Origin of the sequence: Paenibacillus alvei DSM 29 (assembly GCF_000293805.1) — a bacterium.
GTDB lineage: Bacteria > Bacillota > Bacilli > Paenibacillales > Paenibacillaceae > Paenibacillus_B > Paenibacillus_B alvei.
Genome location: NZ_AMBZ01000005.1, coordinates 403,701 through 461,371, shown reverse-complemented (window position 1 = coordinate 461,371; position 57,671 = coordinate 403,701). Strand labels below are relative to the sequence as shown.

At 47.3% G+C, this 57,671-nt stretch carries 58 protein-coding genes, 1 pseudogene and 1 riboswitch (1 of these 60 only partly in view); of the genes and pseudogenes, 46 read left to right on the top strand and 13 right to left on the bottom strand.

Going from position 1 to position 57,671, the window contains the following annotated elements:
* Window positions 1-412 precede the first annotated feature (412 nt).
* Window positions 413-595 (top strand): hypothetical protein, encoded by a 183-nt coding sequence (locus PAV_RS19030; RefSeq protein ID WP_005543767.1) that lies wholly within the window; start codon window positions 413-415, stop codon window positions 593-595.
* A gap of 15 nt (window positions 596-610) precedes the next feature.
* On the top strand, window positions 611-1,000 hold the full coding sequence (locus tag PAV_RS19025; RefSeq protein ID WP_005549067.1) for a recombinase family protein: 390 nt from the start codon (window positions 611-613) through the stop codon (window positions 998-1,000).
* Window positions 1,001-1,533: 533 nt separating this feature from the next.
* Here PAV_RS19025 and PAV_RS19020 read toward each other — a convergent pair.
* Window positions 1,534-1,761, bottom strand: coding sequence for a hypothetical protein (locus PAV_RS19020; RefSeq protein WP_005549065.1), 228 nt, complete (start codon window positions 1,759-1,761; stop codon window positions 1,534-1,536).
* A gap of 91 nt (window positions 1,762-1,852) precedes the next feature.
* Between PAV_RS19020 and PAV_RS19015 the strand changes: the two genes are divergently transcribed.
* Window positions 1,853-2,245, top strand: coding sequence for a LytTR family transcriptional regulator DNA-binding domain-containing protein (locus PAV_RS19015; protein ID WP_005549064.1), 393 nt, complete (start codon window positions 1,853-1,855; stop codon window positions 2,243-2,245).
* Between the two features lie 208 nt (window positions 2,246-2,453).
* Here the strand turns inward: PAV_RS19015 and PAV_RS19010 are convergent, their stop codons facing one another.
* The gene (locus PAV_RS19010; protein ID WP_005549063.1) at window positions 2,454-2,666 is read right to left on the bottom strand and encodes a helix-turn-helix transcriptional regulator; all 213 of its coding nucleotides are present in this window, start codon (window positions 2,664-2,666) and stop codon (window positions 2,454-2,456) included.
* A gap of 75 nt (window positions 2,667-2,741) precedes the next feature.
* Here PAV_RS19010 and PAV_RS19005 point away from each other — a divergent pair, with 75 nt between their 5' ends.
* The 10 genes from PAV_RS19005 to PAV_RS18960 all read left to right on the top strand — a co-directional run bounded on the left by PAV_RS19005 (window position 2,742) and on the right by PAV_RS18960 (window position 11,932).
* Complete coding sequence (locus tag PAV_RS19005; protein WP_005549062.1) at window positions 2,742-3,131, top strand: hypothetical protein; 390 nt, start codon at window positions 2,742-2,744, stop codon at window positions 3,129-3,131.
* A gap of 32 nt (window positions 3,132-3,163) precedes the next feature.
* On the top strand, window positions 3,164-3,577 hold the full coding sequence (locus tag PAV_RS19000) for a type II secretion system protein E (RefSeq protein ID WP_313903352.1): 414 nt from the start codon (window positions 3,164-3,166) through the stop codon (window positions 3,575-3,577).
* On the top strand, window positions 3,558-4,331 hold the full coding sequence (locus PAV_RS18995) for a type II secretion system F family protein (protein WP_005549059.1): 774 nt from the start codon (window positions 3,558-3,560) through the stop codon (window positions 4,329-4,331). The genes PAV_RS19000 and PAV_RS18995 overlap by 20 nt, the downstream gene beginning before the upstream one ends.
* Before the next feature lie 49 nt (window positions 4,332-4,380).
* On the top strand, window positions 4,381-5,262 hold the full coding sequence (locus tag PAV_RS18990; RefSeq protein ID WP_005549057.1) for a type II secretion system F family protein: 882 nt from the start codon (window positions 4,381-4,383) through the stop codon (window positions 5,260-5,262).
* A gap of 44 nt (window positions 5,263-5,306) precedes the next feature.
* Complete coding sequence (locus tag PAV_RS18985) at window positions 5,307-5,495, top strand: Flp1 family type IVb pilin (protein ID WP_005549056.1); 189 nt, start codon at window positions 5,307-5,309, stop codon at window positions 5,493-5,495.
* A gap of 12 nt (window positions 5,496-5,507) precedes the next feature.
* Window positions 5,508-6,185 carry a pilus assembly protein gene (locus tag PAV_RS18980; protein ID WP_005549055.1) on the top strand — a complete coding sequence of 226 codons (678 nt, stop codon included), beginning with the start codon at window positions 5,508-5,510 and terminating at the stop codon, window positions 6,183-6,185.
* Window positions 6,186-6,259: 74 nt separating this feature from the next.
* Complete coding sequence (locus PAV_RS18975) at window positions 6,260-8,488, top strand: acyl-CoA cholesterol acyltransferase (protein WP_238555859.1); 2,229 nt, start codon at window positions 6,260-6,262, stop codon at window positions 8,486-8,488.
* 222 nt (window positions 8,489-8,710) lie between these two features.
* Window positions 8,711-9,490 (top strand): AAA family ATPase, encoded by a 780-nt coding sequence (locus tag PAV_RS18970; protein WP_238555858.1) that lies wholly within the window; start codon window positions 8,711-8,713, stop codon window positions 9,488-9,490.
* Window positions 9,491-9,528: 38 nt separating this feature from the next.
* The gene (locus PAV_RS18965; RefSeq protein ID WP_005549051.1) at window positions 9,529-10,038 is read left to right on the top strand and encodes an A24 family peptidase; all 510 of its coding nucleotides are present in this window, start codon (window positions 9,529-9,531) and stop codon (window positions 10,036-10,038) included.
* 16 nt (window positions 10,039-10,054) lie between these two features.
* Window positions 10,055-11,932 (top strand): DUF6382 domain-containing protein, encoded by a 1,878-nt coding sequence (locus PAV_RS18960; protein WP_005549050.1) that lies wholly within the window; start codon window positions 10,055-10,057, stop codon window positions 11,930-11,932.
* Window positions 11,933-12,069: 137 nt separating this feature from the next.
* On the opposite strand, the gene PAV_RS18955 is transcribed toward PAV_RS18960, so the two are convergent.
* The 3 genes from PAV_RS18955 to PAV_RS18945 all read right to left on the bottom strand — a co-directional run bounded on the left by PAV_RS18955 (window position 12,070) and on the right by PAV_RS18945 (window position 14,434).
* Entirely contained in the window at window positions 12,070-13,011 is a 942-nt protein-coding gene (locus tag PAV_RS18955; protein ID WP_005549049.1) for a TIGR01777 family oxidoreductase, read from the bottom strand.
* Window positions 13,012-13,121: 110 nt separating this feature from the next.
* Window positions 13,122-13,592, bottom strand: coding sequence for a DUF2621 domain-containing protein (locus PAV_RS18950; protein ID WP_005549048.1), 471 nt, complete (start codon window positions 13,590-13,592; stop codon window positions 13,122-13,124).
* A 380-nt stretch (window positions 13,593-13,972) separates the two neighbouring features.
* On the bottom strand, window positions 13,973-14,434 hold the full coding sequence (locus PAV_RS18945; RefSeq protein ID WP_005549047.1) for a hypothetical protein: 462 nt from the start codon (window positions 14,432-14,434) through the stop codon (window positions 13,973-13,975).
* Between the two features lie 442 nt (window positions 14,435-14,876).
* On the opposite strand from PAV_RS18945, the gene PAV_RS18940 reads away from it, so the two are divergent.
* The 4 genes from PAV_RS18940 (at window position 14,877) to rarD (ending at window position 20,624) form a co-directional block, all read left to right on the top strand.
* Entirely contained in the window at window positions 14,877-15,995 is a 1,119-nt protein-coding gene (locus PAV_RS18940; protein ID WP_005549046.1) for a deoxyribonuclease IV, read from the top strand.
* Window positions 15,996-16,167: 172 nt separating this feature from the next.
* On the top strand, window positions 16,168-17,073 hold the full coding sequence (gene purU / locus PAV_RS18935) for a formyltetrahydrofolate deformylase (RefSeq protein ID WP_005549045.1): 906 nt from the start codon (window positions 16,168-16,170) through the stop codon (window positions 17,071-17,073).
* 299 nt (window positions 17,074-17,372) lie between these two features.
* Window positions 17,373-19,391 (top strand): transketolase, encoded by a 2,019-nt coding sequence (gene tkt, locus PAV_RS18930; RefSeq protein ID WP_005549044.1) that lies wholly within the window; start codon window positions 17,373-17,375, stop codon window positions 19,389-19,391.
* 279 nt (window positions 19,392-19,670) lie between these two features.
* A complete protein-coding gene (rarD, locus tag PAV_RS18925; RefSeq protein WP_005549042.1) occupies window positions 19,671-20,624 on the top strand; it encodes an EamA family transporter RarD in 954 nt (317 codons plus the stop codon).
* Window positions 20,625-20,769: 145 nt separating this feature from the next.
* On the opposite strand, the gene PAV_RS18920 is transcribed toward rarD, so the two are convergent.
* Window positions 20,770-21,669, bottom strand: coding sequence for an NAD(P)-dependent oxidoreductase (locus PAV_RS18920; protein WP_005549041.1), 900 nt, complete (start codon window positions 21,667-21,669; stop codon window positions 20,770-20,772).
* 289 nt (window positions 21,670-21,958) lie between these two features.
* On the opposite strand from PAV_RS18920, the gene PAV_RS18915 reads away from it, so the two are divergent.
* The 8 genes from PAV_RS18915 to PAV_RS18880 all read left to right on the top strand — a co-directional run bounded on the left by PAV_RS18915 (window position 21,959) and on the right by PAV_RS18880 (window position 29,950).
* Window positions 21,959-23,314 (top strand): glucose-6-phosphate isomerase, encoded by a 1,356-nt coding sequence (locus PAV_RS18915; protein WP_005549040.1) that lies wholly within the window; start codon window positions 21,959-21,961, stop codon window positions 23,312-23,314.
* Between the two features lie 101 nt (window positions 23,315-23,415).
* The gene (locus tag PAV_RS18910; RefSeq protein ID WP_005549039.1) at window positions 23,416-24,048 is read left to right on the top strand and encodes a YigZ family protein; all 633 of its coding nucleotides are present in this window, start codon (window positions 23,416-23,418) and stop codon (window positions 24,046-24,048) included.
* 13 nt (window positions 24,049-24,061) lie between these two features.
* Entirely contained in the window at window positions 24,062-24,664 is a 603-nt protein-coding gene (locus PAV_RS18905) for a TetR/AcrR family transcriptional regulator (protein ID WP_005549037.1), read from the top strand.
* A 334-nt stretch (window positions 24,665-24,998) separates the two neighbouring features.
* Window positions 24,999-25,625, top strand: coding sequence for a hypothetical protein (locus PAV_RS18900; protein WP_005549036.1), 627 nt, complete (start codon window positions 24,999-25,001; stop codon window positions 25,623-25,625).
* Window positions 25,626-25,930: 305 nt separating this feature from the next.
* Window positions 25,931-26,746, top strand: coding sequence for a sulfate ABC transporter permease subunit CysT (gene cysT, locus PAV_RS18895; protein WP_005549034.1), 816 nt, complete (start codon window positions 25,931-25,933; stop codon window positions 26,744-26,746).
* Between the two features lie 107 nt (window positions 26,747-26,853).
* Window positions 26,854-27,660 (top strand): sulfate ABC transporter permease subunit, encoded by an 807-nt coding sequence (locus PAV_RS18890; RefSeq protein ID WP_040736264.1) that lies wholly within the window; start codon window positions 26,854-26,856, stop codon window positions 27,658-27,660.
* A 2-nt stretch (window positions 27,661-27,662) separates the two neighbouring features.
* Window positions 27,663-28,814, top strand: a complete 1,152-nt coding sequence (locus PAV_RS18885; protein ID WP_005549030.1) for a sulfate/molybdate ABC transporter ATP-binding protein — start codon at window positions 27,663-27,665, stop codon at window positions 28,812-28,814.
* A gap of 20 nt (window positions 28,815-28,834) precedes the next feature.
* Window positions 28,835-29,950, top strand: coding sequence for a sulfate ABC transporter substrate-binding protein (locus PAV_RS18880; RefSeq protein WP_005549028.1), 1,116 nt, complete (start codon window positions 28,835-28,837; stop codon window positions 29,948-29,950).
* A 107-nt stretch (window positions 29,951-30,057) separates the two neighbouring features.
* On the opposite strand, the gene PAV_RS18875 is transcribed toward PAV_RS18880, so the two are convergent.
* The gene (locus PAV_RS18875; protein ID WP_005549027.1) at window positions 30,058-30,783 is read right to left on the bottom strand and encodes a glycerophosphodiester phosphodiesterase; all 726 of its coding nucleotides are present in this window, start codon (window positions 30,781-30,783) and stop codon (window positions 30,058-30,060) included.
* Window positions 30,784-30,990: 207 nt separating this feature from the next.
* Here PAV_RS18875 and PAV_RS18870 point away from each other — a divergent pair, with 207 nt between their 5' ends.
* Window positions 30,991-31,875 (top strand): MBL fold metallo-hydrolase, encoded by an 885-nt coding sequence (locus tag PAV_RS18870; protein WP_005549025.1) that lies wholly within the window; start codon window positions 30,991-30,993, stop codon window positions 31,873-31,875.
* A gap of 71 nt (window positions 31,876-31,946) precedes the next feature.
* On the opposite strand, the gene PAV_RS18865 is transcribed toward PAV_RS18870, so the two are convergent.
* Both PAV_RS18865 and PAV_RS18860 read right to left on the bottom strand, forming a co-directional pair.
* Window positions 31,947-32,756, bottom strand: a complete 810-nt coding sequence (locus PAV_RS18865; protein ID WP_005549023.1) for a Cof-type HAD-IIB family hydrolase — start codon at window positions 32,754-32,756, stop codon at window positions 31,947-31,949.
* A 109-nt stretch (window positions 32,757-32,865) separates the two neighbouring features.
* Window positions 32,866-33,816, bottom strand: coding sequence for a DMT family transporter (locus PAV_RS18860; protein WP_005549022.1), 951 nt, complete (start codon window positions 33,814-33,816; stop codon window positions 32,866-32,868).
* Window positions 33,817-33,959: 143 nt separating this feature from the next.
* Here PAV_RS18860 and PAV_RS18855 point away from each other — a divergent pair, with 143 nt between their 5' ends.
* The 6 genes from PAV_RS18855 to PAV_RS18830 all read left to right on the top strand — a co-directional run bounded on the left by PAV_RS18855 (window position 33,960) and on the right by PAV_RS18830 (window position 40,714).
* Window positions 33,960-34,766: an N-acetylmannosamine-6-phosphate 2-epimerase gene (locus PAV_RS18855; RefSeq protein ID WP_005549021.1), complete on the top strand. Its 807-nt coding sequence runs from the start codon at window positions 33,960-33,962 to the stop codon at window positions 34,764-34,766.
* A complete protein-coding gene (locus tag PAV_RS18850) occupies window positions 34,763-35,818 on the top strand; it encodes an ROK family protein (RefSeq protein ID WP_005549020.1) in 1,056 nt (351 codons plus the stop codon). Before PAV_RS18855 ends, PAV_RS18850 begins: the two co-directional genes overlap by 4 nt.
* Before the next feature lie 367 nt (window positions 35,819-36,185).
* The gene (locus tag PAV_RS18845; protein WP_005549019.1) at window positions 36,186-37,511 is read left to right on the top strand and encodes an ABC transporter substrate-binding protein; all 1,326 of its coding nucleotides are present in this window, start codon (window positions 36,186-36,188) and stop codon (window positions 37,509-37,511) included.
* A 112-nt stretch (window positions 37,512-37,623) separates the two neighbouring features.
* Window positions 37,624-38,547 (top strand): carbohydrate ABC transporter permease, encoded by a 924-nt coding sequence (locus PAV_RS18840; RefSeq protein ID WP_005549018.1) that lies wholly within the window; start codon window positions 37,624-37,626, stop codon window positions 38,545-38,547.
* On the top strand, window positions 38,547-39,428 hold the full coding sequence (locus PAV_RS18835) for a carbohydrate ABC transporter permease (protein WP_005549016.1): 882 nt from the start codon (window positions 38,547-38,549) through the stop codon (window positions 39,426-39,428). Before PAV_RS18840 ends, PAV_RS18835 begins: the two co-directional genes overlap by 1 nt.
* A gap of 428 nt (window positions 39,429-39,856) precedes the next feature.
* On the top strand, window positions 39,857-40,714 hold the full coding sequence (locus PAV_RS18830; RefSeq protein WP_005549014.1) for a MurR/RpiR family transcriptional regulator: 858 nt from the start codon (window positions 39,857-39,859) through the stop codon (window positions 40,712-40,714).
* Window positions 40,715-40,841: 127 nt separating this feature from the next.
* On the opposite strand, the gene PAV_RS18825 is transcribed toward PAV_RS18830, so the two are convergent.
* On the bottom strand, window positions 40,842-41,846 hold the full coding sequence (locus PAV_RS18825) for a lipoate--protein ligase (RefSeq protein ID WP_005549013.1): 1,005 nt from the start codon (window positions 41,844-41,846) through the stop codon (window positions 40,842-40,844).
* A gap of 169 nt (window positions 41,847-42,015) precedes the next feature.
* On the opposite strand from PAV_RS18825, the gene PAV_RS18820 reads away from it, so the two are divergent.
* Complete coding sequence (locus tag PAV_RS18820) at window positions 42,016-42,576, top strand: nitroreductase family protein (protein WP_005549012.1); 561 nt, start codon at window positions 42,016-42,018, stop codon at window positions 42,574-42,576.
* Between the two features lie 131 nt (window positions 42,577-42,707).
* Here PAV_RS18820 and PAV_RS18815 read toward each other — a convergent pair whose 3' ends face one another.
* Complete coding sequence (locus tag PAV_RS18815) at window positions 42,708-43,166, bottom strand: hypothetical protein (protein ID WP_005549011.1); 459 nt, start codon at window positions 43,164-43,166, stop codon at window positions 42,708-42,710.
* A 352-nt stretch (window positions 43,167-43,518) separates the two neighbouring features.
* On the opposite strand from PAV_RS18815, the gene cobD reads away from it, so the two are divergent.
* From cobD to PAV_RS18750, 12 genes are all read left to right on the top strand, one after another.
* Window positions 43,519-44,613 (top strand): threonine-phosphate decarboxylase CobD, encoded by a 1,095-nt coding sequence (cobD, locus tag PAV_RS18810; protein WP_005549009.1) that lies wholly within the window; start codon window positions 43,519-43,521, stop codon window positions 44,611-44,613.
* A gap of 27 nt (window positions 44,614-44,640) precedes the next feature.
* Complete coding sequence (locus PAV_RS18805) at window positions 44,641-45,360, top strand: adenosylcobinamide amidohydrolase (protein ID WP_005549008.1); 720 nt, start codon at window positions 44,641-44,643, stop codon at window positions 45,358-45,360.
* 39 nt (window positions 45,361-45,399) lie between these two features.
* Window positions 45,400-46,365 carry an adenosylcobinamide-phosphate synthase CbiB gene (cbiB, locus tag PAV_RS18800; RefSeq protein WP_005549007.1) on the top strand — a complete coding sequence of 322 codons (966 nt, stop codon included), beginning with the start codon at window positions 45,400-45,402 and terminating at the stop codon, window positions 46,363-46,365.
* A 31-nt stretch (window positions 46,366-46,396) separates the two neighbouring features.
* Window positions 46,397-47,278 carry a histidine phosphatase family protein gene (locus PAV_RS18795; RefSeq protein ID WP_005549004.1) on the top strand — a complete coding sequence of 294 codons (882 nt, stop codon included), beginning with the start codon at window positions 46,397-46,399 and terminating at the stop codon, window positions 47,276-47,278.
* 193 nt (window positions 47,279-47,471) lie between these two features.
* Window positions 47,472-47,695, top strand: a riboswitch (cobalamin riboswitch).
* A gap of 436 nt (window positions 47,696-48,131) precedes the next feature.
* Complete coding sequence (locus PAV_RS18785; RefSeq protein ID WP_005549000.1) at window positions 48,132-49,130, top strand: ABC transporter substrate-binding protein; 999 nt, start codon at window positions 48,132-48,134, stop codon at window positions 49,128-49,130.
* Between the two features lie 17 nt (window positions 49,131-49,147).
* Complete coding sequence (locus PAV_RS18780) at window positions 49,148-50,191, top strand: FecCD family ABC transporter permease (protein WP_005548998.1); 1,044 nt, start codon at window positions 49,148-49,150, stop codon at window positions 50,189-50,191.
* Window positions 50,188-51,054, top strand: a complete 867-nt coding sequence (locus PAV_RS18775; protein WP_005548996.1) for an ABC transporter ATP-binding protein — start codon at window positions 50,188-50,190, stop codon at window positions 51,052-51,054. Before PAV_RS18780 ends, PAV_RS18775 begins: the two co-directional genes overlap by 4 nt.
* Before the next feature lie 179 nt (window positions 51,055-51,233).
* Window positions 51,234-52,289, top strand: a complete 1,056-nt coding sequence (cobT, locus tag PAV_RS18770) for a nicotinate-nucleotide--dimethylbenzimidazole phosphoribosyltransferase (RefSeq protein WP_005548994.1) — start codon at window positions 51,234-51,236, stop codon at window positions 52,287-52,289.
* Between the two features lie 180 nt (window positions 52,290-52,469).
* The gene (gene cobU, locus PAV_RS18765) at window positions 52,470-53,039 is read left to right on the top strand and encodes a bifunctional adenosylcobinamide kinase/adenosylcobinamide-phosphate guanylyltransferase (protein WP_005548992.1); all 570 of its coding nucleotides are present in this window, start codon (window positions 52,470-52,472) and stop codon (window positions 53,037-53,039) included.
* Window positions 53,036-53,869, top strand: coding sequence for an adenosylcobinamide-GDP ribazoletransferase (gene cobS, locus PAV_RS18760; protein WP_005548991.1), 834 nt, complete (start codon window positions 53,036-53,038; stop codon window positions 53,867-53,869). Before cobU ends, cobS begins: the two co-directional genes overlap by 4 nt.
* 7 nt (window positions 53,870-53,876) lie before the next feature.
* Entirely contained in the window at window positions 53,877-55,496 is a 1,620-nt protein-coding gene (locus PAV_RS18755) for a cobyric acid synthase (protein ID WP_005548989.1), read from the top strand.
* 403 nt (window positions 55,497-55,899) lie between these two features.
* Window positions 55,900-56,415, top strand: a complete 516-nt coding sequence (locus PAV_RS18750) for a DUF2179 domain-containing protein (RefSeq protein ID WP_005548988.1) — start codon at window positions 55,900-55,902, stop codon at window positions 56,413-56,415.
* A gap of 64 nt (window positions 56,416-56,479) precedes the next feature.
* On the opposite strand, the gene PAV_RS36370 is transcribed toward PAV_RS18750, so the two are convergent.
* Window positions 56,480-56,788, bottom strand: coding sequence for a hypothetical protein (locus PAV_RS36370; protein WP_005548986.1), 309 nt, complete (start codon window positions 56,786-56,788; stop codon window positions 56,480-56,482).
* A gap of 2 nt (window positions 56,789-56,790) precedes the next feature.
* Window positions 56,791-56,993 (bottom strand): annotated as a pseudogene (locus PAV_RS18740) (helix-turn-helix transcriptional regulator).
* A gap of 441 nt (window positions 56,994-57,434) precedes the next feature.
* Here PAV_RS18740 and PAV_RS18735 point away from each other — a divergent pair.
* A protein-coding gene (locus tag PAV_RS18735) for a betaine/proline/choline family ABC transporter ATP-binding protein (protein WP_005548983.1) crosses the window boundary here: on the top strand, window positions 57,435-57,671 show its 5' end (the start). The gene runs 927 nt beyond the window's last position; 237 of the gene's 1,164 nt are visible here — the first part of the coding sequence; its start codon is at window positions 57,435-57,437; its stop codon lies off the right edge, out of view.

Below are 57,671 nucleotides of genomic sequence, written 5' to 3'. Positions count from 1 at the left end.
GTATTGACAGCAATACGATAATGGTATATTATACTAAATAGAGGGTGTGTTAAGCACTCCGGAAAGGAGAAGGTAAGAGATGGGGATTGCAATTATTCTCTTCCTGACGGCGGTTGTCAATCTTGCAACTGCTTGGGTCAATTACCAAGTAGCGCGAGATAAGCGCCGTCTAAAGTAAAAGCCCCTTACGCCGCGAACGTAAGAGGCCGAAGAACCAAGCAAGGCGGGGACGCAAGTCCCCTCCTGCTCCCTATCATCTTACGCTTATCATACCCTCTGCATACCTAAATTGTAAAGGAGGCCGTCCAATGGAAACCATTACCCTTATCATCTCCGTTATTGGACTAGCTGTGTCGCTGGTTGCCTTGTTTACAGCTTTACAAGCTTTAAAAAATAAAAAGAGGTGATCCGGTTGGCGAACAAACCTGCTGCATTTCGATTTAATGAAGACTTTATAACACGACTAAGAACAGCCGCCTTTGTGACGGGTAGAGATCAAAAAGATCTTTTAGAAGAGGCGTTTCTTGAATATATGGATAGTCGGCCTGAATTAAAGCAAAAGGTAGAAGAGATAATTGAAACAATTCAAAAATAAGTGAGGTTGATCCGAATGAGTGATAAAAAAGCTGTAGTGTATTGCCGTACAGCAACCACGGAACAGGATATCAACGCCCAACTGGAACTCTGCAAAAAGTATGCCACTGAACACGGTTACAAAGTCGAAGAAGTTTTCTTAGACCACGGATTCAGTGCTAATTCTGAGCGACCGGAATTTGAGAATGTAAGAAAATTCATGGATGAAAATCCAAATGGGACGCTGATCGTTAGCTCATACGATAGACTTTATCGAGACTCGATGCAAATGCATGAGTTCATTCAATTCGCTAAGAAAACAAATCACAATGTGGTAACGGCTAATAACAATGATAGTAGTTTGAAGGAGTTAGAAATTATCTGCGGCATTGATAAAATAAGCAAAGAACAGAAAGCTTCGGAGTAATCCGGGGCTTTTTTCTTTATAAACAATCCTCTTGATATTCATCTATACATGCTGTCAAAAATGGCGCAAATTATTCTAGAATTATTCTTCTAATCTCTACAACCGCCTGTTTCCCTATATAAGATGAACGAACTAGAACAATTGAGAATATAATGTATTACCTCTCTGGTTTACAGTGATGCAGCCATAAGTTCTATCCCTATCCTTTTGAAACCCCCCCGGATTTGCTCACCGGGGGGTTTTCATATACACAGAATACACCTGTTATGTAATAATGTACTTGTTACGATTACGAGGTGAGGTGGCAGTATGATTGGTAGTAGTGAAAGGTTAAGCAGATTATCCATTCAAGATCAAATAATTGTGAGAAATCACGCAGTAGGTATGTATGAAGGGTTTTTATCAGGCGCGAAATATGTTGATCACTATAGTGAACTAATGCTTGAAAAAATGAAAAAAGTCTTATAGAGTATCACAAAAGTGAGAAATTGAAATTAAGTTAATAATAAAGCCTTGGGACAATCCCAAGGCTTTTAGTTTAGTTTGGATGTATCGACATCTCTTAGTGTCTCATGAGCTTTATGATACGCTGATAATATCTTTTTCATATTTGGTAAGATCTCTTCTATGCTCGTGTCAAGTTTGTCCACGGCCATGATAGAACCTTCAAGCATTCCTAAGACATAACTCATCAAGGCTTCTCTGTTACCTCCAGACAGTTCCAACATTTTGTTGGCTAGCTCTTCAGTTGCTTGCATCATTTTGTCACCTCTATATTTAAAGTCAACTATATTATTGCATGAGTATAATCAGCGTGGCAAACGGGCATACAGCATCTATTGGGGGTGCTGCATGCCGAGATCTTTCTATGTAATGAACGAAATAACCGTAACACGCGAACCAGAAGGTGCATACGGTCTGTATCTCCTGCCGGTTCGATTGATTCTATATCTGGAATTTTCAAAGAAATATAACTTGGTCATTGTGCATACCAGTTTCGGGCAGTATTACACGCCTGGTACAATTAAATTTTGGACGCGCGCATTAAACGCAAGCGGCCATGTATTCAGAATTTTTGATCGGGTTAATTCGGCAAACATAAGGAACATAAAGAGGATTGATACTGAAAAGATGTATACGTATTTTGATGGTGGTTCAAAAAAATGTACCCTAACAACAAATGATTATGAGGAACTGGAAAAAGAGTTTCCAGAGATAACAAAACTTAATTATAACTCTTTTTGAATGTCGAAGTAAGTCGAAATGTGCAGTGATTCCAACAACTTTCGTCTGACGAAAGATTCTGTACAAATTTGCGTGTAGGAACAATAATTAAATTAAGTTCCGCGGACGCTTGAAAATTTAATGAGTGATGAGGGGGAATTGAGAAGAGTAATTGAACAGTGTGCTTAAAAAGTATACTGACAGTGTACTTTCATCGAGGTAGAGCCTGTTAGCTCCGTACCCACTCGTAAAGGTCATCCATCCCACATCTCAATGCCTTAGATATTGTATACATTGCTTCAGGTGACATGTAGGATCGATTATTAGCATAATTTGATATAGCTTGTACCGAATATCCAGTAATAAAAGCTAAATCAACTTGTCTCATACGAGCTTCTTTTAGGCGGAGTTTTAACAGGCATCTACCCCGAGTAAATGCCATTGTGTTTCTCCTTTGGGGGCAATGCTGTTTTTCAAGGCAATTATACCATTATTACATCATGAGAGGATGAATCAGATGCCGACAGTTTCGTTGTTTGATATAAATTATAAGGATTCAACGTCACCTATTTCCATTCTTTGCAATGAAGCTAGTTATTTCAGCCAAGAGCTTTCTAGTGCTATTTTTGAGGTCTTTAAAACCGAGATGAAGAAAGTTTACCGCACGGCAGTAAGATCCGTTGATTGGTACGATCCAACAATGTGTGAGAGAATTGCTGAAGTAGTAAGTTTGTGTGAACAAGAGGTAAAAGGGGAGTATGATGAGTTCGTGAGGATTTTGAAAGATATAAAAATTGATCCATCGCAAATTTACAACCACTATCATAGGCTGGAGGATTTGTACGTTCAAAACATCAGGGTTGCTGAAATAGGGTATATAATTGGTGTAACAGATACCATTGCATAATAAGAGCATCAGACAAGGGAAGCCCTCTATAGTTGAGGGCTTTTTATGTGCACTTTATATTGGATGGTTCTTTATCGACAGGCCATTCCAATGGGCCAAAGGATATGATAAGCCGCCTGGAGACGATGGTGCTAAGCGGAGCGAATCTCCCCGTCATTGTGGTTAGGCAGCAGATTGCCTCTGCAATTGACATAATTGTGCATCTGGCAAGGATGAGAGATGGCTCGCGCAAAGTGCTGGAGATTACAGAAGTAAGAGGATTTGTCGAAGGCGAAGTGCAGTTGTCGAGCTTATATCAATTCGAAGAGAGCGGTCAAGAAGATGGCAGGATTATCGGGAGGCTGGTTAAGCGCGGGACGTTAGAACATGTGGACAAGCTGCGAATGGCAGGACTTGAGCTGCCTTGCGTGGGAGGGGACGGGGAAAGTGAAGCAACAGAAGGATAAGGCGGAGACGGGACTTCCTCGATACGATGCATATGTTTTGAACCATAAGGAGAGGATCTTCGCGATCCTTGCGGGATGTTCAGCAATGGCTGGTATCGGATACCTGTTTTATCAGCATTGGCTCGGGATGATCCTGCTATCAATCATTGGTGTTCGCTATACCCGTATCCGCCAGCGAACACTGCTTGAGCGCAAGCGATCACAATTGACCTTGCAATTTAAGCAGACTTTATATTCATTATCATCCGCTCTCGGTGCAGGAAGGTCAATGGAGAATGCATTTCGGGAGGCTGCTCAGGATCTAAGGCTTCTCTATCCTGGAACTGATGTAGATATGATTCGGGAGCTTCACATTTTGTCATTGCGCATGGAGAATGGAGAACCGGTAGAACAAGCCATGATGGACTTCAGTGAGCGAGCGCAGCAGGATGATATTGCGAATTTTGCAGATGTATTTATGACCTGTAAGCGAACAGGCGGGGATTTGATTGAAGTAGTGCGCCGGACCTCCTCCGTCATTGGCGAGAAAATGGATATTCTACAGGAGATAGAGGTACTTGTGGCGCAGAAGAGGCTAGAGATGAAGGCTATGATGGCTGCCCCATTTTTGTTCTTGGCATTTCTCAATATGAGCTCGCCTGACTTTATGACGCCGCTGTATGAAGGGATTGGCAGAGTGATTGCAACGGCCGCATTAATCGTGCTGTCCATTGGAGTTTTATTGATTCATAAATTAATGGATATTCGGGTCTAATCAGACATTTTATTTCCGATGAAGTTGTTTAGTGAAAGGGGAGGTAGTTGTGCTGCCTACTTGGATCTGGGGCATATCCAGTATAGTAATTATCGTGCTGTACGTTTTGATGAATCAAGCTGGAAAAGCGCGATATGCTGAATTGCTTGCTGTCATTGGCTCGGAAATGAAAACAGCGAAATGGCTTCCAGCATCATTGATGTGGCAGGAGAAGCTGCAGCCAATCCTGGATACTCACCCCGCCCTAGCGAAGATAAGGCAGGCGCTTATGCAAATGCATGGACCAGCACGATCTCATTCGATGTATCGGGGAGTGATGGCGGAGATGGGGCTGTATCTGTTCGGGGGAGTCGTAGCGGGATTTCTCCTTCCTGCTGTAACAGACGGCAGCTTCACTACTATGGCAGGCGGTATGCTGCTCGGCGTCATTCTCCCGCTCGTGCGCGGCAAGGAGGTTGTCAACAAGGCCGAGCGCAGACGCCAGGACATACAATTGGAGCTTCCGGAATTGATTAACAAGCTAAATCTGCTTGTACAAGCTGGGGAAACCGTACCGAAGGCACTTGCAACCTGTATTGAGCGGAAGAAGTCAGAGAACCAGCATCCATTATACATAGAGTTGTTTCGAATGATGTCAGATGTACATAACGGCTATTCCTTCGCGCAGGCAATGGAGCTGCTGGCGAAGCGCTGCTCGATGCAAGAAGTATCTATGTTCGTGACTACAGTGCTCATGAACCAGCGGCGTGGCGGGGAGACATTCATGCTTGCGATGGCGGATTTGGGCAGACAATTGTGGGACAAGCGCAAAACGGTGGCACGCAAGCGGGGCGAGGAGTTGTCAACGAAGCTGGTATTTCCGATGATGTTGATGTTTCTAGTTGTTCTTGTTGTTGTCGGTGCGCCAGCACTATTGATGATGCAGGGGTAATATTATCGTGTTTTCATTTTTATTGGAATTAAAGGAGGATAACAATGTTGAACTCACTATGGAAACGATTATGGGTCGAAGAAGACGGGCTTGGCATGGTGGAGATTGTTGTCATTATTGCCGTTATTGTCGTTCTTGCACTTACATTTCGGGAACAAATCAAGGAGTTTCTGAAAGGGCTATTTGCAAAGGTGGACACCGAGAAAAATAAAATTTTCGATAGCACGCCATAAGAGGGGATTTCCTTGAAGAAAAATCTTCATAAATGGTGGAAACGGCTTATTTCCGAAGAGGGTACTTACACGGTTGAAGCGAGCATCATATTTCCAGTTGTTTTTTATTGTTCTTTAGCAATGCTTTTCTTCGCGATGCTGATGTTCCAGCACGTCATGTCGTCACATGCTGCGACGCTTGCGGCAGAGCGGGGAGCAGCCTTCTGGGACAATAGCTTCAAAGACGCAACTACGGGTTCTTATCCAGAAGGCAAGCGTGATGGGCTGTACTGGCGATTATTCGATGATTTTATGCTGGATCGTTTGCTTGGTGTTGTAACCGGCAGTGTGACGAACGAAATTTCGCTGCCAGTCAGCAGCGACTCTTCTTCACTTCCAGAGAAGAAGCTCATGCGGGCAGGAAGACTTTTGCCGCCTATTTTTCAGGGAGAGATGAAATTCGACAACATTGCAATTGAACGCAAGGTAAAGGTTTCACTTGATCGTCCCTTGTACCAAAAGGCATTTGCGCAGCTTACTGGACGTCGAGTATCTGGAGAAGGCGAGGCTGCCGCAGCCGTTGTGGAGCCTGTAGAATTTATACGTTCCGTTGAATTTGGACGGTATATGTATACCAAGCTCACTCAATGGAAGCAGAAGGGAGTCACGAATGAGCAAGCTGCTGATACGATTAAGCGGGCAGCTAAATAGCAGATGGAATCGAAAAAACCTCAATGATAGATGCGGAGGTGTTCAAGCGGATGGGGGACGAGAGGAGAACTCGCATGAGGCGAAGTTTATGGAAAGATGTTCAGGGCTCCGTATCCGTCCTTCTCATTTTTATCGTTGCCGCAATCTTTCTGTTTACGAGTGTGCTCATTGATTATGCTCGTATAGCGGCCGCTGAGTGGCGGGCGGAGGTGCTTGCTCAGAGCGGAATTCGCTCCGTTATGTCAGCCTATGAACCTGCACTGCAGCAGCGTTATCAATTGTTCGCTTACGGACAGTCCGATCCGGCCATTATTATGGATTATGTAATGCAGGATCAGGCGAGGCTAAAGGCTACCGGTGTATTTCCATGGGTATCTGTGCTGTTAGACAGCCATTCCACCTCGATTACGAGAGAACTTGGACGATATGATGAGTTGGAGCGGCAGATCTTAGAAGATATGAAGTACAAGGCGCCTGTTCAATTTGCGTTTGATTTGTCCAGCAAGTTGAAGCCAATGTCCAAAGTAATGAAGGAAGCAGCGCAAACAACAGAGCTGCTATCCAAGTTGCAGAAGCTGGTTGACAAACGTGATAAGGAAATACGCACAGCCTTTAAGCTACAGATCTCGCTTCGTAATGATGCTGCACGATCTGACCTGTCCAGCCGAATAGCGACAGGAGAAAGCGATATCATGCGAGATAGCTCGCTGGGTTCAATTCGAAGTGCAGCGGATATGGGAGCACAATATTCAGATTATGTATATAAGATTCGTTTGGATGAGAACCGTGCTGAAGATGAAGACAAGCAATATGAGGATGCTACGGATGCGTATGAGACTGACTCATCAGATATGTCTAGAAGGCTGATGTCGGTTTCCTCTAGCTTATTGGATCAGCATCGTAAGGGGGTGAATACGGCTCTGATCCATATTGAGAGGGCCCGTCAATACAATGAAGAAATGAAGCAGGTCATTCAAGAGGGGCGTGCCAGCTCGAATTACAACGGATATGACCAAGTTGGTCAATCCAGTGAGCCAAGTGTAGGGACGATAAGTGATTCTGAACAGATGTCAAATGAAATTAAACGAATTAATGAAGCTGCTGATGATCTAGTGATTCCAGACACTTTCATTACGGAATGGAAGCAGGAGGTAGAAAGACAGCTTCGCAGCATGGAGCAAGTGAACGAAGCAGCGAATCAGGTTCAATCAACGGCAAACCAAATTATGGGAAGGACAATATCCTCTTATAGTCTAAAGAATACGGTTTTCAGTTTTTGGAGGCAGTGGCGTCAGTATGCAAAGGATTACGTAGACGCCTCTAATGTGATCGATGCCAGGGAGCAGCAGTTTGAAAAGCAACGATCCACGGAAAAGGAGCGCAAGCAAAAAGAAAAGGAGGCAAATGAAAAGCTTGGAGAAGCAACTGATTTATTGTCTTCATTAAAAAAACTGACGAATCAGTTAAAGGAGCATGATCAACTGTTTCAAGAAGTAAAGAAGAAGGCAGAGGCTATCGCGGCTTTTAATGATAGTGTATCCGAAGAAGAGACTGCAGCAGACAAACATTATGAGAATGCGGTAGAAGAGGGAAAGGAGTCTATGGATTCTGTTACCTCGATTTATGACAGCATTGCAAGTGGGTTTAGTTTGTTAAAAGATCGATTATACCGCAATGAGTATGCGTTCCTCTACTTCAACTCTTATGATCCTATGAAGCTGAAATCGATGCTTACGTCAAATAAGCCTGCGGATGAGCTGGTACAATCCTTATCCATACATAACCAGGAAGTTGAGTACATATTGTATGGATTCCATAATCCATCAAGTAATGTTGCAGCAGCATTTGGGGAAATATTTGCAATGCGGCTTGCGATTCGGACAATGGAGGGTTTTATCGAGTGCGCAAAGTTGAAACATCCGCTGCTCATTTTAATAGCTGCAATTTTATATGGAATTGAACAGGCGGTTCGGGATCTGATTCTTCTCGCTACGCAAGATAAAGTGCCGATTTCGAGATACTTGCCTTCTGTTACATTGTCGTATTCGGATCACTTGCGTTTGTTTATGCTCGTTCATGGCAGTCGAGAAGGAATGCTGAAGCGCATGCTCGCTCTTATTCATCAAAATACAGGTATCGATCCTACGACTAGAGGAACCTATGGTGACACAGAGCTGCGAATTAGCACACCATTATGGTTCCTGCCCGGGGTAATGAAATGGATTGGGCAAACCGGCATATTGGGCGGTGAAATCGAGAATGGAAGATACTATGCAACAAAGACTTCTGTGTTCTCATATTGACGGCAAGAAACAGCTTGCAAAAAGGAATTGCTTTGGACGAGACGGCAACTGGATGCGCCGTTTTATTGGCGATGGTAGGGCCAGTATCACAATTGAAGCTGCGCTGATGCTGCCGATGGTACTGTTCTTGTTTTATTTTTTGTGTATATGATTTACGCCTCAGTAATTACGACATCTCTGCAATCCGCAGCGACGAATACAGTGAAGCAGGTAGCTGCTCACATGTATCCTATCGAGCTGATAGTGAAGAAAAGGGAATCAAAGGATAGAGAGAGCAAAAGCCCCTTTCTTCGCAAGCCGCCAGCAATGGCTCTAAAAATGACAGCACGGCAGTTCGCTGAGCGCTTTAGTAATGCCTTGCCCCCACCTTTGAATCAATGGGCTTCCGAGCATATGGTAGATTGGGCGGAGAAACGAGCAGAGGCAGCAGGAGAATGGGGACAGGCTCGCGTTGGAGCAGCTTTGTTTAAGCCTTTGCTCATTCGTTATGGAATTCAAGGGATATTAAAGGAAGAGCGGATTCGGATTACACATGTGAAGCTGCCGGATATTGTGGATAAGGAAGAGTCTTATATTGCGATAGAGGTAGAGTACGATCTACCTATGCGTGTGCCTTTTCTCTTGAAGACTATTACTATAGCTGCGAGAGCATCAGAGCGGGTATGGATTGGTGACGGTCCCCAGTCGAGAACGGCTGGGGGAGAAGCAAAAGCTGAGGGGGGTGCGCCACCTGCATTTGTTAGTCTGGAACCAGATCCCTTATTGCCTGGACGTAAAGCCAAGTTGGCGATTAAGGCTATACCACATGAAAAGGTCGAGCTAGTGGTCTTCTATAAAAGTGGAAAGAGTAAAGCAAGGCATATTGGATGGGCTGAAGCGGATGCCGACGGCAATGTAAGCTGGGAATGGCTCGTATCTGGCAATACAACATCTGGTGAATGGAGATTGGTCGTGAACACAGAAGACGGAGGAACTGCAGAGAGGCAATTTACAGTAAATTAATTTGAATGGCTACCGCAAGGGTGAAAGGATGCTGCCGAATGATATGGTCGATCGGGCTATGTGGGATATTGCTTGTGGCTGCGTTTACAACCGATTTGCGAACTCGAAAAATACCCAATTATTTAACCGTTTCAATTGTGCTTGTAGGCTTCATTGGACATTGTGCTGCAAATGGATGGGGTGGTCTGTTATTCAGCCTATTGGGGGCTGTCTGTGGCTTCGCTATTACACTAGTACTTTTTATACTTCGCGCCGTTGGTGCAGGAGATGTCAAGCTGTTTGCAGCGATAGGAGCATGTATGGGGGCTGCTTTTGCATGGGACACATTTGTTTACGCCATTATATATGGCGGGATGATTGCGGCAGCAATCATGCTATTCGGGCGTGAAAGAAGATGGAAGCGATTTGGAACGGCTATCATTCAATTTATGTGGCTTCGTTCTGCGGCACCTTTGAAGCATGTGACCTCCAATCAAGCAACCTTTCCCTTTATGTGGGCGGTACTGCCTGCAGCGATAACAGCATATTGGGGTCAATTATGGATCTAGGAGGTGGTCGGTGTCGATGTATGGCTATAAGGCGGATTTTGTCCATGAAGGGAAAATGAGAATGCTGCTCACCAGAGAGCCAACTGTCCATTCCGATGAATTGGATGCCTATCAGATCAATATGCTGCGCTTTAATGAAGTTCCTCATTTGCTGCCCGTGGAAATTCGAGAAGTCGATTTTGAGGCATCATTTTTATACGATATTAGTGGTAAAAAAATGATGGAGCAGGTGCTCCGTTCTTTACAGATTACTGCGATTCAATATTTTGAATGGATGTTTCAACTGGTCAATGTGCTGGAAGGATGCCGAGCATATATGCTGCATCCGAACCAAATTTTATTGCACGAGCGCTTCATTTATGTAGACGGGAGCTCTTGGAACGGAAATCTTTATACTGCGTACATCCCAACAGTGGAGCCGTTACATCCACAAGCTGGTATGGAAGGCTTGAGGAGATTAGGCATTTTGTTGTCCTCTCATGTCAATGCTTGGGATGGAGATGGTTTTCAACGTCTTGTGCAGTTGTTGTCTCAGGAAGGAGCAACTCTTGCAGATGTGCGTGGCTTATTGCAATCCTTAATTGTGGGTTCAGCGTCCGGCAGGTCTGTGAATAATAGGCAGCTCACAGAAGGGCAGCTTAATTCGGGGGACGGCGGGAGAGGTGGGCGGGATAATCAGAACCAGCTACCTAATGAATACACAGGTGCCGGGACAGAACTAGGAAGAGACGAGTGGAATTCCGCGGCATTTCCTTCTTTTGATAGGCAGGATCGAGTGCCCTCGGCATTCGGTCAATCGAAGTCTAATGTAAGTTCAAGTCAGCATGAGCGAGGTCACTGTACGATCCCGGATGAGGCAGGACAAGAATATGAACAGAGCAATAAGAAGTATACGATCGTTACATCTGGGGTTGTCATTACTGTGGCCGCACTAGGATGGAAGTTTGGTTATATGTCTAACCCCACTCCTGAAGTATTTACGTATACAATAGCTTGGAATATTGCTATCGTTGCTATTGGCGCAATGTATTTAACGGGAATTCCCAGCCGGTGGTGGAAAAAGCTGTACTCTCACAAGGCGGGCTATCAGAAAGCAACAGATGAGCAGAAATTTCAACCGAGAGCAAATCAGGATTGGAATAACCCCAATAGACTTCCTGAGTTCTTATCAATGGAGCTATCCCATATATCCCAGCCTATGGGTGCGATGGATACACACAACAGCAAAGAAAAAGGGAGCTCACAATTGGAACAGAACACAGTGCTATCATCCTCTCCATCGGCTTCGGAACTAGCTGGACATCAGACCAATGAACGATCAACTGCTCATACCGCATCAGCCAGTTCAGAAGTTTTGAGTTTTTTACAGCAACAGAGAGCTGGTGAGATGCCTCAAATGTCTCATATCGGAGTAAATCACTTCCATAGTGAGCAGCGATCAATAGTCGGTGGTGATCAAGGCTCGCTTGCTGCAGATGGTAATGACTATTATGCTTCATTAACTCATCACACAGCTATTTTAGATGCTTCTGATTCAGATGCTACAGTTATGCTTGGAGAAGGACAAGCCGAAGGCAGCCCGAGGGAACCGTATCTCCAGCAGCTCGATGAAGCGGGAATGGCTATAATTGGCACTTATTCTCTCCAAGTGTTTCCGTTCATAATCGGACGTGCTGATCAAGGCGTGCATCACCGAGATGAAAGTATGGGGGTATCCAAGCATCATTGTGAATTCATAAGGACACCGACGGGCTCCTTAGAACTACGAGATTTGGGCTCAAAAAATGGAACGGAACTACAAGGGGAGCTTTTGATTCCCTACAAACTATATTCATTAAATGATGGCGATAAGCTATCTATCGCCCGTTCGAAGTATATATTTCGGGTGGGATAACAAAGAGGGACAGACGCTGCGTCTGCCCCCCCTTTGTTAGGGTCATACTGTCAATAATGATCGATTGAGAATGACTCTGATGCGGAAAGTGAATCGCTAAAATCATATTCGTATGATAAGCAAAGCTTGGTAAACGGTTATACATTTTCGTTCATCAATGAGCTGCTGTTGTTCTTCTTCGAATCGCGAAGCTCGGTCAATGCTTTTTCCAGTGTTCCATATTGGAAGGTGAAGCCATGCTCCAGCACCTTAGCTGGATAAACACGCTGACCTTGGAGCAACAGGGAGGACATTTCGCCAAAGAGAATGTGCAGGGCAGCAGCAGGAACGGGCATCCAGTGCTTTCGTCTATACACTTTAGCAAGGGATCTGCCGAAATCATCGTTGGTTACCGCCTCTGGTGAGGACGCATTTACGACTCCTGCAATTGAATCATACAGCACGAAATCAATGAGTCGAACCATGTCCGTAATATGTATCCAGGATAAAGGTTGTTTTCCCGAACCAATTCGTCCCCCAATGCCTAGCAAATACGGCAGCTTTATCATTGGATACGCTCCGCCTTCATTCGCCAGTACTGGGGCTATCCGCAGCTTAATGGTGCGATCAGCAGGAACGCGATCCGCTGCCTCTTCCCATTGATAGATAACATCTGTTAAAAAGTCATCTCCGCGAGCCATGCTCATCTCATCGAAGGTTCCCGTCTCGGAAGGCCCATAAATGGAAATGCCCGAGGCACTTATGTAGATCGGCAGCTTACGGGACAGCTTGCTCGCCCAATCTGCAATTCTCCGTGTAGGAATGATGCGGGAGGAGAGAATACGATTTCGAGCCATGCTAGTCCAACGTTGATTAATGGATTCTCCAGCTAGGTTCACAACGGCATCTACATCTTGAGAATGCTCGGGGATATGGGTCAGCTCTGACCAACTAATGGCTTGAACTCTTTTCCTCTCACCATAAGCATGCACTTTCGCAGGGGAGCGGGAAACGATGATAAGCTCATGGCCTTCTTGAAGCCAAAAATCGATCAGAGCCCTTCCGATAAGCCCGGTTCCGCCGCAAATCATCACTTTCATGTCATATCCCTCCTAGCACGTTAATGGAATGGATAGAACTAAGATGTGATTTACCCGAATAGATGCTTGTGTATGCGCATCCATCTCTTAATACGGAGAAACGATAGGAATCATTTGTTGAGCAGATGCTTATATGGTGTGTAATCGATTCCATTATTGTCCAGAAATTTAACGAGGCTTCTATAATCACGCTTCGGTGTAGCCATGATGTATCCTTGGATGCAATGATCCTGCGTTACTTCTGCCGCGCCGCTCTCACAAGCTACTTGCCCAATTTTGGCTGCGATCGAATGACGAGCAATATCGCGGAAGGGAGTCGGTACGGGCTCAACAAGCTTTTCCAAAAATGCCTTTGATTCGTCCGTCCACAGGCCTCGACTTTGTTCTACCCAGTAATTCTGCCAATCCAGCTTCGACTTGCCATCATTCATTGGAAGCACCTTCATAAATTTGCGGAACATGAAGTAGCCGCCAATCGCCATCAGGCCTAATAAGACGAAGGTCCAAAATGCAATGGAATTCATAAACCAACGGCCTGGGCCATCAATAGCCATTGGGAACAGGGTGAACGAGTTAAGCATAAATTCTCACCTCATGATTGTTGGTACTTTTTACTAAGATGCTTATATCGAATTATACCCCATTCCTAGATATATTTCGAGAGTAAGTGGTGGAGCCAGCAGGTACAAAAAGGGTAACGTTTAATAACGTGGTATCAGGATCTGTTGGATACCTCCAAGTTTTCTACAACACCAATAACATCTGGCGTACCTTCCGTGACTGGAATGAGGAAATCACGGCGCAACTGGATCACTGTTTTCATTCTAGAATAGAAACAATTTTTCTTTTTAGAGCTCAGGTGCGGAAGCATATGGTTCTATGTCGTTTTTGCACGGATTGAAACTTATAATATAGAAAACATAGAGCCGCCAAGGTTTAGCCATGGCGGCTCTAAGGGTTTCTACCATAGTACTCTTTTTAGATCAATATTGATTTGTGCTGTTTCGCCATCTTTATATGTGTACAGCTTATTAACTTTATAAGTGAGATTTCCTCTAGCAATTGGGCGAGGCGGTTTTATGCGATCGTTAAAAGCGCTAATATTAATGCGATAGCTATTTCCCTCGACTAAAAGGGAATTATTGATGTTGAATTTTGTTTGGAAACGGTCTGTGGGATAAACTTTTTGGTGAGCTATTTCTCTGTTCGTTTCGACTTCCCTGATGGATACCTCGAAGTAATTGTACCCGCCTGTACTCCACAACAGAACATGTTCAATATATTTCGCGTCTGGTGGTGGAGACTGTTTCTCTACTGAATTTGTAGATTCTACAGAGGCCGGAGCTGCATGTGGAGCTGCATGTACAACTTGTCCTGTTAGTGACAGAGTTGCTGCAATGGTTAATGCAACAAATTTTTTCATTAACAGTAGTATCCTCCTAAAATATGGAATTTGATTACATGACAATCTTAACCAAAGCTTAAAGGGTAGTCAACAGGTAACTCTATTAAAGAGCTAATGAGCCGAGAGGATAGAATTCGACGGCGCTTTAATTTAGGTGCTACCTGAAACTGGATTGTTTTACCATCATTAGAGTTATGGTTTCTTGTTCAGATAGACATGGTGAGATTACGCAGAGGTATATAGTTGTTCGTCACATTCGAGATGGAGTGCTCCATGCTACCTTCCCACAAAAACGATGCTAAACCGTGCTATCCGTTGACTAAACGTGCTTACGCAAAAATCTAAAAAACGCACCATTACAGCGTTTTTGCAAAGGTTCCCTAACGATAGCAACGTTGCCTAGATTTATTTCGATAATCCTTGTAGAATAAGGGGAAATGATTTTGAAAGGAGCAATTACATGCTGAAAATTGGATCTCATGTTTCGTTTTCCGATAAAGGGCTGTTGACTGCAACGAAGGAAGCAGTATCCTATGGGTCAAGCTCGTTCATGATATATACTGGAGCGCCGCAGAATACGCGCCGCAAGCCAATTGAATCGCTCTATATTGAAGAAGGCAAGGAACTGATGGAGAAGCACGGCATTGGAGAAATTGTAGTGCACGCGCCGTACATTATTAACCTTGGATCGTACAAGCCGGATACGTTTGAGCTGGCCGTTAATTTCCTCCAAGAAGAAATTCGCCGCACAGACTGCATTGGTGTGAAAAATATTGTGCTTCACCCAGGTGCTTATACCGACAAAGATGCTGAGTTCGGCATCAACCGGATCGCAGAGGGCTTGAACGAGGTACTGAGCAATACGAAAGATACAGACGTCAATATTGCTATGGAAACGATGGCTGGCAAAGGGACAGAGATTGGCCGGAGCTTCGAGGAAATTGCCTCGATTATTGAGAAGGTTGAGGATAATCATCGCCTAACTGTATGTTTTGACACATGCCATACTCATGATGCTGGTTACGATATCGTCAATGATGTTGATGGTGTTTTGGAGCAATTTGACCGCATAGTAGGTCTGGATCGCATTGCGATTGTGCATATCAACGACAGTAAAAATCCACTCGGAGCTGGGAAAGACCGTCACGCCTCGCTAGGATCTGGAATGATTGGCTTTGAGGCGATTCAACGCATCGTGCATCATGAGAAACTTGCAGGCAGACCATTTATTTTGGAGACGCCGTGGATCGGGAAAGACTCGAAGAAGCAGCGTCCGATGTACGAAGCAGAGATCGCTCTCCTTCGCGGCGATGTGGAGCGCCTTGGTTCAGAATTTATCCCGGATGTGGAGCGTCTGGAGCATTTCTTCAAGGGACAGGATATCGCCCCGCGTGAGTTCGTATTGGCGACATGGGATGTACTTAAAAAAGATGCGAAAGCTCGAAAGGCTGATCCGCGCGAGCCGATGGAGCGGCTGTATGATATGGTTGGCGAGGCAAATCTATTCCCAGACCTGTCTGAGGAAGAGATTAACCAGCGTCTAACGGCTTGCTTAGCTGGACAGGCTGCTTGGAAATAACCATCATAGCTTGTATGTAGAGTATAGATGCGAGAACATCAGCTGTTATGATTCGATTGGATAGGCACGAATGAAGCATGAAGACAGAGAGTATGATGCAAATGATATTCATGATGTGAAATCGATGTAAAGACTGCAGGAAGCAACGCTCATTCATGGAGGAGAAACGAAGATGACCCACCAACACACGATGGTTCACGCCCTTCAACAAGCTGGGGAACAATCGCGCAATCGCGCACGAATGCTGATCTCATGTCCAGATCGGGCAGGGATCGTATCTGCTGTATCTAAATTTTTGTATGAGCATGGAGCGAATATTGTCCAATCCGACCAATATACGATGGATCCAGAAGGCGGCATGTTCTTCATGCGCATTGAATTCGATATGGAGCAGCTGGATGGCAAGCTGTCACAAGTGGAGTCGGAATTCGAGTCCATTGCATCAGAGTTCAATATGCAGTGGCGTATTTCTCGTGTGAGCAAGAAGAAGCGTATAGCGATTTTCGTATCGAAAGAGGATCATTGTCTGGTTGAACTGTTGTGGCAGTGGCAGGCTGGTGATCTGGATGCAGAGATCGCGATGGTCGTAAGCAATCATCCTGATATGAAGGAATATGTAGAGTCTTTCGGCATTCCTTATGTTCATATCCCGGTGGACCCGAACAATAAGCCGGAGGCGGAGCGCAAGCAGTTGGATGCTGTAGAGGGTAAGGTTGACCTGATTGTATTAGCTCGTTATATGCAAATCATTTCACCGAAATTCATCGAGAAATACCCGAACCAAATAATAAATATTCATCATTCCTTCCTGCCGGCATTCGTTGGCGGCAAGCCGTATCAACAAGCGTACAACCGCGGTGTGAAGCTGATCGGGGCAACAGGACATTATGTAACAGAAGAGCTCGATGGCGGACCAATCATTGAACAGGACGTACAGCGAGTGACGCATCGTGCGGATGTGAATGAACTGAAGCGAATCGGCAGAACGATTGAACGCGTTGTACTTGCACGCGCCGTGCATTGGCACATTGAGGATCGGATTCTCGTATACCAAAACAAGACGGTCGTGTTTAATTAGATGATGTTGTGCTGGCTGTTGCCGGCTGCAGATGATTCTGCGGCTGGAACAGCTTTCTTTTATTATTTGGCCAGCGGGCAAGGCCTGATCCAAGACCCGCTGATAAGCTAAGCATGAAGTTCGGATATACTATATCTAAATATCCATAGCTTTTCACACGTTAAAGTAGCATCGAATAGGGTAGTAATGATACAATGAATGCAAAATAGAGCACAGCGTACAAGCTAAGTATTTACGCATTTTCATTTGTTCTGTATAGCTTTCAGCTTGTGATGAGTTGGACAAGGAGGAAATCATCAATGACTGCAAACCAAATGAATATTGACGAGCTATCGGTGGCGGCGATTCGAACACTTGCCATCGATGCCATTGAAAAAGCGAAATCGGGTCACCCGGGCATGCCTATGGGTGCCGCTCCTATGGGGTACCATTTGTTCGCCAAGGCAATGACGCACAATCCTATCAATCCTACATGGATTAACCGTGACCGTTTCGTGCTCTCAGCTGGACATGGTTCCATGCTGCTGTACAGCCTTCTTCACCTTAGCGGATACGACCTTCCTATGGAAGAAATCAAGAATTTCCGTCAATGGGGTAGCAAAACTCCAGGTCACCCGGAGTTTGGACATACAGCTGGTGTAGATGCAACAACTGGTCCACTTGGACAAGGGATTGCAATGGCAGTAGGTATGGCTATGGCAGAAGCACAACTCGGTGCAACATATAACCGTGACGGCTATTCTGTTGTTGATCATCATACGTTTGTAATTTGCGGTGATGGAGATATGATGGAGGGCGTTGCTAGTGAAGCAGCATCGCTTGCAGGTCACTTGAAATTAGGTAAATTAGTTGTACTTTACGACTCGAACGATATTACATTGGATGGCGAATCCGGCCTGTCCTTCAGCGAGAACGTTCGTCAACGCTACGAAGCTTACGGCTGGAACACGTTGCTGGTTAAAGACGGCAACGACCTTGCAGCAATTGCGCAAGCAGTTGAGACGGCAAAACAGGATCCAAGCAAGCCGACATTGATCGAAGTGAAGACAGTTATCGGATACGGAAGCCCGAATAAGCAAGGCAAGGGTGGACATGGCGGTACACACGGATCTCCACTCGGCGCTGAAGAGACGAAGCTGACGAAGGAATTCTATAAGTGGGGACATGAAGACTTCTTCGTGCCTGAAGAGGTTTACAGTCACTTCGATACAAATGTAAAGCAGAAGGGCGTAAAGGCGAACGAAGAGTGGGACAAAATGTTCCAAGCTTATCAAGCTGCTTACCCTGAGCTTGCGAAACAATTCGAAACTGCGATTAGCGGACAGCTTCCTGAGGGCTGGGATAAAGATCTTCCGGCATATGCGGCAGGAGACAAAGCATTGTCCACTCGCGTAGCATCCGGTAATGCCTTGAACGGTCTTGCAAAGAACGTTCCGAACCTGACAGGCGGCTCTGCTGACTTGGAAAGCTCCACAATGACGCACCTGAACGACCTTCCAGCGTTCCGTCCTGGTCAATATGACGGCCGCAATATTTACTTCGGTGTGCGTGAATTCGCAATGGCAGCAGCAATGAACGGTATGGCATTGCACAGCGGTGTAAAGGTATTCGGCGGTACATTCTTCGTATTTACTGACTACTTGCGTCCGGCTGTTCGCTTGTCCGCATTGATGGGATTGCCAGTAACATATGTGTTGACGCATGACAGTATCGCAGTTGGTGAAGATGGCCCTACCCATGAGCCTATCGAACAGCTCGCATCTGTGCGTATTATCCCAAATGTGACGGTTATCCGTCCTGCTGATGCAAATGAGACTTCTGCTGCATGGGCTTATACGCTGCAGAACCAATCGAACCCAGTCGTGCTTGTTCTGACACGTCAGAACTTGCCTATCTTGGAAGGCGGCGTAACAGCATCTCGCGAAGGCGTTGCTCGCGGCGCTTACGTGGTATCCGATGCGAAGGATGGCAAGCCTCAAGCGCAAATTATTGCGACAGGATCGGAAGTTCAATTGGCTGTGCGCGCTCAACAAGCATTGGCTGAAGAGGGCATCCAAGTACGTGTTATCAGCATGCCGAGCTGGGATTTGTTCGAGAAGCAATCGAAGGAATATAAAGATTCCGTATTGCTTCCAGATGTGAAGGCTCGTCTTGCGATTGAAATGGCTTCTCCATTCGGCTGGGAGCGTTATGTAGGAGACCAAGGCGACATCATTGGCATTTCTACATTCGGTGCTTCTGCTCCTGGAGACCGTGTCATCAGCGAGTATGGCTTCACTGTAGAAAACGTGGTAAGCCGTGTTAAGGCATTGCTGTAATACCCGATATCATGGAACCAAAATACTTGACGGTGGGAATTCAGTCCTGTTAAGTACAAATTAGATAGAGAGCAATCGGGTTCCTTCTCTTATTCAGTTGGAGAACTCGGTAATGAACAAGGCCGCCTAACGGGTGCAAGTAATTAGAATTCCCGTTGTTGCGGCCTTGTTCGTAATGTTTTTAATAAGATTTGTTAATATCATCCTATTTTTGTGTCTGAACTGATATAATAAAATTTATATATACAAATTATTATGGTTAGGGCGAGGAGTAGTCGAGTGAAACAGAAGCAAAGTCATTATGCGACCGGTATCGCAGCTGCCGGGCTGTCCTACATTATTTGGGGGTTCCTCCCGATTTATTGGAAGCTGCTTGGTTCTGTGCCGGCAGCAGAGGTATTAGCTCATCGGATTATTTGGTCATTAGTATTCATGATTATCCTGTTGGCGCTATTGGGAAAATGGAGAGCTACTGCGTCAGAAATCAAACAGTTGCTCGCAAATAAGAAGCAGACAATTAGTATTATTGCGGCTTCCATTTTGATAAGCATCAACTGGCTCGTGTATATTTTCGCAGTCGAAAGTGCGCACGTGGTAGAAGCAAGCCTTGGTTATTACATCAACCCATTGCTTAATGTTTTTCTTGCGACATTTTTCCTAAAGGAAAAATTGACGAAAGCAGAATGGTCAGCTGTTGGGATTGCAGCAGCAGGGGTTGTGTGTCTGACGGTATATTACGGCAGCTTTCCTTGGGCGGCGTTGACCTTAGCGACAACGTTCAGCTGTTATGGGCTCATTAAAAAGAAGGTGTCTGTAGGTCCTTGGACTGGATTGACGGTAGAAACCTTAATTATGACGCCTTTTGCGCTCATTTTTCTGTTTTTCTTCAATCCGAGTGGCACACCGTTGTGGGACAAAGACAGTTCGATTATTATGCTGCTCATAGGGGCGGGAGTTGTAACGGCTATTCCGCTGCTATTGTTTGCAACGGGCGCGAAGCGAATATCGTTCACACTTGTGGGTTTTCTGCAATATATTGCACCAACCATTATGCTGCTGCTTGGTTTGTTCGCGTTCGGTGAAGCGTTCACGACTCCTCAATTTCTTGCATTTTCACTCATTTGGGTTGCATTAGTCGTATTTTCGATTTCGAGGATCCGTGCAAATGCTCAAGCTTCTAAGGAAGTCTCACAGGCAGGGAATTCTACGGGGAGCGCATCTACTGCATCGTAAAAATGAGGTGCTTGTAAGCGTTGAAATCAATCAACCGAGTAGAAGGAATGCAGAATGCATGGTGAAAATAGGAAGGGAGCGCCGAAATATACGTGCACTCCCTTTGTCATCGTGTTCCTATAAAGCGCCTTTTAAAGGAGCTAGGTCATTGTTTTTCACGGTTATGCCCAATTGGATGGCCGATCCATTGCTCGTATATTTTCACAAGCGAACATAAATCCTCTTCACCATAGCCCGCTGTTTGTCCCATTTGGAATAGACTCTTTGCAAGCTCCAGCATCGGTGTTGGCGTTTGCATCGCGTCTGTCAGTACGGAGGCAAGCTTCAAATCCTTGAGCATCAATTGCAAAGAGAATTGATTGTCGAAGTTGCCTGCGATAATTTTCTCACCCTTAAGTTCGGCTGCCTTGCTTCCTGCACTGCCATTGCGAACTACCTGAAGGAATGCTTCTGGGTTCACGCCAGCCTTGGATACCATTGCAAAGCCTTCCGCTAGAGCGGCATTATTGATGCCGACAATCGTGTTATGGGCAAGCTTCGTAATGGAACCGCTGCCGTTTGGGCCCATATGGACGATCATCCGTCCCATCGCTTCCAATACAGGCATAGCTCGCTGAAGAGCAGAATCTTCACCGCCCACCATAAAGACGAGTGTTCCCTCGACCGCTGCAGGCTTGCTGCCTGTTACTGGAGCATCTAGGAACTGCGCGCCACGCTCGGCGCATGCTGCTGCAAGACGCTGGACAAGTGAAGGGGATATTGTGCTGCAGTCGACGATGACTTGTCCGCTGCGAACGCCGGCGAGTACGCCATCATCACCGTAGTAGATCGCTTCAATGGAAGAATCGTCACTAACCATTGTGATTATGATATCGGACTGCTCAGCAGCCGCTCGCGGCAGATCCGCTGCATGAGCTCCTTGCTCAACTAACGGAATCGTTTTCTCCTTGGAGCGATTGTACACCGTCACTTCGAATCCTTTACCTAGCAGATTGGCCGCCATCGGCGCACCCATCGTGCCTAATCCAAGTACCGCTGCCTTCATTGCCTCTCATCCTCTCGCACTGTGAATGATTCGAATGATTTCGATGATGTTAGTGTATCATATTTGTCAGTGGCGGGGACAAGAAATCAGGTATGCCATGTTTGAAAGAAGGGGGTGACAGCGTATTCATATGCAAAATTGCGCAATGTTATAAATTTATTTTATCGTGTAATCCATTCCAATGAAACGCGTTCCCTTGTGTTTCCGTCCAAAATCCAGTATCCTATGACTATATTGATTTTCGTGGGGTAAAGTGGCAAAGTCAACCAATACTCGAGGAGGGTGTACGATGGCAAAAAAAGTGCACTTTGATTACAGCAAGGCGTTGACGTTCGTAAGTCAGCATGAAATTGATTATTTTAAAGAGCCCATTCGCTTAGCGCATGAGCAATTACATAATAAGTCAGGAGCCGGTTCTGATTATCTAGGCTGGATTGATCTACCTTCCGCATATGATAAAGAGGAATTCGCGCGCATTCAAGCGGCAGCTAAGCGCATTCAAGCGAATTCTGATGTGCTTATCGTTATCGGAATTGGCGGTTCCTATTTGGGAGCACGCGCAGCGATTGAAATGTTGAGCCATTCCTTCTATAACATGCTTCCGAAGGACAAGCGCAACACGCCTGAAATTTATTTTGCAGGCAATAACATTAGCTCGACTTATATGACTCACTTGATGCAATTGATCGAAGGCAAGGATTTCTCGATCAATGTTATCTCCAAGTCGGGGACAACGACAGAGCCTGCTATTGCATTCCGTATCTTCAAAGAATTGCTGGAGAAGAAGTACGGCAAGGAAGAAGCGAAGAACCGTATTTTCGCTACAACGGATCGCGAGAAGGGCGCACTGAAGACGCTGGCAACGGCGGAAGGCTATGAGACATTCATCATTCCTGATGATGTAGGCGGCCGCTACTCCGTATTGACGCCGGTTGGCCTATTGCCAATCGCAGTCGCTGGCATTGATATCGACGAGATGATGCAAGGTGCTAGAGATGCTTCGGAAGAATTCAGCAATCCGAATGTCGAAGAGAACCTTAGCTACCAATACGCAGCAGCACGCAATGCTCTTTATCGCAAGGGCAAAACAACTGAAATTCTCGTGAACTATGAGCCATCCCTTCACTATGTGTCGGAATGGTGGAAGCAACTGTTCGGCGAGAGCGAAGGGAAAGACAACAAGGGGATCTACCCATCCTCAGTTGACTTCTCGACTGATCTTCACTCGATGGGACAGTTCATTCAAGAAGGGACTCGCAACCTGTTCGAAACGGTTATTCAAGTGGAAGAAGTGAAGCATCACATCACGATTCAAGAGGATGCTGACGATTTGGACGGCTTGAATTTCCTAGCAGGCAAGACAGTCGACTTCGTGAACAAGAAGGCATTCCAAGGCACTTTGCTGGCACATACAGATGGTAACGTACCGAACTTGGTCGTGACGATTCCTGACATGACGCCATATTCGTTCGGATATTTGGTATACTTCTTTGAAAAAGCATGCGGCATCAGCGGCTATCTGCTCGGAGTTAATCCGTTCGATCAGCCAGGGGTGGAAGCATACAAGAAAAATATGTTCGCCTTGCTCGGCAAACCAGGATATGAAGCTCAAAAAGCAGAATTGGAAGCAAGATTGTCCGAATAAGCGGGCGGCATGAGTTATCAGCTTAGATAGGCAACAAGCCGTGAAAGCAGTTCTCCGACATGGGGGGCTGCTTTCTTGGCAATCTTGGAAGGTGAATCTTCATGCTGGAACAATATAAGACGGTGCGCCAATTCGGCAGCAAAGAAATCGTCATCAAGAAGTCGCGCTTTATCGGTTATGGCAAGCCAGTTGCCAACGAGGAAGAGGCGATTGCTTTTATAGAAGAAATGAAGAAGCAGCATTGGAATGCCACGCACAATTGCTCCGCTTACGTCATTGGCGAACGCGATGAAATTCAGAAGGCGTCTGATGACGGGGAACCTAGCGGCACTGCTGGCAAACCCATCTTGGAAGTAATCAAGAATCAAGGTCTGAAGAACACTGCCATCGTTGTAACTCGATATTTCGGGGGAATTCTGCTTGGAGCAGGCGGCTTGATTCGCGCGTATACAGATGGGGCTGTTGCTGCGATTGAAGCAGCGGATGCGATTGTGAAGGTGCTGCATCAAGAAGTGTTTGTTGAAATTGATTATACTTGGCTTGGCAAGCTTGAGAATGAGCTGAGAAATAAAGAGACAAGGATGGGGGAAACGCAATTTACCGACAAAGTGACATTGACGTGTTTGCCCGTCGTGTCGGAAACAGAGCGGTTTATGGCGTGGATTACGGATTTGACGCAAGGTCAGGCCGTCATTCGGAAGGGAGAGCCTATCTACTATATCGAAGGGGAATAAGGAGACAACCTCTATGCCAAGAAAAGCAGTGGATCAAGAGCTATCGCGAGAGCGCATCTTGGAAGTAGCGCGCCACTTGTTTGTCACGAAAGGATACCGCGCGATCTCCATGCGAAGTATCGGCCAACAATTAGGGTATAGCCACGGATCGCTTTATTATCATTTCAAAGACAAGGCAGAACTGTTCTACGCGCTAGTTCAGGAAGATTTCAAGCGCTTGGGACGGTTGTTCGAACGTGTTATGGTTCAGGCTCCTTCGGATGGGCTGTCGAAGATGGAACAGGTGATGCTGGAATTCATCCGCTTTGGTCTTGAACAGCCGCACCATTATGAAATTATGTTCATGACGCGGGATGAAGAATTGCTCGCGTACGCTCGCTCAGAACAAGGTCGCTGCTTAGAAATGTTCTCGACGATCGTTAGACAGACGCTCGCGAGCAGCATTCATACGGAACAGGAACGGCATAATATCCCACGAAGTATTTTTCTTGCCATGCATGGATTCATCTCCTTTTACATTCAAGATCAAGTCACCTTTGATGAGGTGAAACCTGCGGCGTTAGCCCATGTTCGTTTCTTATGCCGCAGAACGCTGGATTCGGCACAGACGGCGTAAAGCGTAATCATTCATAACTTGGAATCCTATGTTTTTGAATTAAAAAGAAGCCTTCTCACGTTTCCATTCGGCGCACATCGTGACAGTAGCCCAGCTCAAGGTTACTGGCATGAATGCAAGCAGGTAATCGGACGTAAGGAGGCTTTTCTATAGTAAAGCAAGACAGCGTATATTACTTTTTTGTATGTTGCTGGAATAGTGACAATATTGTAAGAAGAATTGTCATCAGAATCAGATGCTCATTCTGCGAACTTCATGTAAAGTAATAGATGTGGGGGAATAGACATAGAAGGAGTCTAACCATATCGTTGGAATGAAGTGGGGTAGATAGATCATGAAGAAGGCAGCGCTGCTGCTGGCGGTCATGTCGATCAGCTGGCTGTTGGCAGGATGCGGACAGGCCGTTCAGCATACCTACAACAAGGTTAATCAGGTCGTTACCGATTATGGAAAAGAGAAGTCACTCAATAAAGAGAAGGTCTTTCAAGTTGCGAAGGAAGGCCTCCGCAATTTATATGATATTTCCATCAGCGAACAGGATTGGAACCTGATTTGCGGATTCTCGAAATATTACGCTAACCAGGATAATACGAAGCCTGATGAAGGGCATGTGACCTTTATTGCCACACTTCAGGACATTGGGGAGCGGAAGAATGGCATTAGCGGTTTTTATGGTGAGGTAAATCTGAAGACAGGAGAACTATTTAAGCTCGGTTTATTGATGCCTTCAATAGGCTTGGATAGAGAAGAAAATGAGGTGTCAGAGCTTCAGGAGAAGGCGCAATCGTTCATTGTGGAACGGCTGCGAGCAAATGAACGTACTCTCCACGTCTTGAATGAAAAGAACAAGGAAAAAGGGATCTTTCTATTTCAGGATGCAGAGCTGGGAATGCGGTATGTCATTCGCATGAATGCGGAGCAGAAGAGGGTCACCTTCTTTAAAAAGTGGATACATTCCTAAAGGAAGTCCGTCAGATGCTGGCAATGCCATCGGCGGGCTTTTTATTATGTGTGAACAGTTCTTTAGTATGAGATGGGCCAAGGATCAACGTCTCAATAACGCAAAAATGGGTTATCACCTATCATAAGGGTTTCGAATAAGTTGCATAAGGTTCACTTACAAATTGGATAAGCGAGAGTATGCTTTTCAAATCTTAGGTATTGACGATGTCCGTTATTTTTGGTAAAGTGATGAAAACAATTACCTAGTAAAGAAGTTGGAATAATAAGCATAAGGCGTGAGATCACGTAAATGGGGGTACGAAGGTGAACGCAGTACTGCGCTATCGCGGAGCGTTGTGGGGGTTTCGAACCACGCTGCTTCTATACGTATTTTTACTGGTTGTAATTCCTCTCGGAGGTATTTACGCCCAATCGTTCTATGGAGGTTGGGGGACATTTGTAGACAGTCTTATCGAGCCGCTTGCGTGGCAGTCAGTCGTATTTACGTTCCGTCTTGCATTCATTGCTACAGCCATCAACGTCGTCATCGGGACGATGTCGGCATGGGTGCTCCACCGGTACCGTTTTGTCGGGCGAGCGTGGTTGAACAGCTTGGTTGATCTTCCATTTGCACTTCCGACTGCTGTCGGCGGGCTCATGATTCTGCTGCTGCTCGGACCAGGAAGCTTCATTGGCCGTCTGGCGGAGTCAATGGGATGGAGAATCGTATTTGCAGAGCCCGCAATTGTCGTGGCCATGGTATTCGTCACCTTCCCTTTTGTCATTCGAGCGGTTCAGCCGCTATTGGAGGAAGCAGATCGGTCTGAAGAAGAGGCTTCTTATACGCTGGGAGCTTCTCGCATGCACACGTTCCTCCACGTCACACTGCCGCGCATGCGTCCAGGCATCGTAAGCGGGGCTATGCTGGCTTTCTCCCGAGCGATGGCAGAGTTCGGAGCAGTCGTGCTTGTAGCTGGGAATATTCCAGGAAAAACACTTGTTGCATCGGTGTACATTTTCGGCGAAATAGAGAGTGATCATCCCCAAGCAGCAGCTGTCGTGTCTATCTTATTGCTGACGTTATCTTTTCTATTCCTGTGGGCGATTCATTGGATACAGAACCGGAGGAACCCATCATGAAACAGCGTACTTCTAATCACCAGTCCAAATCATATACAGAACAGCAACTCTTCTTGACCGCCTCGTCATTAACTGCAGCTTCACATTCATCTCATTCACGCTCCAAGATGCAGCTGCTTCTCATTTTATTAACGTACGCTGTATTTTTCACCCTGCTTATCGCTCCCTTACTGCAAATGTGTCTGGGTGCCTTCCATGGCGGCTGGAGCTCGGCTCTCGCTTCGCTTAGCAGACCAGAGGCTCTTCATGCACTTGGCGTTACAGCCGCTGTTGTAGCGGTTGTGACGGTGCTTAATGCCATCTTTGGAGTATGGCTGTCCATTGTACTGGTAAGAGGGAACTGGATGAGCGGGCTCGCTCGTCGTTTGCTTAATGCTATCATTGATCTTCCTTTTGCGGTGTCTCCGATCATTGGCGGATTTATGATTGTGCTTTTGTTAGGGCCCCAGACAGTGATTGGCACACTATTCGCAGACATGGGATTTCAGATCGTATACGCGTTTCCAGGTATGGTGCTTGCCACTTTGTTTGTGACGTTCCCGCTGCTAATCCGTGAAGTTATTCCTGTTCTTCAAGAAATAGGGACGCAGCAGGAGGAGGCGGCATCTACACTCGGCGCGTATGATTGGACTACCTTCTGGAAGGTTACATGGCCTTCGATTCGTTGGGGAGTCATCTATGGAATCGTGCTGACCGTTGCCCGTTCCCTCGGGGAATTCGGCGCCATTCTTGTCGTGTCCGGCAATATCATGAACAAAACACAGACAGCAACTACATTAGTGTATCAAGACGTGGAGAACTTCAACATTGCGGCTGCCAGCAGCTTGGCACTTGTGCTTGTATGTAGTTCCATCATCCTGCTGCTCGTCATGGAATGGGCGAAGCGTCATGCAGGTCGCAAAGGAGTGCATTGACGATGCATATTGAGGTAAATCAGCTCAACAAATGGTTCGGATCGTATCATGCGGTGCGCGATGTTAACTTCTCCATTGAAGCAGGACAGCTTATAGGCTTGCTTGGACCTAGCGGCGGCGGGAAAACTTCCGTATTGCGCATGCTTGCTGGCTTGGAGCAACCAGACAGCGGTGAGATTAGATTTCAAGGGAAGCGGATGAATGAGATTCCGCCCCAGCAGCGCGGTATCGGTTTCGTATTTCAACAGTATGCATTGTTCAAGCATATGACGGTTTATGACAATATAGCCTTCGGGCTGAACATTCAAAAATGGCCTAAGGCGCGTATTCGCGAGCGGGTCACGGAGCTGCTGGAGCTTATCGAACTGACTGGTGTGGAGCGCAGGTATCCGCATCAATTGTCCGGGGGCCAACGGCAGCGAGTCGCCTTTGCACGCGCCTTGGCGCCAGAGCCTCAGCTGCTGCTGCTGGATGAGCCGTTCGCTGCGATTGATGCTAAGATTCGCAAGGAACTGCGCAGCTGGCTGCGGGAGTTAATTGAACGGGTTGGGATTACGTCCATCTTCGTAACCCATGATCAGGATGAGGCCATTGAGGTTGCTGATGAAATTATGATCATCAATCAAGGGAGAGTCGAACAGAAAGGAACACCTTGGGATATTTATCAATCTCCAAACACACCTTTCGTGGCCGAATTTATTGGAGAATCAACGATTATTTCAGATTTTGACTCTTTGCGAGGCTTCGAGACCTTATCGCTGCATCAGTCAGGCAGCCCTTCTTCAAATATTTCTGCTTCTGCACACATCAGCTTAGAACCTCAATACGATCGGGATACATCCCTTCAAGATGCAGCATTCAAGGCGCTTATTCGCCCCGAATATATTGAGGTTGGATTGCCTGGCGAATTGATGATGGCATCCGCATGTGTGCATGGTACGGTAAAGTCGCTACAATTTCGTGGCAGTGAATGGATGGTGGCCATTGAAGTGGGCGATATGATACTGAAGACGTATCGCTCATTAGAAAAACCAATGCTGCAGACAGGAGATTGGGTACATGTGCTCGTCCATCGTGTCTATCTGTTCGAGGAGGGGCGCAGTTGGGTAGTGGAAAATGCGTTAAAAGAAGACCCGATGCCGGTTCACATTTAAACTCAAATGGAGGCACGGGAATGAGAGTACGCCTGATTCGATTCAGAGCGATAGCGTGGACAGCTCGATTGACGGCTGTATGGATGCTCTCTCTCTTGGTGATGTTGACGGGGTGCAGCAATGGGGCGGATGCTCCAAACGTGAATGGGGCGGATAGTGGCTTGCCTGTTCAGCAAATATCTACTGCTGATAAGGATACAGTTACACTTGTGATTGGTGCATATTCGGTCGTGAAGGATGCGCTTGGCCGTATATTGCCGGAATTTGCTGTGGATTGGGAAGCAAGGACGGGGAAGAAGATTGTATTTCAAGAGTCCTACGAAGCTTCGGGCACACAGGCAAGAGCGATAGCCGGAGGCATGGAAGCGGATGTGGCGCTTCTTGCAATGGAAGGTGACATTGATAAGCTTGTAGGAGCAAAGCTGATTAAGCCGGAATGGAAGGATCAGGACACTTATCACGGCATGGTCACTCGGTCTGTTGTGGTCATTGGCACGCGCAAGGGCAATCCGCTCGGGATACAGGATTGGTTGGATTTGACTCTTGAGGGGGTCAATGTTCTGTATCCGAATCCCAAAACGTCTGGTGGAGCCCAATGGGATATTAATGCGATATATGGGGCAGGTCTGAAGATGGCCGCTGAACAAGGCGAGAATGGGCCAAAGTTCGCCAAACAACTGCTGATGCGTATCCATCACAATGTGCTGTCATTAGATAAGAGCGGCCGTGCTTCAATGGCGGCATTCGAATATGGTGTCGGAGATGCAATCGTCACTTATGAAAATGAGATACTATCCCGCAAGCGCGAGGGGGTTCCCTATGAAATGATCCTGCCGAAGCACACCATCCTGGTTGAGAATCCAGCGGTTGTGGTTGAGCACTATGCGAAGAAGCACCAAGTAGAGGAGGCTGCTCAAGCGCTTGTAGCTTATTTGCGTGGGCCTAAGGCACAGCGCATATTCGCAGAAGCGGGATTCCGACCGGTGAATGAGCAAGTTGCACAGGAGACTGCCGAGGTCTATCCCATTCCTGAGGGCTTGTTCCATATCGAAGATATGGGGGGATGGAAGGATGTACGGGAGACATTGTACAGCAGCAGGGGGATTTGGTATCAGGTGTTAGCAGGAATTGAATAAAACATGATGAAAAAGCGCAGGCTGCCCGATACGTTCGAGCGGTCTGCGCTTACATGCTGTCTTAATAAAAACTCATCGTATTCGCGTCGCGACAATGGAAGAGAAGCTTAGCCTTCCCGGTACAAAGGAATGTCGGTCGTCAATCTGCGTACTCCAAGCTCAACAAGCTTATATGCTTCCTCCATGCTGCGCACGGTCCAAACTCCTAGCCCAACGCCGGCTGTTTTCGTATCGGCGACGAGCTGCGGATGGTTGAACACAGCTGACAGCTGTATGAGCAGGGTTGCATTGCCCAGTTCGGCCAGAGCTTTTAGGTCAACGGGCTCATTCGACAGGAGTGCAAGCTCAATGTCTTCGTTCAGTGAACGCAAAATGCGCAAATTGTCTGGATAGAAAGAAATGAATGTAGTGCGTTCCATCATTTCATATTGGTTCACCAAATGAAGGATAGCTTGCAGCTCTTCTTCTGTGTTGTGCTCTTTCAGTTCAAGTTGAAGTCCAACTTTTCCCCCGCATAAGTCGAGCACTTCTTCCAGCAAGGGAACTCTGCAGCCAGCGAACTCAGGGCTGAACTTCTTGCCAGCGTCCACTTGTTGAATTTCGGCAACCGTCTTCTCGCGAATACGCCCAGTGCCGGTCGTCGTCCGATCCAGCGAATCGTCGTGGATGACGACAGGGATGCCGTCTTTCGAATGATGTACGTCGATTTCTAACGTATCGGCGCCCATTTGGATGGAACGGCGGAATGCTTCCATTGTATTCTCGGGATGCACCGCTGCATATCCGCGGTGAGCAACAATTTCAACATCATTGAATCGTGCATTGGAACTCATGATAATCCTCCTTATTACATGATAGCGAATGTATTGGCCAGTGTGACCTTAGCTGCGTTATCATGTATCATAGATCTGTATGTAAGAAAGAGTGCATCGGAATTGACTCCGATTATACTTGATACATGATGGAAGAACAATGGAGATTTTATAACGGTTACGTAATGTTCTTGTAAATATATACGCACTTGAAGGAGAAAGATAGCCATGAATCGTACGACAAACAATTGGTCAATATCATTTTGGGGAACAGGGGATTCCATGGGCGTTCCGCGAGTGTATTGCGATTGCAGCGTGTGTATGGAGGCAAGGGAAGAGGGGGAAAATCGCCGATACCGTTCCTCCATTCTTATAGAACGAGAAGAGGAGCGGCTACTCATCGACTGCGGGCCGGACTGGACAGGCCAGATGGAGCGCGCAGGCTTATATTGGCTGGATGATATTCTCATTACTCACGCGCATCAGGATCATATTGCCGGACTCCCTGCATATGCGGATGCATGCCGCTGGCTGGAACGACAAGGGCATGTCATTGCGCCTGCCGAGGTGAATCAGATGATTCGAACGATGTATCCGTGGCTTGAACGGTTCATTCAATTCGAAAATATCGAAGAAACATGGGAATGGCGAGAATGGTCGGTGCAGCCGATTCGTGTGAATCATGGAAAAAACGGTTATTCCTATGCCTACCGCTTCGACCGTCTCGCTGCCGCAAATCAGGAGCAGGATCAGAGTATGGAAACAGAAGGAGACAAGGGCGGCATATATGCAGATGCAGGCTCAAATCATGATGATAGGGGCTCATTGAATAGCTGGCTATATGCTTCTGATGCAATTGGTCTTGGCGACGAGGAGCGGCGGCATTTCCATGATCTTGATCTGCTTATATTGGGTACGAACTTTTATCACGAACAAGCAGCCTACGAAACTCGTTCCGTATATGACATGGTCGAGGCTATGGAACTGCTCCAGGATGTGTGCCCGAAGCGGGCCATATTTACGCATATGTCGCATGACATCGATCTACATACGCGCTACCCGCTTCCATCTAACGTGACACTTGCAAGGACTGGCATGAAGGTGGAGGGATAGCGAATATAGGTAAAGCGCCGCTTCCTGCAGACAAGCTTGTCTGCTGGGAAGCGGCGCTTATTTATGAATGATTAGTTTGAGCTGTCACGATTCAAAATGAACTTCTCGATAACGTGGCGTACGCCTTCGTCGTTATTGCTGTCTGTAACATAATCGGCGATTGCTTTGAGCGAGTCCACCGCGTTGCCCATTGCAACGCCAAGTCCAGCCGTCTCAATAAGATCATGGTCATTCCATGAGTCCCCGATGCCGATTGTCTCCTCCAGGCTACAGCCGAAGTGCTCGGCCAGGTGGCGCAATGCGCTGCCTTTCGTTCCCTCGTGATGGGTGACCTCCAGGAAGTGCGGCTTCGATTTCGTAATATGAACCTCTGATCCAAGCAGTTCCTTCAGCTCTTCTGCAACACGATCCAGACGCTCGGGCTCGTCGATCATGAGCATTTTCGTGGAAGGCGAAGCGAGCAGGCGATCGAAGTCCGGCTCAATGAAATAAGGAATGCTGCTCAAATTCGCATAGTCAATCAGCTTTTGATTTTCCTCGCGAGCATACAGCTTGTCATCAATGTACAATTGCAGATGAAGATCGTGCTCGTCACAGTAACGAAGCAGCTTACGTGCAGCATCACGCGGTACAGCGCGCTCGTACAGCACTTTGCCGTCAATTACATTCTTTACAAGAGATCCTTGATACGTAATAAGAGGTACATTCAGTCCTGTCTGTAAAGCAATGTTATGGGCAGAAGCATACATGCGCCCAGTTGCGAGTGTAACCGTAACACCTTGCTGAACGGCCAGCTCCAAGGCACGCTTCGTACCTGGCGTTACTTGCTTGTCATCATTAATCAACGTGTCGTCTACATCAATTGCGATAAGTTTATACATGGGTTATGAGTTTCTCTCCTATCTATGTATGCCAGCACACATGCAAGCACGGTATATTTGGGGGTTCGACACTCACTTCTATGTGAACACCCATTGTTCTCTAATACTCCTATTGTACAGCATGTTCGCCCCATTTCAATTCGGCAACAATCATTCCTGCAAAAATGAGCCCGCATCCGGCAATGGCCCACCCTCCAAGCACTTCTCCCGCAAAGGTTACACCTGTTATAGCTGCGAAAACGGGCTCCATGGCGAACAGGATGGCGACGCGTGTCGCTGACGTATAACGCTGGCACCACGTTTGTGCCCAGAAGGCGAAGGCGGTGGACAGCCCGATGGACACTGCCAAAGCGAACAGCACCTTGGGTTCTGAAAGTGCTTGTCCAAGCATGCCCGTTGACAGCTGCGGCTCAAAAATCAGTGAGCTTCCCCCAGATAAAATCCCTACAATCGTGAGCTGTACGGTAACCAGCGGCAGCGTATCGTGATGCGGTGCGAACCGACCCGTCAAGGCGATATGCATGGCGAAGCCAACCGCACAGAGCAATACGAGCACATCCCCTTGATTCCATACAGCAGCCCCGCCGTTAAAAGCAAGCAAATACAGCCCGCACAGTGCAAGCAGGGCAGAGATCCATGTAGGCAGGGTCAAGCGCTGCTTCGCCAGCCAAAGGGTGATGAACGGAACGAGCACTACCGACAGTCCGGTGAGAAATCCCGTATTGGTCGTCGTCGTATACAGCAGTCCAATGGTCTGGAAGGCATAAGCGGAAAATAGCCATAAGCCAAGAATGCTTCCATGGATCAGTAAGCGCTTGTCCAGAAATACAAACAAGCTTCGTCTGGCAAGCAGTACGACAGCAAATAGCAGCCCTGCGCCTATAAAGCGGATTGCATTAAAGGCAAGTGGCGGCAAGGTGTGGACAGCGTGCTGTACAACTAGAAAGGTGCTGCCCCAAATAAGTGCGACGAGTAAAAGACATACATCAGCCAACCATGTGCGTTTCATGATGAATGAGACAGGACTCCTTCCGGCATGCGAATATTTTACTCCTATCATGTAAGAAAGTGAGCATGCTGTAAAGCGGAGTTTCAATTATCAATTCTTTACATCCTCCATTTTCCATGTTAAATTTGGAGTAATAATCCGAAATATAGTCGAATTATTGGATGATTATTTCTAACCTATGGGAGTTGGAAACGATGAAGGTAGAGGAAACGAACAAAAAGGTTGAAAGGCTGGTTCAACAACTGCAGGGGAATTTGATTGTATCGTGTCAGGCGTATCCTGGAGAAGCGCTGTATGGCAGCGATATGATGGTTCGTATGGCCCTTGCTGCAGTGAACGGCGGCGCAGCCGGAATCCGGAGCAATTCACCGCAGGATGTGGCAGCAATTAAGGAAGCAGTAAGTATTCCGGTAATTGGGATTTGGAAGAAGGAATATCCTGACTCTGACGTATATATAACCCCAACATTTTCGGATGTTGAAGTCATGATCGCTGCAGGAGCTGATATGGTCGCCCTTGATGCTACAATGCAGACACGGCCATCAGGTGAGACGCTTGAGTACATCGCAAACGCTGTCAAGACGAAATACGAAACTCCATTAATGGCTGACATTTCAACCTATGAGGAAGGCGTACGTGCAGCAGAGCTTGGCTTTGATTTTATATCTACGACACTCTCTGGCTATACGCCATACAGTCTCCAGCAGAAGGAGCCTGATATGGAGCTGATCAAGCGGCTGGCTTCTACGGTGTCGAAGCCGATCATTGCAGAAGGACGTATTCATACACCGGAGCAGGCAGAGGAAGCCTTGAGAAATGGGGCATTTGCTGTTGTAGTGGGCACGGCGATTACCCGGCCGCATACCTTAACCAGCACATTTGTCTCTAAAATTAAAGGTGGGACAGTTCCCGCTCAAACGGCAATGACAGGTTCAGTCATTCCCGTAATGAATCGGCAGCACGTTGGAAGCGAGGCTGGCAAGGAGGGGTGCTCCTCATGACCCTTATGACCCTGACGGAATCGGAAATGACGAAAGAATCTGTTGTGATTGCAATTGATATTGGCGGAACCAATATCAAGAGCGGCATTGTGAATAGACATGGGAAGGTGCTCCATTCCCGAACTCTTCCTACAGAAGCTGCGCTTGGGCGTGACGAGCTGCTGAACAAGTTGCTGCGGCTTATTGCTCTGTATCGGGAAGATGCGGAAGAAAATCAATGGATGATTGAAGGCATTGGGGTTGGTTCTGCGGGCTATATCCATCATGATGGGCATGTCGCATATGCGACGGACAATCTGCCTGGCTGGAGCGGAACTCCTGTTCAATCATGGCTGAGTGAAGCGACTCGTCTTCCCGTCCGTGTTGTGAACGATGTGCATGCAATCGCTCTAGGGGAGAGCTGGAAGGGGGCAGGCAGAGACCTGAAGCAATTCGTATGCGTAGCGCTTGGTACAGGTATTGGCGGTGCAATTATTGAGCAGGGTGCTCTCTATGGGGGGGCCGATGGGCATGCAGGCGGGTTTGGCCATTTTATTGTGCAAATGGATGGAGAACCCTGTACGTGTGGATTGCGCGGCTGCTGGGAGCAATATGCTTCCGTCAACGCCTTGAAGCGCATGATCAAGGAGAAGATTCAAGCGGCGGAAGGCAATCCCGCTTCGATGTCGCTCCTGCCTCCATGTGAGGAGAACCCGAAGGACTGGTTCGCAGCAGCTTACAGCGGCAATCAAGCAGCAAATGAGGTTATTACTCAATATATCCACAATATCGCAGTGGGACTGGTGGCGCTGCAGCATGTGCTTAATTGTCGGCAATTTGTTTTGGGGGGAGCAATTACGGGTCAAGGGACATGGATGCTTGAAGCGATCAAAGCAGAGATGCGCAAGATGTGCATGCCGGCTTATTGGGGAAATGGAGTAGAGCTCCATGCCGCTGAAATGGGTGAGCATGCAGGAGTCGTTGGGGCGGCCCATTGTATTTATACAGAGCTGCAGGAGCGGCGTAGCTCCGAACAACTTCTTGCTTTTGAACAAAAAGTTCAAACGAATTAGAATTTTGTGGTTGAGAAATCCAAAAAGGCAGTATATAATTTGGATGTGAGATTCATACATATTGTTTCAAATGGATTATTTCACCGAAATAAATAAGATACTATCTATTTCTATGGTGATTTGTACCTCAACTTGTCAGTCCTTTCATGTAAGTTCGAAATGCTGCTCCAGCGTTTCTAGTTTAGACTGTTACCCATCTTAGATTTCTTACCCTAGAATTGTAACCGTATACGTATCGCGATCTGAACGGCAAGGTGAGTTTCGTTTTGAGATCTTTTTGAAAACGTTTACTTGTGACAAAGAGTTCCTAACGCGTATCGGACTCTGTTCACCATAAAGCTACAACAACATGAAAAGGGTGGTTCAGATGGCAAAAATGAAACGAACAACGATGCTATTGCTAGCTTGTTTCATGCTCTTCACTTTATTTTTGAGCGCTTGCTCAGGGAAAGGCTCCAGTGAAGGAGGATCCTCTTCCGGAAGTGATGGCAAGCCTACGGAGATTACATTCTGGTATGGCGTAAAAGGAAAAGACGGCGAGTACCTAGACAAAATGGTCGAAAAATTCAACGCCGGCCAAAAAGAAGTTGTAGTCAAGGCGCTTGGCGGTCAAGATCATTTGAAGCAATTGACAGCTATCTCCGGCGGCAACCCGCCTGATATTTTGCAAACACAATGGAACTTCATTGGTCCTTGGTCAGAAGCTGGAGCCATCATGTCGCTTAATGAATTTATCCAGAAGGATAAATTCGATATGACCAGATTGATCCCTGCGGCATTCGAGCGGATGAAGGTTAATGGCAAGGCATACGGCATGCCAATTCGCTTGGCAATGGCAAACAAGCTGTTTTACAACAAGAAGATGTTCGAGGACGCAGGCATTACGGCCCCTCCTGAAACCTTGGAAGACATGTTCGAAGTGGCGAAGAAGCTTACGAAAAAAGATAGCAGCGGCAGCTATACACAAATCGGATTCATTCCTGACTATCCTTGGATTGACAGCGTATTCTGGCCTACGATCTTCGGCGGAAGCTGGGATGACGGCAACGGTAAGCTGACAGCGAATCAAAAAGCAAACGTAGATGCGATTGATTATCAAATGTCCTATTACAGAGAATTTGGCAATGATGGCATCGACAAAATTAAATCGGGCATGGGCGGACTGCTTACCCCGCAAGACCCGATCGTAACAGGCAAGCTCGGCATGATTATCGGTTGGGATAACTGGTATGTAACAGAGCGCAGCGAAGGCAAAATTGGTGTAGCTCCATTCCCATATCCAAAGGATAAGCCTGAGCTAAAGAACGCGGGGATGGTCAGCCCTGTAGCAATGTACATTCCGACAAAAGCAAAAAATAAGGACGCTGCCTGGAAGTTTTTGCAGTTCATGCTCAGTGATGAAGCACAAATTGAAATGACGTTGGTCAATGGCTCGATTCCATCTGTGTTGAGCGTGTTGGACAACGAGAAGATCAAAAATGATCCAAAGCTTGCAGTCAACCAAGAATTCTTTGAAAGTGCGAAGAGCGAGAACCTGAAGGGTTTCCCGAACACGATTTATATCGATGCATATTTGCAGTCGTTGACTGAAGAAACAGAAAAGGCGCTTAAAGGACAGCAAACCGCACAAGAGGCAATGGATAATGTTGTGAAGAAGATTCAGCCATTAGCCGATAAAGCACAGAAAAAATAACATCATGTGTGGCTGTAACCGTTAATGTAACCGAAAGAGAGAGAATGACAACGGACGGCCTGCCCACTATGGGAGGCTGTCTTTTTACCCCGATCGATTGGAGGGAGTTTATATGGAGAGCACGACCAATGCTGGCATACGCAGACGCGAGCGCAAAAACCTGTTGATCGGACTGGCCTTTATTAGCCCATGGATTATTGGCTTTATTGGGTTCCAATTATACCCGATCATTACTTCATTATATTACAGCTTTACAGAATACAATTTGTTTTCTGCCCCGCAATGGGTGGGATTGGATAACTTTAAGGAATTGTTCCATGATGATAAGTTCTACTTGTCGATGTATAACACCCTGTTTATGACGATCTTTGGCTTGTTTCCGCAGTTGGCATACGCGCTTGGCATTGCGCTTCTGTTGAACATGAAGGTAAAGGGGAAGTCCTTCTATCGTACCGTCTATTTCTTGCCTACACTGGTACCGATCGTAGCTGCTTCCTTGCTCTGGATGTGGCTGCTCAATGCGCAGTACGGTATCGTGAACCAAATGCTCGGTGCGCTTGGATTGCCGGAACCGAACTGGATTTATGATCCGAAGTGGACGAAGATTTCCCTTATTATTATGGGCTTCTGGGGAACCGGAACAACCACGGTCATGTACTTGGCGGCATTGCAGGATGTGCCGAAGGAATATTATGAAGCTGCTTCGATTGACGGAGCGAATGCATGGAAGCGGTTCTGGAACATTACGTTCCCTGCGATTTCGCCAATGAACCTGTTCCTCGTCGTAACGGGTCTCATTGGGTCATTCCAATATTTCGCGCAGGGTATGATATTCGCGGAACAGGCGCAATCGATTGGCGGACCTGAGAACTCTATTTTGTTCTATGCCATCTATCTCTATCAAAATGCCTTCTCATTCTTGAAGATGGGCTATGCATCCGCTATGGCGTGGATCTTGTTCATTATCGTTATGGTGCTTACGGTTATTGTCTTCCGGTCATCAGCTCGCTGGGTTTATTACGGAGGTGAACGTTGATGAGCAGCGTAAATACATCGGTTACCCCCATGAGTCAGGCGAAGCATCGGCGTTCTATCAAGCGCTCTATTCGAGAAACGTGGATTCCGCATTTGATTCTTGGTGTTGTTGGTCTGCTGTTTTTATTGCCATTCGTATGGACCGTACTTACGTCACTGAAGACGCAGGAAGAGATTTTCGCGATTCCAATTGTTTGGATCCCGGAGCATTTTCAGTGGAGCAACTATGTAGAAGCTGTCAATATGATTCCATTCTTCCGCTATTTATGGAATACGGTTCTGGTCGCTGGCGTCAGTGTAATTGGGGTCGTATTGATTTGTCCGCTCGTAGCATACGGATTCTCCCGCATTCAGTTTAAGGGACGCAATACGTTGTTCTATTTCATGCTGGCAACCTTAATGCTTCCGTATCAAGTTACGCTGATTCCATTATACGTATTGTACAACAATCTAGGCTTGCTCGATTCCTTCTGGCCGCTCTGGCTTGGGGCGTGGTTCGGGATGGCAACGAACGTCTTCATGGTACGCCAGTTCTTTATGAACCTGCCTTATGAGCTGTCCGAGTCAGCGAAAATTGATGGTGCGTCTGAATTCCGAATTTACTCGCAAATCATTCTTCCATTGGCGCGTCCAGCGGTGATGACGATCGGCTTGCTTACCTTCCTCGCTTCATGGGGGGATTTTATGGGGCCGCTCATCTATTTGAACAGTCCGGAAAATTGGACCCTGTCTATTGGTCTAAAAGGGTACATCGGAGAAACTAAGGTGGCTTGGGAGCAGCTGATGGCTGCATCCACACTCTTTACGGTACCGATCGTAGTCCTATACTTCTTCGTGCAGAAGCAATTTATTGAAGGTATCGCTTTGACAGGATTTAAGTGATTTATCACGATATATTTAGCTCAATAGGCGGCAATAGCAGTTAACGAACTGTCTATTTGCCGCCTTTATGTTGGTCGTTTTTCTATCGCAAATTGGTTGAAAGTGTATGTGCTGATAGAGAAAAGGAAATTTGATTGTATAATTATAGAAGCGCTTTCATGATTTTGCGATAAAATATTGATTTTTTATTCATTCCATTAGATGATAAGGCTAGGTATATACCAGATAGCGGGGAAAAATAAGCGGATTACTGCACCAGCGTGAAGACTGGGTTCATATTATGGAAGGCATTGAATCGTTGATGATTGATGTATAGGTGAACTGGGATTTGCAGGGCATGCAATCTAGCAGGTGGCCGCGCTAGAGAGGCTTCATCCTTGCTGTGATGACGCCGATTGAATGACATAACGAGACTGGAGGAGTCACAGATGGTCGCTGGTGAACATACGAATACTCTTCTGCTTATTAAGAGCCTGTATCCGTCACTTACGAAGACAGAGAAGAAAATAGCCGATTATGTGTTGAAAAATGCGGATTCGGTACTCTATGCGACAGTTACGGATTTGGCAGAGAGAGCAAGTGCAGGCGAGACTTCCGTGCTGCGATTTTGCCGCAATCTCGGCTTTAAGAGCTACCAGGATTTCAAGCTGTCCTTAGCCAAGGATCTGGTATCGCCATTGAAGCATGAGAATAGCGAAATTGAAGAGAGCGATGATTTGTCTGTTGTTGCGAAAAAAATGACAATGGAGAATGTCGCATCACTGGAGCACACGTTGTCCCTGCTAAATATGGAAGAGCTGAATAAGGCTGTCGAGGCCATTGTTAAGGCGAAGCGCTTGTTCTTCATGGGCGTAGGCTCCTCAGCGATGACAGCGATGGATGCGCAGTATCGATTTATGCGGCTGGGCTACACGGGAGAAGCGATTACAGATCCGCACGTGATGGCGATGAATGCTGTACTGATGTCGGAACAGGATGTTGTATTCGGCATATCGACATCGGGCAGTACGAAGGACTTGGTAGACACGATCCGGTTAGCGAAAGACAATGGGGTGTTTTTCATCTGTTTAACGAGCCATGCGAAGTCGCCAATTACGAAATATGCAGACTCTATTTTATTGATCAAGTCCAAGGAAACACCGTTAGAGGGCGGAGCCTTCTCCTCGAAGATTGCTCAAATCCATGTGCTGGATATTCTGTCTACGGCGGTTGCCCTTCAAGAGAAAGAGAAGGCCTACAAGGCAATTCAGCAAACGGCAAAATCAGTATTGGACAAGCTATACTAAGTAGAATAACGGTGATAGGACATACTGTGGATCTGTCGGATCGATAGCCGGTATGTTTTGTTACATGAGAAAGAGGCGTTCTCTTCCAAGGAGAACGCCTCTTTGTATGATTCTATATTTTTAGCACCTATTTTTGCAGCATGAGCAGTCCGATAAAGTCATCCTTGCTAATGTTGCCGAGGTAATGATTGATATCCATATCTCCAATCGCCTCGTAAATGGCCTGCTCCTCATAGCGAACGCCTTGAAGCTGCTCCTCGATGTCGCTTACTTCACCGATGCCGAAGAAGTCGCCGTAAATCTTCATCGATTGGATAACGCCATCTGCTACATCCAAGCGCACATCGACGATGCCGGCAGGGAACTTCTTCGAATGCTCTACATTGAATTTCGGGGAAGAGCCGTAGTTCCAGTCCCAGTTCTGGTAGCGTTCTTCGGAGATGCGGTGAATGACCTCCCAATCCTGCTCAGTCAACACATACTGCGGTACTTGATCCGCTTCCATTCCGAAGATGTGGCGCAGAATAGTGGCCTTGAACTCCTCGATTGTCATAGGCTCCTTCATGTACTCCACAATGTTGGCAACACGTGAGCGCACAGACTTCGTGCCTTTGGATTCAATTTTAATCTGGCGTACCTTCAAGGCTGATGCGACATGCTCCATCTCAGAGTTGTACAGCAGCGTTCCATGGCTGAACATCCGTCCGCGCGTAGCGAACTGGGCGTTACCAGAAATTTTGCGTTCTCCGACTTGAATATCATTTCGACCAGTCAGTTCAGCATCAACGCCAAGCGAATGCAGGGTATCGATTACGGGCTGGGTGAACTTGCGGAAGTTGTGAAACGATTGCCCGTCGTCCTTAGTAATGAAACTGAAGTTCAGATTGCCTGTATCGTGATAGACGGCCCCGCCTCCAGATAGGCGGCGAACGACGTGTATGTTGTTGTCCTTCACATATTCGGCATTGATTTCTTCAATTGTATTTTGGTTTTTGCCGATGATGATAGAGGGTTCGTTGATATAAAAAAGAAGATAGCTGTCTTCCTCAAGCGGCAGATGCTTCAATACGAATTCTTCTATCGCAAGATTGATGCGAGGGTCTGTTATGCCTTGATTATCAATAAATTTCATTGCTTGTCCGACTCCTTCATGTTGAGGCTGTTATGTACATATTTCTATTGTATACGATTTGAATCGAAATACAAAACAGATTTGATATTGATAATCGTTATCACAGATGGTATGATGAGAAGTAACTAAGACGGTTACAATGCAGACCTATACGAGGAGGAACGTCCTAATGTCGATTGCTTCAATCATTCGGGAACGTAGAAGTATTCATGAATTTAACGATAGGCCAGTTGATCGCAGCTTGGTGCTGCAACTGCTGAATGATGCCGTGTGGGCGCCGAATCACGGACTGCGTGAGCCATGGCGCTTCATATATGTAGAAGGAGAAGGCAAGGAACGCGTTGTGAAAGGGCTTCTTGCCATTTTGGAAAAGACCAAGCTGAAAGACGCAACTCCAGAGCAGCGCCAGAAGTTTATGGATCACTTGACACATGTCCCTGCTTACTTGCATGTCGTTATGCCGGAAGATCCCCGTCCGAATATTTGGCAGGAGGATTTGGAAGCGGTTAGCGCTTTGATTCAGAATTTCCAACTGTTAGGCTGGGAACACGGGCTCGGCATGCTGTGGCATACAGGCGATTACATTTATAACAAGCAGTATCGTGAAATGGTAGGTGTTCAGCCGGGCGAGAAAATTGTAGGGGTAATCCGTATCGGTTATTTCGATAATGCGCCGAAGGCTCGCCCGCGTACGAGTGCAGAGCAGCTCTTTACAGTAGTTGATAAATAAGCAAGGCTGGCCTGTATCAACTGACGGTGCTGGCCAAATTAAGGAGTGTCCCGCAGGAAAAGCTGCTGTGGACACTCTTTATTATTTTGTATCCAAAATGATAGATATTCGTGAAGTAAACGGTTACATGATTAAGGGCGATCTAACGGATCTGCCTCCAAATAACGACGGTACATCATTAATTCTAAGGTGTGCTTGATAATCCACGCAGCCAGCAGCACACATACGAGTAAATGAGCGCAGACGAGCGGAGAAAGCAACAGGGTGCGTGTATCCGATACATAAATTAAATAGGCCGCACAGCAAGCTACAGCGAGAACGAGAAAAAGTAGGCTGAACTGATTAGCCTGCATAGACACAGAGCGAGCCAATTCCTTGTCCTCAGTCTCATCCTTGGACATAAAGTTAATAAAGTGCATAACGACTTGAATAACGACAGTAATTCCAAACACATTGCGTGCAAGGGCCATCATTTCAATACTGTATAATCCAATGTCTCCCTTGAGTCGAAACAAAATCGCAGCGTAATAGATGGAAACAATGATGGCGGCGCCGAGATTAGCCCATGATGTCTTGTGATGCACCGACATAATCATCCCTCCTCGTCTATGACATATCACATCTACGTAAAGATGTGTGTTGCAACAAGATTATACAGCAATTAACAGAAGTGTTACAGTGTCCGTTTGACCAATGTTTTTTGGAAATTCATAATAATTCATTAGCAATTCCTTCATAATCGCGCTGCAATGCCTGCTTAACATGAATAAGACTCTCCAACATACTAGGAAAATTCGTTTGACGAACAATGCTGTCTTCCGCATAATGGACGAGTAGAAATGATTATTGCAAACTGGTCGAGCTCCGTCTGGGTGGAGCTGTACATAGAATTTATTCAACCATTGGACAAATTTACTGGACATCCTTGGGAGGAAGACAGCAATGAGCACAGTTGAACGATTCGGACATGGCGGGGATGTATGGACAGCCGCGGATGCATTTGGAGTAGACAGTAAAGCGCTGCTGGATTTCAGTGCCAATATTAACCCGCTTGGGCCGCCGACGGCCGTTATGGAGCGCCTCAGGAATGAGATGATGGCTTCTATTGTTCATTATCCGGATCCTGGGCACCGGAAGATGAAGAAAGCATTAGCTGCGAAACTGGGAGTAGGCGAGGATTATATTAGCATCGGAAACGGAGCTGCAGAGTGCATGGCCCTGCTGCTGTTGGCAATTCGTCCCCAACGGGTTGGCGTCATTGCGCCTTGTTTCTCCGAATATGAGACGCTGTCACGCAAGTTCGGGTCTGAAGTAATCCATGTAGTGGGCAGCGAAGATAACGACTTCTGCGCGACTGAAGCACAACTGTCTGAGCTTATTTCGAAAACTGATGTGGTGTTTATTGGACATCCAAACAATCCGAATGGTGCCTTGTACGAGCGCGCATTGCTGGAAAGACTTGCAGTGTTAGCAGAGGCGGCTTCAACGATTCTTGTTATCGATGAAGCCTTTATTGACTTTGCGAATGAAGAAGAAATGTCTCTTGTTCCAATCGTATATCGCTGCCCAAATCTTATTGTTGTTCGTTCATTAACGAAGTTTTACGCCATTCCCGGACTGCGCCTTGGATATGCGATTGCCCAGCCGCAGCATATTGAGGCGATGCTGCGCATGCAAGTGGCATGGAGTGTCAATGGCTTGGCTCTCGCGGCTGGCGAAGCCTTATTGTCGGACGAGCAAGCGGAACCATATGCGAATGCGACGCGGGCGCTCATTGCTGAAGAGCGAGCTGTTTTGCGCAAGCAACTGCATGCACTAGGGATACGGACGTGGCCAAGCGTGGCGAATTTTTTATTGTGCCGAGCTCCGGAGGGGTGGACGGCGAAGTTGCTTCAGGCAGAATTATGCCGCGCAGGTATTCTGATACGCAATTGTGATATGTATGCTGGGCTCACGGAGAGAGACTTCCGAATCGCAGTCAAGGATCGACGAGCGAACGGAATTGTAGCGTCAGCACTTGCAGCTGTGTTACAGTAAACAAACACAGAATTGAGGGGAAGCGGGATGCAGCCATATCGAGAGGGGAAACGCTCCTATCTATCTCAGTATATCGCAGGAGTACATATTCACTGGGAGGATGCTCAAGTCGCTGTTGAGCTGCCGCAAACTGCACCAATATGGAGCAGTGCTGTATACCATGGCGGGCAATGGATGGGGAATCGCATTTTGAACCAAATGGTTCATTATCAATTCGACTGCACTGATCCAGCAGAATATCTGCGGCTTTCGTGTATGGAAAGTGGCTATGTACCGGAACAGACGGTGGGGCTCTTGACGGCTGCAAAAGTTAGTCATGCCTCTGTTGTCGAGCAGGAAGCGGATGAATGCTCGCTGCTGTGCATCACAACGGCGGGGACATCCAATGCGGCACGTTCAGGCATGCCGCGGCGTGTATTTTCAGCCTATGAATCGTTGAAGCCAGGCACGATCAATTCAATTCTTGTATTGGATGGGAAGCTGTCCAATGCGGCGATATTGAATCTATTCATGACGGCTACAGAGGCCAAATGTGCAGCGCTGTCTGATCTTGGCATCATAGACGCTGAAACGGGACGCGTTGCCACAGGAACGACTACGGATGCGATTGCACTTGCAGTAATAGACAGCGGTCGGTATGAACCCGTGCACAATTATGCGGGAACAGCGACAACATTGGGACATGCAGTTGGGCAGCTCGTTTATAACACTGTATATGAATCCGTGAAGACTCAGCATGAAGCGTAACCGCTAACGAGCGGAACAACCTACTAGGGTGGGAGAAACATGACAGCAGCGCTTATCATAATAGCAGCATACATATGGGATCGGATTGTTGGCGACCCGCAGGCGATTCCACACCCGGTCATTGGTATAGGGAAAGGGATTAGAGCCGTAGAGCGATTCATACGCCGGATCAGCCCTTCTGAGAGAGCGCTCAAGCCGCTTGGAATTTTGCTGCCGTTTGTTGTAGTTGGCGGCACGTATGGAGTGACCTGGCTTGTTCTAAAAGGGATGTACCATGTTCATGATTATATCGGATGGGCAGCCGAAGCATTGTTGATTGGAACAACAATTGCGGCAAAAGGACTGAAGGATGCAGGGATGGCTGTGTATCGGAGGCTGAAAGAGCAGGATTTAGAGAGTGCTCGTCGAGAAGTCGGCATGATTGTCGGCCGCGATACAGAGCAATTGGATGAACCGGAGGTCGTACGCGCCACCGTGGAGACCGTAGCGGAGAATATTGTGGATGCGGTGATATCGCCGTTGTTCTTCGCGCTTATCGGAGGCGCACCGCTGGCAATGGCGTATCGTGCGGTTAATACGCTCGATTCCATGGTCGGCTATAAGAATGAGAAGTATGGGAATTTAGGCTGGGCGTCTGCTCGCCTTGACGATATTGCCAACTGGATACCGGCGAGAATGACAGCAGTCTTTGTCACGGTAAGTGCCTTGCTGCATCGCTATGATGCTCGCAGAGCTTGCTCAACGGCACTGCGAGATGCGAGAAAGCATCCGAGCCCGAACAGCGGCTGGGCGGAAGCATCCGCGGCGGGAGCACTTGGCATCCGGCTTGGTGGATATAATGTGTATAAAGGAATACGTTCATTCCGCGCATATATGGGGGATACACAGCAGCCCTTGCAGGCAGAGCATATACCTGCGGTATGCAGGCTGCTACTAAGCAGCTCCACATGCTTTGTGATTGTTGCAAGTCTGCTCCTCTATATATGCGGAGGATGGCTTCTGTAGACGATTGGTGAATGAAGGAGTACGAAATGGAATGAGACGGACAACTAAATGGAATGCTCCCCCTATTCATCGGAACAAGCGTCGTTTAGGAGCATTGAAAACCAATAGGAAACGAGTCAATATGACAAGGCATATATTACGAAAAAAGAGTCAAACGAACAGCAAGATTGTACGCTTCGCGCTTGTACGCCACGGCTTGACGAAAGAGAATACAGAGCGGCGCTACATTAGCTATTCAGATGTGCCGCTGCTGCCGGATTCCACTGAAGAACTGAGAGGGCTTCGCCGCGCAGTGGCACATCCGTCACCGCTTCTATATACGAGCGATATGCGGCGCTGTCGCGATACGCTTGCTTATTTGCGTCCGCGCGACAGCAAGCAAGCTGTAGAGGATACAAGATTGCGAGAGTATGACTTCGGCATGTGGGAAGGCTTGACCTACAATGATTTGAAGGAGGATCCTCAGTATCGCAGATGGCTGGACGATTCTTCAGCCGTCCAGCCGCCGCGCGGGGAGCCATGGCAGTCCTTCTGCACGCGCACCGCGCATGTATGGTGGGAAGTGCTGCGGAACGCGCGCGAATCCTTCGGCAGCAGCTGCGGCATACACGCGGAGCGTCAGGAATGCGCTGCCCGTCGTCGGCCGCATCATTCTTCCCCGCTTCCCCGTGGGCGGGTGATGCGGTGCAAGCCGAGCCGGATGCGGCAAACATATGGCAGCGGACTTGCCCCGCGGCCGGATGTTGTCATTGTTACACACGGAGGCGTCGTACGTCGATTATATACGCTGGCTTTTCCACGAAAATCATTTTTGGAAGCGGCAGCGCCAATCGGCGGCGGGATCATGATTACAGCGAAGCAATGTGCGCGCAAATGGAAGTTCTTGCGAGCGGAACGTCTGCCAAGCAAATGAGGAAGCATGCGCTAACAGGCTAATATCATCGCAGCAATGATGTATTCTATTGCAAGTGGTGGGCTTTTCCCCTATAATCTAATATCGAGTTTAGGACTTAGATAACGAAATTATTCGATGTTGAATATTCGCGATACTTCAGGTCCTTGGGGAATCATAACGGGATTGATCCATGAATGTTATTGTACAGCAATGGGGCTGTATGGGTTGAAATGCCGGGATGTGTGATATTTGTACCCAGGGTTAAAAGGGAAGCCGGTGTGAACCCGGCGCGGTCCCGCCACTGTGAATGGAGTGTTGTGCTCATTAGGCCACTGTCTAATTGATCAGCAGGTATGGTATCCGCTGATAAGGATGGGAAGGCGAGCTCAACGTATTCTCCTAAGTCAGGAAACCTGCCTGAAGATAGACGAGTTGTATCCTTCGCGGAGAGGAGCACGTCATTGGCGTAATGCATCAGGCAACATGGCAGCTTAGCTGCTGGCCCCTGTATCTAGGTGTCTGCTGGATATTGCGATAGATGACAATGTGTTCCCCTGGATCGAAGGATCGGGGGTTTTTTGCTGTATAAGCAAGCATTTCATAACCATAAGCGCTTATACACGACAGCAATGCAATTTGATGTAAATGCACAGCACGAATGTATATCACGAATTCAGTCACATGAAGAGGTACAGCTTAGGTATATGCAAGTGCTCATTGACAACCGATACCCGCAGGGGAGTATAACTTTAGGCAGTTGCAACTTGTCACGCAATTTCGTTACGCATGGTGGCGAATGGAACCGCTTTACGCTTGCACATTTGGTACAGAGGTAAGACGAGGAAAGAATGACGCGAGGGAGAGATAAAACATGAACAAATGGTTGAACAAATCGGTTGCGGCGCTGCTGGCGCTTATGCTGACAGTAGGACTTGCGGCTTGCGGCAACAAGGATGCGGCTAAACCCGCTGAAAATACGGCTGCTCAGCAAGAGACCAACAACACTGCCTCTGAACAACCGAAGCAGGATGATCTGAAAACGAAATATCCACTGACTGTTAAAGATGCAACAGGCGAAGAATTTACCTTCGAAAAAGCGCCTGAACGTATAGTGTCTGTATCTCCAGCAGAGACAGAGTCCTTGTTCGCACTTGGATTGGATGCTCAAATCGTTGGTGTTTCTGATTTTGATGATTATCCGGAAGCAGCGAAGTCCAAAGAGAAAATGGGCGGCATTACGAAGCCGAATGAAGAGGCAATTATTAAAGCCAAGCCGGACATCGTGTTCACAGGCATCTCCATGAAGGAGCCAGTTGTGAAAAAGTTCCGCGAGCTTGGAATTAAAATATTCAAGGTCGAGCCAAAAACGTACGATGATGTGATTACCAATATCGAATTGTATGGTCAAATTACAGACCATCAAGCGGAAGCGAAGACAGTCGTTGACAACATGAAGCAAGTGCGTGATGACGTAAAGAATGCGGTCCAAAGCGCGGAGAAGAAGAAGGTCTACATTGAATTCTCCCCAGGCTGGACAGTAGGCAGCGGCGAGTTCATGAACGAGCTGATTGAAATGGCGGGCGGCACAAACGTTGCGGCTGATTCAGCTGGCTGGATTCAAATTAACGAAGAAAATAATATTAAATCCAATCCGGATGTAATCATGTTCACACAAGGTGTAGTGGATTCCGAGACGAACAAGTCCTTGGAAGAAATTATTCGTGGACGCAGCGGTTGGAACAATATCAATGCAATTAAGAACAATCAAGTAATTGGTGTGGATCAGAACCTGATCAGCCGTCCGGGACCACGTGTTGCTGACGGATTGAAGGCTGTTGCGAAGGCGATTCATCCGGACTTGGTGAAATAATCGTCGTGGAGAGAACGATGAATAAAATGGTTGGGTATGGAGGAGCGGGTATTGCGCTTCTCCTTTTGTCCGTTGTGGGATGTTTGGCTGTAGGGTCAGTACGAATGCCAATGGGAGAAATTGCACAAATTCTGCTCCATCATATTCCGGGCATGGATCAAGTAATTCCGGTTACATGGGATGATGCCTCTGCGCAAATTATGATGAAGGTACGCTTCCCTCGTGTTCTGCTGGCTCTGCTCGTCGGAGCGGCACTCGGTGTAGCGGGAACTGCATTTCAAGGGGTATTGCGCAATCCACTGGCAGACCCGTATACATTAGGGGTATCTTCTGGCGCTTCTGTGGGAGCCGCTTTGCTTATTTACTTTGGCCTGCAATATGCACTGTTCGGCGAATGGACTATACCTGTCGTCGCATTCGCAACAGGGGTGGCAACCTTGATGGTGGTCATCAAGCTTGCCAGTGAGCAGGGCAAGATTCCGATCGAGACGCTTATTTTATCCGGGGTAGTGATGCAAGCCTTTCTTGGCTCAATTGTATCGTTTCTTGTGGCAATGACGAATCAGACGATCAATGAAATTTTATTTTGGGTAATGGGAAGCTTGGCGATGCGCGGCTGGTCCTATACGCTTGTCCTTGCTCCCTATTTGGCAGTCGGCATCGTAATTCTTATTGCATACGCAAGACCATTGAATTTGCTTGCACTAGGCGAGCGGCAAGCCTCCCATCTCGGACTTCATGTGGAACGAACGAAATGGGCAGTGCTGCTGACGGCGACAATGATTACAGCAGCGGCCGTGTCCGTCTCTGGCGTCATTGGATTTGTCGGCCTAGTCGTGCCGCATCTGCTGCGCTTGATTGTTGGCCCAGACTATCGATATTTGATACCGCTCTCAGCAATTGGGGGAGCCATTTATGTCATGTGGGCGGATACAATTGCCCGCACGGCTTTTGCGCCGACGGAAATTCCGCTGGGGGTTGTAACGGCGTTCCTGGGTGCGCCATTCTTCGCCTACTTGCTTATGCGCAATAAGCGAGCGAAACGGGGGAAATGGTCATGACACAAAGAGGAAAACATTTGCCGCTAAGGGATTTGGGGTTGGCAGAGAGCAGCAATCCCGCTAACGAACTGGTTAAAGACACGATCATTGAAGTTCAAGGATTGAGCAAGCACTATGGCGAGAAGCATGTTCTTCATGATGTAGAGCTTCGTGTGCAAGCTGGTGAATGGGTCGGCATTATCGGTCCGAACGGCAGCGGCAAATCCACGCTCCTATCCTTATTGTCTGGAGCCGATCGTCCGACGTCAGGCTCGATCCAGGTGAATGGACAGGCGCTGGCTTCCTACAAACGAAGAGCATTGTCCCAACTGATGGCTGTATTGCAGCAGGAAGCTCTGCCGCCACTTGGCTTTACCGTCCGTGAGGTGGTTGAAATGGGACGCTTCCCTTTTCAGTCCTGGCTCGGATCAGAGTCCGAGGACAGCGGAGCGCTCGTAGACCGAATTATGGAGCGGCTGCAACTGACAGAGCTGGCCGATTATCCGCTCGATCGGATTAGCGGCGGTCAGCGTCAGCGCACGGCTTTGGCCAAGCTGATGGTGCAATCGCCCAGCATCGTGCTTTTGGATGAGCCGACAACCTATCTGGATATCCATTATCAGGTGCAATTTATGGATATTGTTCGGGATTGGCAGAAGGATTGCGGCTTGACAATCGTATCTGTGCTCCATGACTTGAATTTGGCTTCTTTATACTGTGATCGGCTTGTTGTAATCCATGACGGAGGGATTGCTGCCCAAGGCACGCCCGATGAATTGATGAATCCGGAGCTGCTGTCGCGGATCTTTGCCACCGACACGACGATCGTGCCGCATCCTGATACAGGACGTCCGCAGGTGTTAATTCGCCCAAGTCATGGATGATAGATGGGACAGCACAACTTATTATGATTTTGCAATAACGCAATTACTAGCTTTACAATTTGAAATAGGTAACGATTTAACGTAAGCAAGGCATGTTGAGCTGATGTTTTTGGAGATAAGCAAGAGCAGCGGAAAGCGCTGACAGTATGGCATTGAATCTGACAACGGAGATGAGCAGCATGAATGAACGATTGAAGCAACTGATCGCACAAATTAAACCGCTGGACGAGGAGGCAATTCAATCTGCCATCCAGCATCAAAATCAATTGACAAAGCCGCCGGGAAGCTTGGGCGTGCTGGAACACATAGCTGTGCAGGCTGCGGGCATTACAGGAGAGGTTAAGCCGCAATTCGAGAAGAAGGCAGTTATTGTCATGGCTGGCGATCATGGGGTGTGCGACGAAGGCGTAAGTGCATTTCCATCTGAAGTGACGCCGCAAATGGTGTTCAATTTTCTGCGTGGAGGGGCTGCAGTCAATGTCCTGTCTCGCGAAGCAGGAGCCGATGTGATCTGTGTTGATATCGGTGTGAATGCCGACTTGAGTGATCCAAAGCTGGTATCGCGCAAGGTCCGGAAAGGAACAGCGAACATGGCAAAGGGCCCAGCGATGTCACGCGAAGAAGCATTATCTGCGATTCTAGTAGGTGTTGATATTGTAGAACAGTACGTCCGCGATGGATACCGTTTATTCTCGACGGGAGAAATGGGAATTGGGAATACAACGGCGAGTGCGGCGATGCTGTGCGCCTTCACCGGCATGCAGCCTGAAGATGCAGTAGGGCACGGAACTGGCATCGGTGATGAACAGTGGAAACATAAATGCAATGTAGTACGGCAAGCGCTTGAGATAAATAAACCGAACCAAGAGGATGCTCTCGATGTGATTGCGAAGGTAGGCGGCTTGGAAATTGCCGGTCTGACGGGGGTTATTCTTGCAGCTGCGGCCAACCGGGTTCCGGTTGTCGTGGATGGATTTATTTCCAGTGCAGCCGCGCTGGCGGCAGTTCGGTTGGCTCCGGCGCTACAGCCTTATCTCATTGGTTCACATTTGTCAGAGGAGCGGGGACATAGAGCCCTTTTGTCTGAGCTGAAGTTGAACCCTTGCTTGCATGTACAGATGCGACTCGGGGAAGGAACCGGCGGAGTGCTTATGTTCCAACTGATTGACGCAGCCATGCGGATTATGCGGGAAATGGCTACATTTGCAGAGGCGGGTGTAACGAATAAGGAATGACCGCTGTAGAAATGACGGAGTCGCTAATACAAGTGATTGATAGGTATCGCTGATATAGTCACTAATAGAAATACAGAATTAACAGATAGTAAGAAATGGCCGTTAGCAGGTATACAGCGGGCAGTTTACGTGATGATCTGACCTGATATACCAAGTATTATGAAGCAAGGATGAGTGAGAATGGGGAAAATTGTACTCGTAACAGGCGGGGCACGCAGTGGCAAGAGTACGTTCGCTGAGCAATTATTCATGAGGCTGTCCCCGAACGGCGGTATCTATGCTGCTACTGCTGAAGCTCATGATGAAGAAATGATGGAGCGTATTCGGCTGCACCGGGCGAGCCGTGAAGCATCTGACTATGAATGGGCCACTGTCAATCAGCCGCTTGATTTGCCGACATGGCTAAGCCAAGCAGAGCAGCCGGCTGTGCTTGTCGATTGCTTGACGATCTGGTTGTCCAATGAGCTTTTGCGAGCCGAGCAGGAAGATGAGGCACATATGGAGGAGCAGTTGGAAAGCTGTATTCGCAGTATGCAGCAGGTGCTTCATACGATTCAAGGACGAGAGGGTATCGTCGTCATGGTCACGAACGAGGTCGGCAGCGGCGTCGTTCCTGCCTACAAGCTCGGGCGTATATTCCGCGATGCAGCAGGGCGGCTCAATCAGCGTATGGCTGCACTTGCCGATGAAGTATATTTGGTAACTGCGGGGATTCCGATCGAGCTTAAGAGCAGGATGGTAGAGCTATGAAGCAGTATGCACATGCGTTAATAGCGGCCATGCAATTCCTTACTCGTATTCCGATTCCGAAGGAAGTGCCCTTTACGAACGAGGTGCTGAAGCGCAGCACCTTGTTCTTCCCCATTGCAGGCGGCGTTGTTGGACTGATCATATGGGGCGCAGGGGCGGGGCTGTCCCTGCTGCTGCCGACAGGGCCGGCTGCAGCGATGACATTGGCGCTGATGCTGGTAGTAACGGGCGGACTGCATATGGACGGACTGATGGACACAGCAGACGGCATATTCAGCAGCCGCACCCGCGAGCGCATGCTTGAAATTATGAAGGACAGTCGGGTCGGAGCGATGGGTGTTATCGCTTGTGTCTTGATGCTGCTGCTGAAATGGTCACTGCTCATGATTCTATTTGATGCAAATGTATGGCATATATGGATTGTCATTCCCTTTATTTGGTCTCGTGCAGCAATGGTATGGGCGATGACGAATGAACCGTATGCACGGGCTGAATCCGGGCTCGGCAGTTATTTCCAAGGGCTCACCCAGAAGCACGTGAGTGCTTCCTATGGATGTGCATGGGTGTTGACCGCTGCGGCTGTGGCTTTCATGATGCTTCCGATTCAGGTTAGCCCTCTGATGACAGTGCCGGCAGGAATTATTCCGGGATGGCCTTGGTGGCTGCTTATCGCTTCGCCGCTGCTTGGAATCGTCTCTGCATGGGGCATATCACGCTATTTGTCAAAGAAGCTGGGCGGTCTGACAGGCGATACCTACGGCGCATTGAATGAATGTACGGAAATGGTGTTCCTGCTGCTGCTCGTGGTCTTGTGCGGGATGAAAGGGTGAACAAGGGATGGATGAACAGTTGAAGAAAACGATGCCGGCTCAGGGCGTTGGAACGTCGGATCAGGAGTTCGTTCGCGGTCGGACAATTATGCTGCAAGGAACGGCCTCTGATGTTGGCAAAAGTGTAGTGACCACAGCGCTGTGCCGTATCCTCAAGCAGGATGGCTACAAGGTGGCACCGTTCAAATCGCAAAATATGGCGCTGAATTCTTATGTTACGCCAGACGGCAAGGAAATTGGACGCGCCCAAGGCGTACAGGCCGAGGCGTGCGGCGTCATGGCTACGACTGATATGAACCCGGTGCTGCTAAAGCCTATGAAGGAGATGAGCGCGCAGGTTGTCGTACATGGCAAGCCGTATCAGAACTTGAGCGCTCGCGATTATCGCACAGGCTTCCTGCCGGAGGCGAAGCGCATCGTTGTTGAGGCGGTCAATCGGCTTCGGTCTGAATACGATATTGTCGTGATGGAGGGAGCAGGGAGTCCTGCCGAGATTAACCTCAAGCAGAACGATATTGTGAATATGAACATGGCAGGGTGGGCAGATGCGCCTGTTATTCTTGTAGCGGATATCGATCGCGGCGGTGTCTTCGCATCTATTGTCGGCACGCTTGAGCTGCTCGAGCCGCACGAACGAGAACGCGTTCGCGGCTTTATTATTAATAAATTTCGCGGAGATGTCACGCTTCTGCAGCCAGGACTGGATTGGCTGGAGGAACGGACAGGAAAACCGGTGCTTGGTGTGCTTCCATATGCCAACGATCTCGACATTGAGGCTGAAGACTCGGTTGCGCTGGAGCAGTGGAAGGGCAAGATAGAGCCGGACAATGATCTCGACATCGCGGTGATAGCACTGCCTCACATCTCTAACTTTACAGATATCGATCCGCTTGTTGCGGAACCGGATGTACGCGTTCGCTATGTACGAAAGCCGGAGGAACTGGGTGCCCCTGATGCAATTGTCATTCCTGGCACGAAAAGTACGATGACTGACCTCAAATGGCTGCGCGGTACAGGCTTAGCGGAGTCTATCCAGGCTTTCGCTTCAACCAGCAAGATTGCCGTTGTCGGCATCTGCGGCGGATACCAAATGCTTGGGCACAGCTTGTCCGATCCGGCAGGGGCAGAAGCTGAGGCGGGTTCCGTAATGGACGGATTGGGACTGCTGCCGCTTGCTACCGAATTTGCAGCCGATAAGCGCACGGAACGGGTATCCGGTACGGTTTGTGCTTCACAATTAGAAGGAACCCCACTATACAAGCACCCGGTTGAGGGGTATGAGATTCATATGGGACGCTCCACATTCATGGCACAGGTATCTGCTGATATGGGAGCTGAGCCGCTGTTTTTGTTAGAAGGCGATCGCGGAACAGATGGTTGTGTGACAGCTTCAGGACAGGTACTAGGCACTTATTTGCATGGCGTCTTCCATAATGATGAGTTTCGCAGAGGCTGGTTGAACCGTCTTCGTCAGGTCAAAGGGATGGAGCATCTACCGACGGCACTGAACTATAATGTCAAGCGTGAAGAGGCATTCGATCGGCTGGCTGACCTGGTGCGGAGCAGCTTGAATATGGACGCGCTTTATCAAATACTTCAACTGGATCACCACAGATCTGATCATTAGCAGGCTGGAACAGGAACGGATGCGAAAAAGAATCAAGGATGCAGGCGCAAGGGGAACGGCTTGAATTTGAAATGATTTCCCTATCGCCTTCTGCTCTTGCCTCGGCGTACTATAGACATTACAATCAAGGGAGTTCGGACATGGGCCGGAGTCCTTCTTTTTTTGCCTTAAGGTCGAATTTAAGGTTGATTCAGGTGAAGGATCAATCCTCCTTGCGCTATACTGCAAAGGAGAAGGACGTTTCGTGGCTTCCATAATCGGGTAATGAATTTATTACGATGCGCTTTTATAAGTGCTGTACAGATGCTGTTACAGGTGCTGATTGCGGCTGGATACCTGATGCCCACAATCATCAGCAATGCTGCTGTATAGCTGCTTAGCAGGCGAGAGAGGATTTGCGTGTATGCTTACGATACTGATTGCTATTTTCACGATCCAAATCGTATATGTCTCCTTTTTTACGCTGCGGATGATTTTGACGTTGAAGGGGCAGCGCTATTTAGCTGCTATGATCAGTACAGTAGAAATTATCATTTACGTGCTTGGCTTGAACATGGTGCTTAAATATTTGAACGAGCCGATTAGCCTTATTGTATATGCGGCCGGTTACGGAATAGGTGTACTTGTGGGATCCTGGATCGAGGATAAGATAGCACTGGGATATGTCGTACTGAAAGTTATCGTTAATAATCCGGAGAGTGAGCTGCCAAATTATTTGCGCGACCACGGCTATGGGGTTACAACATGGATCGGCAGCGGCCGGGATGGAGATCGCTTGATGCTCGAGGTGCTGTCGCGGCGTAAAAATCGAACCAAGCTGCAAGGCTCGATATTGGATATTGAGCCTAAGGCATTTATTATTACCTCTGAACCGTCACAGCTGCATGGCGGCTTCTGGACCAAGGTGACGCGGCGCTAAGGCGCTGCGCGCCTTTTTTTCATTTTTCGTAAAATTATGCATGAAAAGAACCTCAATGAAGAGGTCAATTACGGTTCACTTCATAATTTTCCTTGTTCTTATTGATATAAAGAAAGACGCTCCCAAAAACGCTCAACAATAGTGTGAAATATAACAGAATATCAGGTGAATATTTGATTGAAACAATTTCAAGCAAATGGAGTGCAATCAATAGAATAACACCTGCATACAACATATTAAACAGCATACTATTTGTTTTATGCGTAATTTCCCTACCTCTTTCATCCTTTGCTTCCTCACTTGATTTGAATTTCAATATATACATCTGGCTAAGAAATATCACAACAATGAATACAATCTTCAACAATAACATTTTTACACCCGCTCCTTATAATCAAAGACTTCGGTTAATGTCCTGTCAAAAGCATTTGCAATTTTGAAGGCAAGAATAAGAGAAGGATTATATTTGTTTTTTCAAGGGTTGCAATGGTTTGACGGCTAACGCCAACCCGCTTTGCAAGCTCTTCTTGTGTCCATCCCTTTTCTGCTCGGTAAACGACTAACTTGTTTTGTAACAATAGCACCACCTCTAATTATGAGTGTAAATTATTTCTTACAATTCGTAAAGTATTTTTTACAATTGGAGACGGCATAACCATTTTTTTAGATTGCAGCCTTTATTTCATTATGGGGAATATTGTTCATTAAATAATGCTTGGTTATGTGGAGTTAATCTGTCTTTATGGCGGGGTACATTGGGTATATTGCATAGTAGAAATGAAGACAATAAAACCATCCTTTTTGAAAGGGCGGTTTTTCGTTGTTTCCGTACTTCTGACGCGGGGTAAGTAATATATATAAGACTATCTTATATGTATGATTTTCACATATTTTAAGAAAAGGTTTTTACATAAGATTTTACACGAAAAAATATGTATGTAATAATAAACATAGCTGTTTTTATTGTTTTCATAGATGATAAATTTATTATCTAATCTTATAAAAGAGGTGAGCGATGCATGATTCAATTCCAGCATGTGAACAAGGTGTATGAGGATGGCTTTCAGGCGTTGAAAGACATCAACCTTGAGTTCAAGAAAGGAGAACTGACCGTTCTTATTGGACCAAGCGGCTGCGGAAAGTCGACGACAATGAAGATGATTAATCGTCTGATGACTCCTTCAAACGGCACCATTCTCATTGACGGCAAAGACGTGTCGTCGCATAACCCCGTAGAGCTACGCCGCAACATTGGT

Bases quoted from the DNA above. Each gene is read 5' to 3' on its own strand.
- PAV_RS19025 (WP_005549067.1), top strand. From the start codon at position 611: ATGAGTGATAAAAAAGCTGTAGTGTATTGCCGTACAGCAACCACGGAA.
- PAV_RS19020 (WP_005549065.1), bottom strand. From the start codon at position 1,761: ATGATGCAAGCAACTGAAGAGCTAGCCAACAAAATGTTGGAACTGTCT.
- PAV_RS19015 (WP_005549064.1), top strand. From the start codon at position 1,853: ATGCCGAGATCTTTCTATGTAATGAACGAAATAACCGTAACACGCGAA.
- PAV_RS19010 (WP_005549063.1), bottom strand. From the start codon at position 2,666: ATGGCATTTACTCGGGGTAGATGCCTGTTAAAACTCCGCCTAAAAGAA.
- PAV_RS19005 (WP_005549062.1), top strand. From the start codon at position 2,742: ATGCCGACAGTTTCGTTGTTTGATATAAATTATAAGGATTCAACGTCA.
- PAV_RS18985 (WP_005549056.1), top strand. From the start codon at position 5,307: ATGTTGAACTCACTATGGAAACGATTATGGGTCGAAGAAGACGGGCTT.
- PAV_RS18975 (WP_238555859.1), top strand. From the start codon at position 6,260: ATGAGGCGAAGTTTATGGAAAGATGTTCAGGGCTCCGTATCCGTCCTT.
- PAV_RS18970 (WP_238555858.1), top strand. From the start codon at position 8,711: ATGTATCCTATCGAGCTGATAGTGAAGAAAAGGGAATCAAAGGATAGA.
- PAV_RS18965 (WP_005549051.1), top strand. From the start codon at position 9,529: ATGATATGGTCGATCGGGCTATGTGGGATATTGCTTGTGGCTGCGTTT.
- PAV_RS18960 (WP_005549050.1), top strand. From the start codon at position 10,055: ATGTATGGCTATAAGGCGGATTTTGTCCATGAAGGGAAAATGAGAATG.
- PAV_RS18955 (WP_005549049.1), bottom strand. From the start codon at position 13,011: ATGAAAGTGATGATTTGCGGCGGAACCGGGCTTATCGGAAGGGCTCTG.
- PAV_RS18950 (WP_005549048.1), bottom strand. From the start codon at position 13,592: ATGCTTAACTCGTTCACCCTGTTCCCAATGGCTATTGATGGCCCAGGC.
- PAV_RS18945 (WP_005549047.1), bottom strand. From the start codon at position 14,434: ATGAAAAAATTTGTTGCATTAACCATTGCAGCAACTCTGTCACTAACA.
- PAV_RS18940 (WP_005549046.1), top strand. From the start codon at position 14,877: ATGCTGAAAATTGGATCTCATGTTTCGTTTTCCGATAAAGGGCTGTTG.
- purU (WP_005549045.1), top strand. From the start codon at position 16,168: ATGACCCACCAACACACGATGGTTCACGCCCTTCAACAAGCTGGGGAA.
- tkt (WP_005549044.1), top strand. From the start codon at position 17,373: ATGACTGCAAACCAAATGAATATTGACGAGCTATCGGTGGCGGCGATT.
- PAV_RS18920 (WP_005549041.1), bottom strand. From the start codon at position 21,669: ATGAAGGCAGCGGTACTTGGATTAGGCACGATGGGTGCGCCGATGGCG.
- PAV_RS18915 (WP_005549040.1), top strand. From the start codon at position 21,959: ATGGCAAAAAAAGTGCACTTTGATTACAGCAAGGCGTTGACGTTCGTA.
- PAV_RS18910 (WP_005549039.1), top strand. From the start codon at position 23,416: ATGCTGGAACAATATAAGACGGTGCGCCAATTCGGCAGCAAAGAAATC.
- PAV_RS18905 (WP_005549037.1), top strand. From the start codon at position 24,062: ATGCCAAGAAAAGCAGTGGATCAAGAGCTATCGCGAGAGCGCATCTTG.
- PAV_RS18900 (WP_005549036.1), top strand. From the start codon at position 24,999: ATGAAGAAGGCAGCGCTGCTGCTGGCGGTCATGTCGATCAGCTGGCTG.
- PAV_RS18890 (WP_040736264.1), top strand. From the start codon at position 26,854: ATGCAGCTGCTTCTCATTTTATTAACGTACGCTGTATTTTTCACCCTG.
- PAV_RS18885 (WP_005549030.1), top strand. From the start codon at position 27,663: ATGCATATTGAGGTAAATCAGCTCAACAAATGGTTCGGATCGTATCAT.
- PAV_RS18880 (WP_005549028.1), top strand. From the start codon at position 28,835: ATGAGAGTACGCCTGATTCGATTCAGAGCGATAGCGTGGACAGCTCGA.
- PAV_RS18875 (WP_005549027.1), bottom strand. From the start codon at position 30,783: ATGAGTTCCAATGCACGATTCAATGATGTTGAAATTGTTGCTCACCGC.
- PAV_RS18870 (WP_005549025.1), top strand. From the start codon at position 30,991: ATGAATCGTACGACAAACAATTGGTCAATATCATTTTGGGGAACAGGG.
- PAV_RS18865 (WP_005549023.1), bottom strand. From the start codon at position 32,756: ATGTATAAACTTATCGCAATTGATGTAGACGACACGTTGATTAATGAT.
- PAV_RS18860 (WP_005549022.1), bottom strand. From the start codon at position 33,816: ATGATAGGAGTAAAATATTCGCATGCCGGAAGGAGTCCTGTCTCATTC.
- PAV_RS18855 (WP_005549021.1), top strand. From the start codon at position 33,960: ATGAAGGTAGAGGAAACGAACAAAAAGGTTGAAAGGCTGGTTCAACAA.
- PAV_RS18850 (WP_005549020.1), top strand. From the start codon at position 34,763: ATGACCCTTATGACCCTGACGGAATCGGAAATGACGAAAGAATCTGTT.
- PAV_RS18845 (WP_005549019.1), top strand. From the start codon at position 36,186: ATGGCAAAAATGAAACGAACAACGATGCTATTGCTAGCTTGTTTCATG.
- PAV_RS18840 (WP_005549018.1), top strand. From the start codon at position 37,624: ATGGAGAGCACGACCAATGCTGGCATACGCAGACGCGAGCGCAAAAAC.
- PAV_RS18835 (WP_005549016.1), top strand. From the start codon at position 38,547: ATGAGCAGCGTAAATACATCGGTTACCCCCATGAGTCAGGCGAAGCAT.
- PAV_RS18830 (WP_005549014.1), top strand. From the start codon at position 39,857: ATGGTCGCTGGTGAACATACGAATACTCTTCTGCTTATTAAGAGCCTG.
- PAV_RS18825 (WP_005549013.1), bottom strand. From the start codon at position 41,846: ATGAAATTTATTGATAATCAAGGCATAACAGACCCTCGCATCAATCTT.
- PAV_RS18820 (WP_005549012.1), top strand. From the start codon at position 42,016: ATGTCGATTGCTTCAATCATTCGGGAACGTAGAAGTATTCATGAATTT.
- PAV_RS18815 (WP_005549011.1), bottom strand. From the start codon at position 43,166: ATGTCGGTGCATCACAAGACATCATGGGCTAATCTCGGCGCCGCCATC.
- cobD (WP_005549009.1), top strand. From the start codon at position 43,519: ATGAGCACAGTTGAACGATTCGGACATGGCGGGGATGTATGGACAGCC.
- PAV_RS18805 (WP_005549008.1), top strand. From the start codon at position 44,641: ATGCAGCCATATCGAGAGGGGAAACGCTCCTATCTATCTCAGTATATC.
- cbiB (WP_005549007.1), top strand. From the start codon at position 45,400: ATGACAGCAGCGCTTATCATAATAGCAGCATACATATGGGATCGGATT.
- PAV_RS18795 (WP_005549004.1), top strand. From the start codon at position 46,397: ATGAGACGGACAACTAAATGGAATGCTCCCCCTATTCATCGGAACAAG.
- PAV_RS18785 (WP_005549000.1), top strand. From the start codon at position 48,132: ATGAACAAATGGTTGAACAAATCGGTTGCGGCGCTGCTGGCGCTTATG.
- PAV_RS18780 (WP_005548998.1), top strand. From the start codon at position 49,148: ATGAATAAAATGGTTGGGTATGGAGGAGCGGGTATTGCGCTTCTCCTT.
- PAV_RS18775 (WP_005548996.1), top strand. From the start codon at position 50,188: ATGACACAAAGAGGAAAACATTTGCCGCTAAGGGATTTGGGGTTGGCA.
- cobT (WP_005548994.1), top strand. From the start codon at position 51,234: ATGAATGAACGATTGAAGCAACTGATCGCACAAATTAAACCGCTGGAC.
- cobU (WP_005548992.1), top strand. From the start codon at position 52,470: ATGGGGAAAATTGTACTCGTAACAGGCGGGGCACGCAGTGGCAAGAGT.
- cobS (WP_005548991.1), top strand. From the start codon at position 53,036: ATGAAGCAGTATGCACATGCGTTAATAGCGGCCATGCAATTCCTTACT.
- PAV_RS18755 (WP_005548989.1), top strand. From the start codon at position 53,877: ATGGATGAACAGTTGAAGAAAACGATGCCGGCTCAGGGCGTTGGAACG.
- PAV_RS18750 (WP_005548988.1), top strand. From the start codon at position 55,900: ATGCTTACGATACTGATTGCTATTTTCACGATCCAAATCGTATATGTC.
- PAV_RS36370 (WP_005548986.1), bottom strand. From the start codon at position 56,788: ATGTTATTGTTGAAGATTGTATTCATTGTTGTGATATTTCTTAGCCAG.